Below are 45,934 nucleotides of genomic sequence, written 5' to 3' on the forward strand. Positions count from 1 at the left end.
TGGAACAGAGAACGCTGCAAACAATCGACAATCCGTTCGGCACGAGATTGTCACCTATGTCTTAGGTACAAACTGTTACCTATGTCTCCGGTCTGGACAAAGCTTGATGGCAGATGGGGTGGGATTCGAACCCACGGTACGCTCTCACGCACGCCGGTTTTCAAGACCGGTTCCTTAAACCACTCGGACACCCATCCATCGGTGGTGAGGCTTTATAGCGGTTTGAAAAAGGTCGTCAATCCCGACCGGTCGAGCGGCGTCGCTCTTCTTTCGTGGTTGGCAGATCATTGCCCCGGTGTCGTTGCCGGCGGCAACAGGGATCCGTCACCTGAAGGTATCGACGGCGCCTGCTGAGCCGTATCGAATAGCGTCAGGCTTAAAACGATTGCCACAAGCGCCAGCAAAAGCGCCACAAAGAGGATTCCCGATTTGTCCATGCGTTTGCTCATGTCACGTTATCTTAAAGCCGAATATGTGCAATTCTGGGCAACGCAAAGAACAAAGTGAAAGTCTGTCAAGTTGTCTTACAGATTCGGCCAACTTATCGTTCAAAAATCCGCAAATTGGGTGAAATTTATGCATAGGCGTACTGTTTGAGACGGAAATGGCCTATCGCGTCAGCACTATTGTCATTTATATCAGGCCATCGCTCCCGGGCATTGCCCAACTTTCCCCGAGCGATCAACCTGCCCCGCCTCTTTGCGGGGCTTTTTTTCTATTATGACCACAAAAAAAAGAAGCGTGACCGAAAGGCCAGCGGGCGATAACCGCCATCGTCTCAGACGCCGATGCTCGGCCCGCCATTGCCGTGCCGGCTGTCACCTCGAAAAATATCCTCGAACAGATTTAGCAACGCCGGCGGCAAGCTATCGGACAACTCGGTGATGATTTCGTTGGCGCGATTATAGGAATAAATGGCTGAGAGCGTCAGCACCAGCAGCACGATCCACGGCCAGATCGGCTTGCGCCTTTGCGGCGCTCCGTTCGGTTGTTGTGGTAAGGTCATGCTGGCACCTTTCCTTCAGGCCTTCACGCGCGGCTCGCCTCCGGGCGCATAGGCGGTTTTCTGCAAGAAACGGAATATATTGCCGCACTGGGCGCAGCGGATCATGAAATCCGTCGGATCGCCCGAGACGCGCTCCGCGCGAAATCCGCGCGGCATTTCATCGATGCGAAAATCGACGTCCCGGCGGCTCTTGTCATCCGATTCCGACGCTTCGGCAAAACCCTGATGACCACATTTGGAACATTCGAGCTTCCGGGAATATCTGTCGCGCGCTGCCATATGCCGTCCTTTGCTTGGTTGTTCTCAGGTAGCAGCGGCAAAACATCATTTCAATGCCGATCGCCTCGGGTTAAAGCTTTGCACCCCTATTTCCCGGCGGGAAACGCATCCAGCGGCCGGAATGAATGTGGAAGCCCATGAACGACCAGAAACCTCTGCTGTCATCATCACTCATGCTGCGGTCCGTCCTTATCACCGCAATTCTGCTCGTCTTTCTCGGCGTCCTAAATGTCGGCATCAAATGGTATGGCGAGCGGATTCTTCAGGCCGGCCAGACGACGGACACCGAAGAGGTCGAGATCGTCATCGGCAACGACCGGCTGAGGCTTGCCAAAAACACCCTGCGGGCGCCTTCCGAGCGCATCGGCGGAGAACGGGAGCGCGTCGACCTTTATCTAAGCTGGCCTGATCTCAAGGGGTATGAGGAAGCGAATCGCGCCGTTTTCGACGATCCCGCGCAGGCGGCAGGTCTGATTTTCATCCAGCTTTCGCAAAGCACCATGTCCGAGGACATGTCCGGTCGTTTCGGGCCGATCTATTCGCGGCTGACGGAGGGAGAGCCGATGCCGTTGAAGCACGGCCTGCTGCTGCACCGTCTGCGGACCGATTCCGGCTATGGCAAGGAAGTCATATTGACCGGCGATCGCGATGGCGAAAGCGTCTATGTGGTGCGCTGCCTGCTGCCGCAAACGCCGCAGGCGGCCACCGGCAGCGATTGTCAGAGGGATATTCACGCCGGACAGGACCTCAGCCTGTTCTACCGTTTCTCCTCCGCCCTGCTGCCCCAATGGCAAAAGCTGGATGCGGAGGTGAAAAACTATATCGAGCGCCGCCTCGTAAAAGACGGAAATCGGTGAAACAGCACGGCACAGATTGGGTGTGAAAAGTCGCATTTTATGGAAGGCGGATACCTTTCATAAACCACTTGGTAACGCCAACCCGATAAAGTTTTGTCTCGGAGCATCGGGCGGGGCGTGTCCGAGCGGAACAGAAATATGCGATTGAAGAGTTCAGCAGTGTTGAAAAGTCTATCCGGGGCACATTCGCGCAAAGCGGGTGCGACGTCTTTTGTGAGGTTTATTGCGTTAACCCTTGCTGCGGCGTTCATAACCGCAACATCCGTTCAAACCGCAAAGGCCGATCCGAAATATGCGGGCATCGTCATCGATGCCAAGACCGGCAAGGTTCTTTATGGCGAGGATCCGGACGGGCTGCGTTATCCGGCGTCGCTGACAAAGATGATGACGCTTTATCTGACATTCGAGGCGCTCAATACCGGACGTATCTCGCTCGATTCGAAGGTGCCGGTGTCAGCCAACGCCGCCAAGGAGCCGCCGTCCAAGCTCGGCGTACGCGCCGGCGGCAGCATCACCGTGGAACAGGCCATCCTTGCACTCGTCACCCGGTCCGCAAATGACATGGCAACCGCGCTCGGCGAATATCTCGGCGGCTCGGAAGACCGTTTTGCCAGAATGATGACCGCCAAGGCCCGAGCGCTCGGCATGACCCGCACGACGTATCGCAACGCCAACGGCCTGCCCAACACGGCGCAGATGACAACGGCACGCGACCAAGCCCGTCTCGGTATCGCGCTTCGCCAGCATTTCCCGCAATATTACGGCTACTTCTCCACCCGTACCTTCAACTTCGGCAAGCAGGTTATCGGCAACCATAACCGTCTTGTCGGAACCGTGAAGGGTGTGGATGGCATCAAGACCGGTTATACCCGTGCAGCCGGCAGCAACCTTGCCACATCGGCTCAGCTTGACGGACGTTCCATCGTCGCCGTCGTTCTCGGTGGTCGCTCCAGCGCTGCCCGTGACGCCACCATGCGCAAGCTTGTCGCAACATACCTGCCGCAGGCATCGCGTGGCGGCAACAGCAACCTGATCGCGCAGACCCGCTCCGCACCGGTCGAAGAGCCCGCCGCCGTCTCCGCTGCCGTTCCTTCCGTGGCAGTTGCTGCAACGGCAGCCGGCCTGCCCAATTCCGGTCCAGTCCCGCAGGCCCGTTACGAGGAAGCGCCGGTCACCGCTTTTGCAGGCTCCTCTTCCAATGCGGCCGTCAAGGCAATGGAAGCAGCAACCTGGCAGAAGGGCAAGGACCCGATTGCTCGTGCGCCTTCCGCGCCGGACCGTAAGCTGATCACCAACTCGACCAAGGTGGATAATATCGTCACCGCGTCCACTACGACACCTGTCGTCTCCGCGCCTTCAGTTTCGGCCAGGTCGGAAATTCCGCAGGGAAGCTGGGTGATCCAGATCGGAGCATCTCCCGACGAGAACTCCGCGCGCGGCCTGTTGCACAACGCGCAGGAAAAAGGCGGTGCGGCGCTGCGCTCCGCAAAGCCCTTCACGGTTGCCTTCAACAAGGACGGCTCCCAGATCTACCGCGCCCGTTTCGGCGGCTTCGATGGCCAGAACGCCGCGGTGAATGCATGCAATGCATTGAAAAAGAAAGGCGTCAGCTGCTGGGCGTCACTCCAGTAACAGACGTTTTCGCAGGCGGTGGTTCACGCTCGAAACATCGCCTGTCTCCTCGAAATTTGTAATGTGTAGCGAGGCTTTCCAAGATGGCAGTCAACGAGAATTATTCGGACATTGCGTCTGGCAACGGGCATGGCAACCTGTCGGTTCTGCATCCCATTCACGAGGCGGCGATGCGTATCGCCGATCTCGGTCTTAACCGTTCCAAGGCGAAGACGCGCGATCTCGTGGCGCTGCTTCTGTCGCATGGCGCCCGCGCCTGGCGCTCCAATCAGCCGGAAGCAAACATCCACCTTCATGTCGCAAGCCGCTCGGGCCGCGCACCGGTGCATATTCGGATCCGCTGAAAATCAAACGCAGTCGATAAGACGCAAGCAAAAAACCCCGCGGAGCCTGAGCGCCGCGGGGTTTTTCTTGATTGGTAGCCGAAGATAACGAGGCGGCTTACGCCTCGCTTTCCGGCGCCTCCAGCGTATCAGGCAGATCGGCGGCGGCGTCTTCGCCATTGCCGTTTTCTGCTTCGTCGTCGCCTTCCGGCTCGTTGATACGCTCCACGGAAACCACCTTCTCATCCTTGGCGGTCGAGAAAATAGTCACGCCCTTGGTGGCGCGGCTGGCGATGCGGATTCCGTTGACCGGAACGCGGATGAGCTGACCGCCATCGGAAACCAGCATGATCTGGTCGCCCTCCTCCACCGGGAAGGCAGCGACGAGTTCGCCGATCTCGTTGGTCTTTGCCGTATCGGTGGCGCGGATGCCCTTGCCGCCGCGACCCGAGGTGCGGAAGTCGTAAGAAGAGGAACGCTTGCCGAAGCCCTTCACGGAAACCGTCAGCACGAATTCTTCACGCGCCTTCAGTTCCTGATAACGCTCTTCGCTGAGTTCACCCTCTTCTGTAACTTCCTCGCCGACGAGCGCAATATCGTCCTCATCAACGCCTGCGGCACGCCGCTCGGTAGCCGAACGCTTCAGATAGGCCGCGCGCTCCCACGGTTCAGCTTCCACATGGCCCACAATGGTCATGGAGATGATGCGGTCGCCCTCGGCCATGTTGATGCCGCGCACACCGACGGAGTTGCGGCCGGCAAAGACGCGCACATCGTCCACGGGGAAGCGGATGCACTGGCCGAGCGCGGTCGTCAGCAACACGTCGTCGCGGTCCGTACAGGTTTCAACGGAGAGGATTTCATCGCCCTCCTCGTCCAGCTTCATGGCGATCTTGCCATTGCGGTTGACCTGCACGAAATCGCCGAGCTTGTTGCGGCGAACCGTGCCACGCGTCGTCGAGAACATTACATCCAGCGTTTCCCAGGTCGTTTCGTCCTCGGGCAACGGCATGATGGTGGTGATGCGCTCGCCGGGCTCCAGCGGCAGCATGTTGATGAGGGCCTTGCCCTTGGACTGCGGCGTGCCGATCGGCAGACGCCAGACCTTTTCCTTGTAGACGATGCCACGCGAGGAGAAGAACAGGACAGGCGTATGGGTATTGGCAACGAAGAGACGGTTGACGAAATCCTCGTCGCGCGTCGCCATGCCGGAACGGCCCTTGCCGCCGCGACGCTGCGCGCGGTACGTGGTCAGCGGCACGCGCTTGATGTAGCCGAGATGCGAAACGGTGACGACCATGTCCTCGCGGGCGATGAGGTCTTCATCGTCCATATCTGGGCCGCCCTCGACAATCTCGGAACGGCGCGGCGTGCCGAACTCGTCACGGACGGCGACAAGCTCGTCCTTGACGATCTGCTGGATGCGCAGGCGCGACGACAGAATTTCCAGATATTCGGATATTTCAGCGCCGATCTTGTTCAGTTCGTCGCCGATTTCATCGCGGCCGAGCGCTGTGAGGCGGGCAAGGCGAAGTTCGAGAATGGCGCGCGCCTGCTCTTCCGAGAGATTGTAGGTGCCGTCTTCATTGATGCGGTGGCGCGGATCGTCGATCAGACGGATCAGGCTTTCCACATCCTGCGCCGGCCAGCGCCGCGTCATCAGCTCTTCGCGGGCCGAAGCGGGATCGGGCGCATGGCGAATGACGCGGATGACCTCGTCGATATTGGCGACCGCAATCGCCAGACCGACCAACACATGCGCGCGCTCACGCGCCTTGCGCAGCAGATATTTGGTGCGGCGGCTGACGACATCCTCGCGGAACGAAACGAAAGCGCGCAGCATGTCGAGCAGTGTCATCTGCTCCGGTTTGCCGCCGTTCAGCGCCACCATGTTGCAGCCGAAGGAGGTCTGCAGCGGCGTGTAACGGTAAAGCTGGTTCAGGATGACATCGGCATTGGCATCGCGCTTCAGCTCGACGACCACGCGGTAGCCCTGGCGGTCGGACTCGTCGCGCAGGTCGGAAATGCCCTCGATGCGCTTTTCCTTGACCAGTTCGGCCATCTTTTCGATCATCGACGCCTTGTTCACCTGATAGGGAACCTCGGTGATGATGATCTGCTCGCGGTCGCCGCGCATCGGTTCGATGGTGGCGCGGCCGCGCATGATGACCGATCCGCGACCCGTCTCGTAAGCCGAGCGGATGCCGGACCGGCCCATGATCAGCGCGCCGGTCGGGAAATCCGGGCCAGGAATGATCTGCATCAGTTCCGGCAGCTCAATCGCCGGATTTTCGATGAGAGCGATACAGCCGTCGATAACCTCAGAAAGATTGTGCGGCGGAATATTGGTGGCCATGCCGACGGCGATGCCGCCTGCCCCGTTGACCAGAAGGTTCGGGAACTTGGCCGGAATGACGACTGGCTCTTGCAATGTGCCGTCATAGTTATCGCGGAAATCGACCGTTTCCTTGTCGAGATCGTCGAGCAGCGAATGCGCGGCCTTGTCCAGACGGCATTCGGTATAACGTTCTGCCGCCGGCGGATCGCCGTCGATGGAGCCGAAATTGCCCTGCCCGTCGATCAACGGCAGGCGGAGCGACCAGTCCTGCGCCATGCGCGCCAAAGCGTCGTAGATCGCCGAATTGCCGTGCGGATGGAATTTACCCATCACGTCCCCGGTAACGCGGGCGCATTTGACGTATTTTTTGTTCCAGTCGATGCCGAGTTCGGACATGCCGTAGAGGATACGACGATGGACCGGCTTCAGGCCGTCTCGCACATCGGGAAGCGCGCGGGACACGATAACGCTCATGGCGTAATCGAGATACGACCGCTGCATTTCCTCCATGATGGAAATCGGTTCAATGCCTGGCGGAAGTTTTCCGCCGCCGGGGGGGCTCTGGTCAGTCAAAACGGATCACATTCTCTGTTAAGAATCGGATGGATTTTTATAGCGGAAACAGCAACGTTAAGCCAATTTCCCGGCGAGTTTTGAACAGGCTTTTGCGTCATTTGCAAGACGAACGCCGCTTTTCACGATTTAGCCCGGCAAAAGTGGGTCCGTTCCCTTTCAAAGCAGCCACGACTTGCGTAGGGTCATATGCAAAAAGGCAATAAGCGGGGAAAGAATGGCCAGCAGCGAAACGCTCATCAATGCGCTCACCACACTTCTGGTCACACTCGATCCACCGGGTCTCGCACCCGTTTTCCTGGCGCTCACCGTCGGCATGACGCGCGACCAGCGCAGCCAGGTGGCGCTGCGCGGCTCCATCATCGCCTTCGGCATTCTCGCCGTCTTCGCGCTTTTCGGCCTCGCGATCCTCAATCTTCTCGGCATCTCGCTCGGCGCCTTCCGCATCGCCGGCGGCCTTCTGCTGTTCTGGATTTCCTTCGAGATGATTTTCGAAAAACGCCAGGAGCGCAAGGAAAAGACTTCCGAAATCGCCATCACCAGGGACCAGCTTCACAATCTGGCGGTCTTTCCGCTGGCGCTGCCCCTGATCGCCGGGCCGGGCGCCATTTCAGCCACCGTGCTGCTAGCCGGATCGATGAAGACCACGGTCGAGATGGTGGTGCTCATCCTGATCCTCGCTTTCGCCATGGCCCTCGTTTATGCAGCCCTGATCGTCTCGGAACGCATGGACCGCTTTCTCGGCAATACCGGCCGTGCGATCCTCACCCGGCTGCTCGGCGTGCTGCTGGCGGCACTATCGGTGCAATTCGTGGTCGACGGCATAAAATCGGCCTTTGATTTCTGATCTTCGGTGCGATCCCATGTCCGCGCAACAAAATCCCGTATGCGGTTATAACTCCGGAAAATCCGCGCTTTAAATCCGGCCGGCATTTCGGCTAAAAGACGCGCATCTTTTCCGGTCTCGAAAGTTGTTCTCATGCGCTCCACGCTGCGCCGCCTCATCCCGGATGCCGCCCCCGTCAGCAACAGGGAAAGGCTGCGCTCCGCAAGCGGCGCCTTTTTAGGCATTCTGCTGACTGGGCTTCTCGGCAGTTTGGCTCTGCGTTTCGATCCCACCCTGCCCGCCATGATCGCACCGATGGGCGCCTCGGCCGTGCTTTTATTCGCCGTGCCCTCCAGCCCGCTGGCGCAACCCTGGTCGATCCTGTGCGGCAATCTCGTATCGGCTTTCGTGGGTGTAACCGCAGCGCTACTGGTGCCGGATCCATTCCTCGCCAGCGCGCTCGCCGTCAGCCTTGCCATTGCCGCCATGATGGCGCTGCGCTGCCTGCATCCGCCAAGCGGTGCCGTCGCGTTGACGGCCGTTCTCGGCGGCCCCGCCGTACACAGCCTCGGTTATGACTTCCTGCTCTGGCCGGTCGCCGGAAACTCACTGATCCTTCTGGCACTCGCGCTCGTCTATAACAATGCCACCGGCCGCACTTATCCCCACGGCCTGAAGTCTGGAAAGGCCGCCCATGGCACCACCGATCCCACCCCTATCCAGAAAATCGGCTTTTCCTCCAGCGATCTCGATGAGGTGCTGAAGGAATATGACGAGTTTCTCGATATTGACCGGGACGAGCTCGAAGCCATCCTGCGCAAGACCGAACTGCGCTCTTACCGCCGCCGCGCGCTGCATCTCGATTGCGCCAGTGTCATGTCGCGGGATGTGATCGGTGTCGCCCCCGATGACAGCCTGCGCCACGCCCATGCGTTGATGCGCAGCCACCATTTCAAGGCACTGCCCGTCACCAATGATAAGGCCGAAATCCTCGGCATCGTTACCCAGACCGATTTCCTGGAGAAGGCAAGCTGGAGAAACGGTCGCCCCTCCATCGGCTTCCTGCAGCGGCTGCGCCGGATTCTATCAGGCGCAAGCGCCCCCAACGATACCGTCAAGGACATCATGACCTCCCCGGTAAAAACCGTGCAGCCTGAAACCTCGATCGAGGAGGCCATCATCCGTTTTGCGGAGGAAGGTCTACATTACCTGCCGGTTATCGACGCCAAGGGAAAGATGGTGGGCATCGTGTCGCAATCGGATGTCATGGTTGCGATGCTGGCGGACAAGGTGGCGGCCTGAGCCGATCTAAAATTAAAGGCGGGCAGCAGCCTTGCTACGCCCGCCTTCCACAATCTGCGAGCTTCCGCTCAGAACGGGATATCGTCATCCATATCGTTGGAGAATCCACCGGAAGGCTGGCTGCCGCCACGGGAAGAGCCGCCGCGGGGTGACGACTGCTGGTCGTAACCGCCGCTGCCGCTGTAACCGGAACCACCGCCGCTGCCATAATCATTGCCGCCGCCGAAATCGCCGCCGCCGCTGCGGCCACCGCCGCCGCCCTCGCCGCGACCATCAAGCATCGTCAGCGTGGAATTGAAGCCCTGAAGCACGATTTCGGTGGAGTAACGGTCGTTACCGGTCTGGTCCTGCCATTTGCGCGTCTGCAACTGGCCTTCAATATAGAGCTTGGCGCCCTTCTTGACATATTGCTCGACCACCTTGCAAAGGCCTTCGTTGAAGACGACGACGGTGTGCCATTCGGTCTTCTCGCGGCGCTCGCCGCTGTTACGGTCCCGCCAGGTCTCCGAAGTGGCAATGCGCAGATTGGCGATGGGGCGGCCATCCTGCGTCCGGCGGATTTCGGGATCGGCGCCCACGTTTCCGATCAGAATTACCTTGTTTACGCTACCAGCCATCTCGTCATCCTGTCCGCCGGCCATCATGACCGGCAATTGCATTTCAAAAAATTCGCCACACAATAGCTGCCGCGGCCCGCAAAGGGCACCGCAGCCGGGGAACTATCCACAAAGAATAATCTTAAGCTGCGGGAGCAGACATTCGCGCTTGCAATTCGTTCCTTTTTTGTTCTATTAAATCGCAGATTTCGAGTCAAGCATTCCGAAAAGCTGCGACCGATTGGGAATAGACCTCGACACATCCGGCTGCGTCACTACATAAGGACGCGCTGCCATCAAGCCTGTTATTTTTGTCCGAGCCTTGTCATGAGTGAACTGAAGACGATTTCCATCCGTGGCGCCCGCGAGCACAACCTCAAGGGCATCGATCTGGATCTGCCGCGCAACAAGCTGATCGTCATGACCGGCCTTTCCGGTTCGGGCAAGTCGTCGCTTGCCTTCGATACGATCTATGCCGAGGGCCAGCGCCGTTATGTCGAAAGCCTTTCGGCCTATGCGCGCCAGTTCCTGGAAATGATGCAGAAGCCGGATGTCGACCAGATCGACGGCCTGTCGCCGGCAATCTCCATCGAGCAAAAGACAACGTCGCGCAATCCGCGTTCCACGGTCGGCACGGTCACCGAAATCTATGACTATATGCGCCTGCTGTTCGCCCGCGTCGGTGTGCCCTATTCGCCGGCAACCGGCCTGCCGATCGAGAGCCAGACGGTCAGCCAGATGGTCGACCGCATCCTCGCTTTCGAGGAAGGCACGCGTCTTTATATTCTTGCGCCGATCGTGCGCGGCCGCAAAGGCGAGTACAAGAAAGAACTCGCCGAGCTGATGAAAAAGGGCTTCCAGCGCGTCAAGGTGGATGGCCAGTTCTACGAGATCGCCGACGTTCCTGCCCTCGACAAGAAATACAAGCACGATATCGACGTGGTGGTCGACCGCGCCGTCGTTCGCCCGGATATGGCCGCACGCCTTGCCGACAGTCTCGAGACCTGCCTCAAGCTCGCCGACGGGCTGGCAATCGCCGAATTCGCCGACAAACCTCTGCCGCCGGAAGAAACCGCCGCTGGTGGCTCCGCCAACAAGTCGCTTAACGAGACCCATGAACGGGTGCTGTTTTCGGAAAAATTCGCCTGCCCTGTTTCCGGTTTCACCATTCCGGAAATCGAGCCGCGGCTGTTCTCCTTCAACAATCCCTTCGGCGCTTGTCCCAGCTGCGACGGTCTCGGCTCGCAGCAGAAGGTCGATGAAAACCTCATCGTACCGGAGCCGGCCCGTACGCTGCGCGACGGCGCGATAGCGCCCTGGGCCAAATCCTCCTCACCCTATTACAACCAGACACTGGAAGCGCTCGGCAAGACTTTCGGCTTCAAGCTGTCGAGCAAATGGTCGGACCTGTCGAAAGAAGCGCAGCACGCCATCCTGCAGGGCACCGATGACAAGATCGAATTCAACTATCAGGACGGCGCCCGCTCCTACAAGACGGTGAAGAATTTCGAAGGCATCGTGCCCAATCTGGAACGTCGCTGGAAAGAGACGGACAGCGCCTGGGCGCGCGAGGAAATCGAACGTTACATGTCGGCGGCCCCCTGCCCGGCCTGCGCCGGTTATCGCCTGAAGCCGGAAGCGCTCGCCGTCAAGATCAACAAGCTGCACATCGGTGAAGTTACCGAAATGTCGATCCGTACGGCGCGCGACTGGTTTGAGGTGCTGCCGGAAAACCTCAACGCCAAGCAGAACGAAATCGCGGTGCGTATCCTCAAGGAAATCCGCGAACGGCTGCGCTTCCTCAACGATGTCGGGCTGGATTATCTCAGCCTGTCGCGCAATTCAGGCACGCTTTCCGGCGGTGAAAGCCAGCGTATCCGTCTGGCCTCGCAGATCGGCTCGGGCCTGACAGGCGTTCTCTATGTTCTCGACGAACCCTCGATCGGACTGCACCAGCGCGACAATGCCCGCCTGCTCGATACGCTGAAACATCTGCGCGATATCGGCAATACCGTCATCGTGGTCGAACACGACGAAGATGCCATTCTGACGGCGGATTATGTGGTCGACATTGGCCCGGCGGCCGGTATCCACGGCGGCCAGGTCATTGCCGAAGGTTCGCCGCAGGAGGTGATGGCCAATCCAAAATCGCTGACCGGCAAATATCTCTCCGGCGAACTCGGCGTTGCCGTGCCGGCTGAGCGCCGCAAGCCCAAGAAGGGCCGCGAGATCAAGGTGTTCGGTGCACGCGGCAACAATCTGAAGAATGTCACCGCAGCTGTGCCGCTTGGCGTCTTCACCGCCGTAACCGGCGTATCTGGCGGCGGCAAGTCCACCTTCCTGATCGAGACGCTTTATAAATCGGCGGCGCGCCGGGTGATGGGTGCGCGCGAAATCCCGGCCGAGCACGACCGCATCGACGGTTTCGAATTCATCGACAAGGTGATCGATATCGACCAGTCGCCGATCGGCCGCACGCCGCGTTCCAACCCCGCCACCTATACCGGCGCCTTCACGCCGATCCGTGACTGGTTCGCAGGCCTGCCGGAAGCCAAGGCGCGCGGTTATGCTCCGGGCCGTTTCTCCTTCAACGTCAAGGGCGGCCGCTGCGAGGCCTGCCAGGGTGACGGCGTCATCAAGATCGAGATGCACTTCCTGCCCGACGTCTACGTCACCTGCGATGTCTGCCACGGCAAGCGCTACAATCGCGAGACGCTGGATGTCACCTTCAAGGGCAAGTCCATCGCCGATGTCCTGGATATGACGGTCGAGGAAGGTGTGGAGTTCTTCGCGGCGGTTCCGGCGGTGCGCGACAAGCTGCAATCGCTGTTTGATGTCGGCCTCGGTTACATCAAGGTCGGCCAGCAGGCCAATACGCTCTCCGGCGGCGAGGCGCAGCGCGTCAAGCTCGCCAAGGAACTGTCAAAGCGCTCGACGGGCCGCACGCTCTATATTCTCGACGAGCCGACGACCGGCCTGCATTTCCACGATGTCAACAAGCTGCTGGAAATGCTGCATGCGTTGGTCGAACAGGGCAATTCCGTCGTGGTGATCGAGCACAATCTCGAAGTCATCAAGACGGCGGACTGGATCATCGATATCGGGCCTGAAGGCGGCACGGGCGGCGGCGAAGTGGTGGCGACCGGCACGCCGGAGGACATTGTGAAGGTCGAGCGTTCCTATACCGGTCATTTCCTGAAGGAGCTTCTGGAGCGCCGGCCAGCCGGAAAACGGGAGGCTGCGGAGTAATCCGCAGCTTTCGTCGCAAGGGTACGAAAGGCCGAAGGCCGGAGGAGAAATAACACATGTCGACATCAGGCACGATTCGCACCGGTATCGGCGGCTGGACCTTCGAGCCCTGGGAAGGCACGTTTTATCCCGAAAAATTGCCGAAGAAGCGCCAGCTGGAGCACGCCAGCCGGCAGCTTACGGCCATTGAGGTGAACGGCACCTATTACAGCAGCCAGAGGCCGGAGACCTTCGCCAAATGGGCTTCCGAAGTGCCGGAGGATTTCGTCTTCTCGCTGAAGGCAAGCCGCTTCGTCACCAATCGCAGGGTTCTGGCCGAGGCCGGTGAATCGATGACGAAGTTTTTGACTCAAGGGTTGACGGAACTCGGCGCCCATCTCGGCCCGATCCTCTGGCAGTTTGCGCCCACGAAGAAATTCGATGCGGATGATTTCGGTGCGTTTCTGGCGCTGTTGCCGGAAAAACAGGACGGTATCTCCCTGCGGCATGTGGTGGAGGTCCGCAACGAGACATTCCAGGTGCCGGAATTCATCGATCTCATCGCCAAACACAAGGTCGCCGTCGTCTGCGCCGATCATCATGATTATCCGATGCTGCCGGACGTGACCGCCGATTTCGTCTATTGCCGCCTGCAGAAGGGCGAGGACGATATCAAGACCTGTTATCCGCAGACCGGGATCAGCGACTGGGCCAAACGGGTCAAGACCTATGCGGCGGGCGGCGTGCCGGACGATCTGCCGCTGATTGCGCCTGAGCGGTCGGTCGAAAAGACCCCGCGTGACGTCTTCGCCTTCTTCATCACCGGCGGCAAGGTCAATGCACCCGTGGGTGCGCAGGAACTGCAAAAAGCGGTCTGAGCGCTTTCAGCCCGCCATTTCTTTCGTCGGGCTGAAATCGATTGTCGCAAAAGCGGCCTCGATCACCTCCGGCCCTGCCCCCGGACGAGTGGCGTCGCTTGAAAGGATTTGCCGAAAACGACGCGCGCCAGGCATGCCCTGAAACAGTCCGACCATGTGGCGGGTGACGTGGTTGAGACGTCCGCCTGCGGCGATATAGTCGGCGGCATAGGCCATCATCGCATCTCGCAGCGCCATCCAGTCCGGCTGGCGAGCCTCTTCGCCATAGATGCGATGGTCGACATCGGCAAGAATAGACGTGTTGTGATAAGCGGCGCGGCCGAGCATTGCGCCATCCATATGTTGGAGATGCCTGCTCGCCTGATCCAGATCAGCGATACCGCCATTGATACCGATGAAGACGTGAGGGTTCTCCCGCTTCATGCGATAGACGAGATCATAATCGAGAGGCGGCACCTCGCGGTTTTCTTTCGGCGAAAGCCCCTGAAGCCAGGCTTTTCGCGCATGAACCCAGACAGCGTCCGCGCCTGCGGCAACAACCCGCCTCAGAAAATCCGGCAGAACCGCTTCCGGCTGCTGATCGTCCACCCCGATCCGGCATTTCACCGTAACCGGCACGCGAGCGACAGCCTTCATTGCCGATACGCATTGCGCCACAACGTCGGGCTCGCGCATCAGGCATGCACCGAAAGTGCCCGATTGCACCCGATCCGATGGGCAGCCGACATTGAGATTGATCTCATCATAAGCATAGTCCCCGGCGATCCGCACCGCTTCGGCAAGCTTGGCGGGATCAGAACCGCCGAGCTGCAAGGCCACGGGATGTTCCTGCGGGTGGTAACCGAGCAACCTCTCACGCTGGCCATGGATGATGGCGTCGGCAACGATCATTTCGCTAAACAGCAAAGCGCGCTTCGACAATTGCCGGTGCAGAAATCTGCACCTCGTATCGGTCCAATCGATCATGGGGGCCACGGCGAAGATTTTTTCGCCGCTGGCAAGCGCTTGTCTGTACATGGATTAACCTCTTTGCGCCGGCTTCTACAACAAAGGACCGTAAAAAGCCAGTTTTGCAGGCAGGGTCATTTTGAACTGGAAATCGCCCCGGAATCGCGGGACAAGAATTGCACTCAAAAAAGACGACAGGAAATCCACATGGCCGCCACCGTCATCCCCGCTCCCAAACCCGTTCTCCTGCCCGTTGAAGGCACGGGCGACCTATTTCCCGTACGGCGGGTCTATTGCGTCGGCCGCAATTATGCCGATCACGCCATTGAGATGGGCCACGATCCCTCGCGCGAGCCGCCCTTTTATTTCCAGAAGAACCCGGACAATCTGCTGCAAGCCGGTGAGGACTTCCCCTACCCGCCGCTGTCATCGAACGTACATTACGAAGTCGAATGTGTCGTGGTTCTGAAAAGTGGCGGCGCCGATATCCCGGCGTCTTCGGCACTGGACCATGTCTGGGGTTACGCCGTCGGTATCGACATGACCCGCCGCGACCTGCAGGACGGCCTGAAGAAGATGGGCCGCTCCTGGGAAGGCGCGAAGGCCTTCGAATATTCCGCACCGGTCTCCCCCATCGTTCCCGCAGACAGGATCGGCCATCCCGCCACCGGCGCGATCTGGCTCGACGTCAATGGCGAACGCAAGCAGACGGGCGACCTTGCCCAGATGATCTGGAAGGTGCCGGAAGTGATTGCCGAGCTCTCCAAGCTGTTCACGCTTGCCGCCGGTGACGTCATCATGACCGGCACGCCGGCCGGCGTCGGCCCGATCGTGCGCGGCGACCGCATCGAATGCGGCGTCGAGGGTGTCGGCACGCTTGGCGTGACGGTTGCCTAAAGGCCGTAAAAAACAAAAGGGAAGGACACCGCCATGCCGCTTTATCGCCTCGCCGACCGGGTGCCACAAACCCCTGCCCCGGATCGTTACTGGCTCGCGCCAGATGCCAATGTCATTGGTTCGGTCACGCTCGGCGACGATGTCGGCATCTGGTTCGGCGCGACGCTGCGCGGTGATAACGAGCCGATCAGCATCGGGCGCGGCACCAATATTCAGGAAGGCGTGATGGTGCATAGCGATCCCGGTTTTCCCGCCGTCATTGGCGAAATGTGCACCATCGGCCACCATGCCATCGTTCATGGCTGCACCATTGGCGACAATTCGCTCATCGGCATGGGCGCGACGATCCTGAATGGTGCGAAGATCGGCCGCAACTGCCTCGTCGGCGCCAATGCGCTGGTGACGGAGGGCAAGGAATTTCCGGACAATTCCCTGATTGTCGGCTCGCCGGCGCGCGCCATCCGGACGCTGGATGATGACACCGTCGCGGGGCTTCGCCGCTCGGCGGAGAAATACATCGAAAACTGGAAACGTTTTTCGAAGGATCTGACGATCATCGAGTGATAGGAAACGGCGGGCGCCTACGCCCGCCCCGTCGTGAGATTAAGCCGAGCAGGCGGCGCAGAGGCCGCGAATTTCAATGGTGGTCTTTTCCGCCTTGAACTTGCTGTCCTTCACCCAGCGCTCGAGACGGTGGTCGATTTCGTGATCGTGGAATTCCGTCACCTGTCCGCAGGACTCGCAGATGGCGAAAGCCACCGTGCCATGGTGCTGCGAGCAGCACTCTGCCTGCGTATGGGTGCAGGCGACAAAGGCGTTGAGGCTCTCGAGCCGGTGCACGAGACCAAATTCCACCAGCTTTTCCAGCGCCCGGTAGACCTGCAGCGGCGCACGAAACCCCTCGTCGCGCAGCTTGTCGAGGATCATATAGGCGCTCAGCGGCTGATGCGCGTTTGAGAGGGCATTCATGACCAGCGACTGGTTCTTGGTGAGGTTCTGCTGGGTCTGAGCATTCATGATCTGCCTCCTTCATCCGCGTCGCGGGAAAAACCCGGCGCCGGCAACAGGCTTATAACGAAGAGGATCACCGCGGCAACCACGATGGATGGGCCGGACGGCGTATCATAGGTCAGCGAGCCGAACAGGCCGCCGACAACGGCGACCGCACCGATCAGTGAAGCCACCACCGCCATCACCTCCGGTGTGCTGGAAAAACGCCGCGCCGTCGCGGCCGGTATGATGAGCAGCGAGGTGATGAGCATGATGCCGACCACCTTCATGGCAATAGCGATCACCAGCGCCATCAACAGCGTAAAGATCAGCTTCGCCCGCTCCGGGTTCAGCCCCTCGGCTTCCGCCAGTTCGGTATTGACGGTGGAGGCAAGCAGCGACCGCCACAGGAACACCATGGAGATGACGACCACCAGCCCGCCGCCCCATATCAGGGCGATATCGCTGCGGGTGACGGCGAGAATATCGCCGAACAGGAACGAGACGAGATCGATGCGCACCCAGCTCATGAAGGCGACGATGACGAGACCGATCGCCAGCGCGGAATGGGACAGGATGCCAAGCAGCGCGTCGGAAGAAAGCGCCTGCCGCCGTTGCAAGAAGAGAAGCAGGATCGACACGGCCGACGCCACCATAAAGACGCTGACGATGAGGTTGAGTTGCAACAGCAGCGACAGCGCGACGCCGAGCAGCGCCGAATGGGCCATTGTATCGCCGAAATAGGCCATGCGACGCCAGACGACGAAACAGCCGAGAGGACCGGCAGTCAGCGCAACACCGATACCGGCGACCATGGCGCGAACGAAGAAATCGTCAAACATGGCGGTCTCCCTGCCGCTCACTGGAAGGCGTATGGCCCCCATGTTCATGCTCATGGCCGCAGCCGCATTCGTCATGGTTGTCGTGATGGTGGCCATGGTCATGCATATGATGGTGCCCATCCTCCGGGTGGCAATGATCGGTCACCGAACCATCCGCATGCTGCACCCGGCCATCGGGCAAATGGGTATGATCGTGATGGTGGCTGTAGACGGCAAGCGCCTTGGCCGCGGCGCCACCGAACAGCCGCATATATTCCGGGCTCTGGCTCACAGCCTGCGGCGTGCCCCGGCAGCAGACATGGCCGTTCAGGCATATCACGGTATCGGTTTCCGCCATCACCACATGCAGGTCATGGGAGATTAACAGAATTCCGCAATTATTTGAATTTCTGATATTTTTTATCAGATCATAGAGAGCTATCTCGCCGGAGAAATCAACACCCTGCACGGGCTCGTCAAGAACCAGCAGATCGGGCTTGCGGGCGATGGCGCGAGCCAGAAGCGCGCGCTGGAACTCGCCGCCGGAAAGGTGCTGGACCTCGGCATTGGCAAGATGCGCAATGCCAGTCGCATTCAGCGCCGCGTCGATTTCACGGGCTGGCAGCGGCCCGGTCAGCGTCATCAGCCGGCGCACCGAAAGCGGCATGGTCCAATCAACCGAAAGCTTCTGCGGCACATAACCGACCCTCAGACCGGCAATGCGCGAGACCTCGCCCTCAGTCGGCTTCACCACACCGATTGCCATTTTCGCGCTCGTTGACTTGCCGGAACCGTTCGGGCCGATCAGCGTGACGATCTCGCCTTTGCTGACGGAAAACTCCACGCCGCGCACCAGCCATCGGCCGTTGCGTTGCACGCCGGCATTGGCAAGGGAAACCAGTGTATCGTTACCCTTACGGGCGGAATGAAGCATGGCATTGTCCGTTCGGCGATGTTGCCTACCGCTATTGCATACGTTATAGAGTTACGCAATAAATGTAATAACATAACTATACTTGTTCAAGTGGAGTGCATTTCATGAAATCGTTCCTGGTCCCGCTCATGGCATCCGTGGCAATAGCGGCGGCCGCTTCAGGCGCCACCGCCGCGCCCGATGTCGTGGTCTCGATCAAGCCCGTCCATTCTCTCGTCGCCGCCATCATGCAGGGCGTCGGCGAACCGCAGCTCATCGTCGACGGCGCTGCCTCACCGCATACCTATAATCTCAGACCTTCCAACGCGCGCAAGCTGGAAAAGGCGGATGTGGTCTTCTGGGTCGGGCCGGGACTGGAAGCATTCCTGGAAAAGCCGCTGGAGGCGCTTGCCAGCAAGGCGACCGTGGTTGAACTGGAAGACGCCAAGGGGCTCGAGAAGCTGCCCTTCCGTGAAGGCGGCCCCTTTGAAGCACACGACCATGGCGACGAAGGCCATGATGCACATAACGGCCACGCCGAAGAGGAAGGCGCACACGATCATGGACACGACCATGCGGAGGGCCACGGGGACCATGACCACGGCGCTTATGACACCCATCTCTGGCTCGACCCCGCCAATGCCAAGGCCATGGCGCAGACGATAGAAACCGCTCTGATCGCCGCCGATGCCGGCAATGCCGCGACCTATCAGGCCAATACCAAAAAACTGATAGACGACCTAAATGCGCTCGATGCCGAACTCAGGGAAACGGTCAAGCCGGTGAAGGACAAGCCCTTCATCGTCTTCCACGATGCCTATCAATATTTCGAGCATCGTTACGGCGTGAAGACGGCGGGATCGATCACCGTAAGCCCCGAAACCCTGCCGGGGGCGGACCGCGTCAAACAGATGCAGGAAAAGGTTCGCCAACTCGGCGCAACCTGCGTCTTCGCTGAACCGCAATTCGAGCCGAAGCTGATTTCGGTCATCACCGAAGGCACCGCCGCGAAATCGGCGACGCTCGATCCGGAGGCTGCAACACTGGAACCCGGCCCGGACCTCTATTTCAAGCTGATGCGCGGCATTGCCGGCTCGCTGAAGGACTGCCTGTCCTGATGCGCATTTGCTGCCCCTAACGCTTCGGCGGCGTCATTCCGGCTTTGAACCGGAAACGGCCGAAGCGTGAATTACCGGAAGAACGCATATTTCAAAACAGTTACTTGCGATTGAAATATAAAGTAACGCATAAGAAAACGAGGCGCGACAATCGCTGGGTAGGCACGTCGCGCCATCAATCGCAAAGCAGCTCGCTACGGCTTCGGCGCCATCGAAGACCAGACAGGGCTGCTGATGCCCTGCAGGGTTTCCGGCGGCGCGCCGTTGATGCGCGCCAGAAGGGCCTTTGCAAGCTCCCTGCCCGCCAGCTTAATATCTTCATTGACGGTGTGGATCTGCGGTTTGATCCAGTTCAGGAACTCGGCGGACTGTTTCGAGACGATATCGATATCTTCGCCGATCCTAACACCCGCTGCTTCGAAACCCGCCACCAGCGCGATGGTGCTGCTGCCGCTGATCGAAACGATGCCGTCGGGACGGTCATCGGATTGCATTAACCGCTGGCCGAAATCGCGGATTTTTTCAAGCGGTGTTTCGATGGTGATGGCGTCCAGCGGAAATTCGCTAAGGCCGAAATCCCTGATCGCCCGGTTGAACCCCTTGCGGGCGTGATCGTGGAACGAAAACCGCGATGGCGGCACGATGACGGCGATCCTTTTGCGTCCGCATTGCGCCAGCCGCTCGACCGCCTCATAGGCATAGGCCTCATTATCGAAATCGTGAAAAGCATGGTCGATGCCCATATCGGACCGCCCATGGGTGACGAAGGGCATGTTGCGCTCGGTCATGAAACGAACGCGCGGATCGTTGGGCTCGATTTTCGAAATAATGACCCCATCCGCCGAACCGGTATCGAGAATATAGCGGATCGGCACCATCGAATCCTTGGCATGGATGTGGGGCGTCACAACCAGATGATATTGTGTCGTGGAAAGAACCTCGGTGATGCCGAATACCATCTGGCTGGTAAAACCCATCAGTTCTTCATCGACGCTCAGCACAAGGGCAATCACATTGGTCTTGCCGGTGCGAAGGCGCACCCCGGCGCGGTTTGGCTGGTAACCGATCTGCCGGGCGATCAGTCGCACGCGCTCCTTGGTTTCAGCGCCGATATCGGGCGCATCCTTCAGTGCGCGCGAAACGGTGGTGATGCCGAGACCCGTCATATAGGCGATGGTCTTCAAGGTCGGACGCTCGCCCGTCGTCGCGGATATGTCGTCCCTGCCGGATTTTCCAGTATCGTTCATGTCATTTCGCCACGCTTTACCGAACGATAATCATAGATAGCTTTTGCTCTGTTGCAAAGGCAAAGGTCTCGGCCACAGAGTGGGCCTTTTCTGCATATCCGCCGATCCGGCTATAACGATATAGATCGAGAAAATATCTCCCCGCCGTCAGCCACTCCTCAAGGTCTGGAAATTGTGGATATTGACGGACAAACATCCTAATTATTTAAATTAAATAAATAGAATAAATTACTGATATAAATTGATAAAACAACAAAATCATCACTCACCAGAACTTCTGCATCCCACTCAATAAACGCCCGGTATTTTTCTGGCGTGCACAGGACATTCAAAGGAATGACGGGAGGGTTGTTTTACGGTAACGTTGCCGGAGGGAGGAAATCGCAAGGCCGCATAAACGTATCACGGCCGCTTTGCGTCGATCCATTCTCCCCATATTCTGACACAAGCCTGCATCATAATGCCGGCCGTCTTCGTTGAATTCATATTATGCAGGGTCCGATTATGCTTTCTTCTTCCTCGCCCGAAACCGTCGTCGATCTGGCCGGGTCCTGGCGCCTGAGCTCGGTGGAAGGAGACCACGCCACCCAGCTTTCCGTACCGGGCGATATTCACACCGCGCTCAAAAATGCGGGCGTCATTCCTGATCCCTATCACGGCGCCAATGAAAAGGCGGTGCAATGGGTCGCGCAGCGAGACTGGATCCTTGAGCGCACTTTCATTCTCGATGAGGCGGACGCCAGCTGGTATCTCGATATCGATTACCTCGACACGGTCGCCATCGTCTTCGTCAACGACGTCCCGGTCCTGAGCGCCGACAATTGTTTTCGCCGTTACCGCCCGGATGTTTCGCGGGCTGTGCGGCCGGGTGAAAACACAATCCGGATTCATTTCCATTCCAATATCGCTGCCGGTGCGGACCGGCAGGCGCGGCAGCCTTTTTATATTCCCTATCACCCCGGCAATTCACCCATTGCCAATGGCAACATGCTGCGCAAGCCGCAATGCCATTTCGGCTGGGATTGGAATATCGCAATTGCGCCGCTTGGACTTTACGGCAAAATCCTGCTGAAGCGGCTCGATACGGCCCGCATCGAACATGTCGTTACCTCGCAGCACCATGTCGAAGGCGGTGTCGAACTGCATGTGGCCGTCACCCTTTTTGCCGAGGGACCGGCAAGCCTGCCGGTCTATCTGTCGCTGAATGACGATAGGCTCAGGCTCGATTGCGGCGTCGGCGCCGGCGAAACGGTGATACGCCACGTCTTCTTCGTGGAAAATCCGGAACTCTGGTGGCCGGTCGGCAGTGGCGAGCAGACGCTCTACAGACTGACCGTGGAATTGCCCGATGAGACCGTGACCCGGCAGATCGGCTTCAGGACCATCGAGCTTCTGACCGACAAGGATGAGGCCGGCAGCCGCTTCGCCTTCCGCATCAACGGACGGGAAATCTTCTGCCGCGGCGCCAACTGGATTCCCGCCGATGCGCTTTATTCGCTGACCAGCCGGGAAAAGACCGAAGATCTCCTCTGCTCCGCGGTCGAGGCCAATATGAACATGATACGTGTCTGGGGCGGCGGCTTTTATGAGGAAGACTGGTTCTATGATCTCTGCGACCGTCTCGGCCTTCTGGTCTGGCAGGACTTCATGTTCGCTTGCAATCTCTATCCTTGCACCGATGACTTCCTCGACAATGTCGAACACGAGGTCGATTATCAGGTCAAACGCCTCTCCTCGCATCCGTCCATCGCACTCTGGTGCGGTGATAACGAACTGGTGGGCGCGCTGACCTGGTTCGATGAATCCCGCAACAATCGCGACCGTTATCTCGTGGCTTACGACCGCCTGAACCGCACTATCGAAAAAGCCCTGAAAAAAGCCGCTCCCGAAGCGCTTTGGTGGCCGTCAAGCCCCGCCTCCGGTTATCTCGATTATGGCGATGCCTGGCACGCGGATGGTTCCGGCGACATGCATTACTGGTCCGTCTGGCATGAGAACAAGTCGTTCGACAATTATCATCAGGTGAAACCGCGCTTCTGCTCCGAATTCGGTTTCCAATCCTATACGTCCATGCCTGTCATCCGCACCTATGCGGAAGAGAAGGACATGAACATCGCCTCCCCGGTCATCGAACTGCACCAGAAGAATGTCGGCGGCAATGAGCGGATTGCGGGCACCATGTTCCGCTACTTCCGCTTCCCCAACGATTTCAAGAATTTCGTTTATCTCAGTCAGGTGCAGCAGGCGCTGGCCATACGCACGGCTGTCGATTACTGGCGCTCGCTCAAGCCCCATTGCATGGGCACGCTTTATTGGCAGCTCAACGACACCTGGCCGGTCGCCTCATGGTCGAGCCTCGATTATGGCGGCGGCTGGAAGGCGCTGCACTATGCCGCCCGCCGTTTCTTCCAGCCGGTCACGGTCTCGGCCATCCCTTCAGAAGATGGACGCCGGGTGAAATTCTCCATGGTCAACGACACGGCGGAGGATGTGGAAATTGACATGAACATCGTTGCCCTGACCATGGACGGCCACCGCGTGCCGTTGAAATCCGCCAACGGCACATGCGCGACGGATAAGGCCGCGACGCTGACCGATATCGACATGGACGCCCTGCCTGATGGCGCCCTCCTTGCCTGGAACTTCATTGCCTCCAATGGCATGACCGGCGAAGGCCATCATGTGCGCGACACCTACAAGGCGCTGGAGCTTCAGCCCGCCGGCCTGGAATTTTCCGTTGGCCCGCTGAAAAACGGTCAGTTCGAAATCGATGTCACCGCTGCCGGTCTCGCGCTCTTCGTCATGCTGGAGGCAGATCAGCCCGGACGGTATTCCGACAACCTTTTCGACCTTGCCTCGGGCGAAACGCGTCGCATCATATTCACCCCGAAAGCGGCCGGCCCCCAGCCGCATTTCCGCATCTTCGATCTTCATACCTGCCAATCCGCACCCTATCCCGGCATTGAATCCATGCACGGAAAGGCATAACCATCACTCAAGAGAAAGGCTGGCGCCACGCGCCCGCCCTCGTCCATTCAAAGGGTTGCCGGGTTCTCCGGCAGCCAGTCATCAGCAAGTGGAGGAAGACCCATGGTTTGGCAACCGGCCGAAAACCGATACGCATCCATGAAATATAATCACTGCGGCAAGACCGGCCTGAAACTGCCGGCGATTTCGCTGGGGCTCTGGCACAATTTCGGTAATGACACGCCGCACCAGACGAAACAGGCCATTTGCCGCCGCGCCTTCGATCTCGGCATTACCCATTTCGATCTCGCCAACAATTACGGCCCGCCGCCCGGCAGCGCCGAAACCGCCTTCGGCGAAATTCTGAAGACGGATTTCAGAGGTTATCGCGACGAGATGATCATCTCCTCCAAGGCCGGTTACAACATGTGGCCAGGTCCCTATGGCGAATGGGGCAGCCGCAAATATGTAATTGCCTCCTGCGACCAGAGCCTGAAGCGCATGGGGCTGGACTACGTCGATATTTTCTATTCCCACCGTTTCGACCCCAATACACCGCTTGAGGAGACCTGCGGCGCGCTGGACCAGATCGTGCGTTCGGGCAAGGCGCTTTATGTCGGCATCTCGTCCTACAATTCGAAGCGTACCCGCGAGGCCGCCGCGATCCTGAAGGACCTCGGCACACCCTGCATCATCCATCAGCCGAGCTATTCTATGATCAATCGCTGGATCGAAGAAGATGGTCTCGTCGACACGTTGGAAGAATTGGGCATCGGCTCCATCGTCTTCTCGCCGCTGGCGCAGGGCATGTTGACGACGAAATATCTCGGTGGCGTGCCGCAGGGTAGCCGCGCCTCGCAGAGCAAGTCGCTCAACCCGGCGTTCCTCAATGAGCGCAATGTCGAAAACATCCGCGCGCTGAACAGTATTGCCGAACGCCGCGGCCAGACGCTGGCGCAGATGGCGATTGCCTGGGTTCTGCGCGGCGGCCGCATCACCTCGGCGCTGATCGGCGCAAGCCGTGTCGAACAGGTCGAGGACTGCGTAAAGGCGCTGGACAATGCTGATTTCTCCGCCGAAGAACTGGCCGAAATCGACCGTTACGCCAAGGACGCTGATATCAACCTCTGGGCAAAATCCGCCGAACGGGCCTGATATATGAAGCAAGGCCGTCCGGCGGATACCGGGCGGTCTCACTCCAAGAGCCGGATTGCAATCTGCAACCGAAGAATTAATGTCCGCACCTAACCGTTAATAACCATTACATAAATGTAATTTTAAATTCAGTTTCCGTTCATTCGTTTATTCGTAAGTTCTCCTCATCGAAACACGAGAGGAAACGTCCATGAAAAAGTTCGTCACCATTCTTCTGGCAGCCACCGTTCTTGCAGCCCCGATGGCTCAGGCCCAGAGCCGCCACGACGACCGCCATCGCGGCGTTACCGTCGAGCGTCAGGTCACCACCAAGAAAGTCATCGTCAAGAAGCACCGCTGGGATCGCGGCCAGCGCCTCTCGGCCCGTGAGCGCCGCAACATGGTGGACCGCCGTGACTACCGCCGCTATCGCCTTGCCGAACCGCGCCGCGACCAGCGCTGGGTGCGCGTCGACAACCAGTTCCTGCTCATCAACGCCGTCAGCGGCCTGATCGTCGGTCTCGCCGCCGCCCGCTAATCGAGGCATAGATGAAATGAAAAAGGCCCGCTCGCGCGGGCCTTTTGTCGTTTGTCGTTTCACCCTATCAGAAGCTATCCGCGCCGCTGCCCCAAGGGCCGTGCGGTTTGTCCACACCGTCGGTGCGTTCGAAGCCGTGGGCGCCGAAGAAGTCGCGCTGCGCCTGGATGAGGTTGGCGCTGCCGCGACCGCGGCGATAGGCATCGAAATAGCCGAGTGCCGAAGCCAGCGCCGAAACAGGCAGGCCGGAGAGCACGGCATAGGAAACCACACGACGCAGCGGCGCGTCGGTATCCTTGACGATGGCGGAGAAGGCCGGCGTCACGATGAGGTTGGCCACATGCGGATCCTTCGTAAAGGCCGAAGTGATCTCATCAAGGAATTCCGAGCGGATGATGCAGCCGGCGCGCCAGATACGGGCGATCGTCGGCATCGGCAGGTTCCAGTTGAACTCCTTCGACGCGGCCGACATGATGGCGAAGCCCTGCGCATAGGCGCCGACCTTGGCGGCCAGAAGCGCGCTTTCCAGATCGGCGATAAACGCCTTTTTGTCTGCGGGTGCGGCTGCAAGCTTCGGCAGGCCGAAGATTTTCTCGGCAGCCTCACGCTCGTCCTTCTGCGACGACAGGATACGGGCAGCGACGGCCGCCTCGATGGCGGTGGCGGCGACGCCCATGTTCTGGGCCTCGATGACCGACCACTTGCCGGTGCCCTTCTGGCCGGCCTTGTCGAGGATCAGATCGACCATCGGCTTGCCGGTGATCGGATCGGCGGCGCGCAGGACCTTCTCGGTGATCTCGATCAGGTAGGAATTCAGGCGCCCCTTGTTCCACTCAGCGAACACGTCGGCGATCTCAACCGCGCTCATGCCAAGGCCGTCACGCAGGATGCCGTAGATTTCGGCGATCATCTGCATGTCGGCATATTCGATGCCGTTATGGATCGTCTTGACGAAATGACCCGCACCGTCATTGCCGAGCCAAGCCACGCACGGATCGTCATTATATTTGGCGGAAATGGAGGTCAAAACCTTCTCGACGCGCTTCCAGCTATCTTCGGTGCCGCCAACCATGATCGACGGTCCGTGACGCGCCCCTTCTTCACCGCCGGAAACGCCCATCCCGATAAAGGTCAGGCCGCTATCCTTCAGATTGTCGAAACGGCGGATCGTATCGCGGAAATTCGCATTGCCGGCGTCGATCATGATGTCGCCGTTCGAGAGATGCGGCTTCAGGATTTCCATCTGCTGGTCAACCGGATCGCCGGCCTTGATCATGATGATGATTGGGCGCGGAGGACGAATGGCGGCGACGAATTCCTCGATGGTTTCGCAGGGGATCAACTGTCCCTGCAACTCACCCGCCTCGGCGTAGAATTTTTTCGTCGCTTCAGGGGTTCGGTTGAATACGGCAATCTTGTTGCCCTTTTCCGCGATGTTCAACGCCAGGTTCGAGCCCATGACGCCGAGACCGATCAAACCGATTTCTGCCTGTTCCAAGGGGTGTGCCTCCATCTTGCTTTTTGGTGGTCGTGTTGTGGCACTGTAATCACAAAACGGCAAGGCTGGGGGCGACTGAAACGATTAAATTTTGATGACGCAAGTCAGCTTTGCATATTTGCGGCAGGTCGAGACAGCAGTTCCCATTGCGCTCAACATGGCGGCCGGGGCCGGTCATCGCCGTCTTCTATCGCCCGCCAGGCTGCCCCGTCCATGTCCTCATATTGACCTGAACGTACCGACCAGAGGAAGGCAAAAAGTCCGAGCGCGCCCAGGAACAGCGCGACGGGAATGAGGTAGATCAGCATGTTCATGCCAGTTGCGCCCCCTCGCCCGCAAATCCCACGTTCGTTTCATTTTGAAGGCGGACGGTGTCAGCCGCACCGCCAAGGCGCAACGCATTGGCGACGACGATCAACGAGGATGTCGACATCGCAATGGCCGCGATCATCGGCGTCGCATAACCGGCAATCGCGATCGGTACGGCAACGATATTGTATCCGATGGCAAGCGCAAAGTTCTGGCGAATGAGGCCGCCGGCCCGCTGCGACGTCTCGATGGCGAAAGGCACGGCATCCAAGTCCTCCTGCATGAACACGAAATCGGCGGCCTTCCGGCCGATATCGGCGGCAGTGGCGGGCGCCATCGATACGTGGGCTGCGGCAAGCGCCGGCGCGTCGTTGATGCCATCCCCAACCATCAGCACCCTGCGCCCCTCGCCGGCAAGCGCGGCGCAGCGCGCCGCCTTGTCCTTCGGCGACAGGTCCGCGCGCCAGTTGCCGATCCCCAGCCGCTGCGCCATGGCGCTGACCGCGGCCGCCCGGTCACCCGAGACGATTTCCTGCGCAAGGCCCCGCCCAGACAGGCTGCGCAATGCCGCAATCGCACCCGCGCGCGGCTTGTCCTCGAAGCCGAAGCTCGCCAGTTGATGCCCATCGAGCGACAGCACCACTTCCGACCGGGCATCGCCATTGTCGATCAGTGTCTCATCCGGGCAGGCGAAACGGCGATTACCGAGTCGGTAAGTGCCGGCTTCCGTCTCGGCCTCGACACCCGACCCCGGAATTTCCCGCACCGTCTCATAGGCCGGCAAGGCACCGCTATAGGCGGCATGCAGAGCCTTCGACAACGGATGGCGCGAATGGGCGGCAAGGCCGGCGGCAATCGTCATGATGGCCGGTTTCACATCGCCAGTCTCGACCAGTTTCGGCTTGCCAACAGTCAGGGTCCCGGTCTTGTCGAACAGCACGGTATCGATTTCAGCAAGCCGCTCCATGGCCGAACCTTCCTTGACCATGATACCGTGCCGGAACAGCCTTCCTGCGGCCACCACCTGCACCACGGGAACCGCAAGGCCAAGCGCGCAGGGGCAGGTGATGATGAGAACCGCAATGGCGATCAGCATCGCCTGTTTCCAGTCGCCGCCGAAAATGCCCCAGCCGAGAAACGTCACCAGCGCCAGAAGATGCACGACGGGCGAATAATAGCTCGCGGCACGATCAGCGATACGCCGGTAACGTGCCCGCCCGCCTTCGGCCGCTTCCATCAGCCCGATCACTTCCGAAAGGAAGGAATCCTTTGCGGACGCAGTCACCCGGGCGACAAGCGAACCGGTGAGATTGAGCGTGCCGGCCTGCAGGCTGTCGCCTGCCGCAACGCGGCGCGGCGCGCTTTCACCATTGACGATGGACATGTCGAGATCGCTGCTGCCGGAGACCACCACGGCATCCACCGCTACCCGGTCACCCGCCGCAATCGCAATCGACATTCCGGATTCGATATCCGCAAGCGACCGGAAGTCCCGCACCCCGTCCGCGTCGATGACGGTAGCGCCGCGCGGCGAAAGACGGGCCAATCCGGCAATCGCCGAGCGCGCCTTGTCGCGCATGACATGATCAAGCGTGCGACCGATCAGCAGGAAGAACAGCAGCGATACCGTCGCGTCGAACCACGCGTGTTCGCCGTGATGGATCGTCTCCCACAGCGAAACGGCATAGGAGAGCGTGATGGCGAGCGCGATCGGCACGTCCATATTGGTGCGGCCATGTTTCAGCGCATTCCAGGCCGATCGATAGAAGAAACGCCCGCCATAGATCAGCGCCGGCGCGGCGATCATCGCCGAAATCCAGTGGAACATGTCACGCGTCGCCGCATCCGCGCCCGACCAGACGGAGACCGACAGCAGCATGATGTTGGCGGACGCAAAGCCGCAGAGCGCCACCGCCCTGATAAGCTGCGAGCGCAACGCGTCCGAAGCATCCTGCCCGCTCGAGAAAAGATGTGTCCTGTATCCGGTTGAAAGGATCGCGCGGGCAAGATCGGCGGGATCGGTCTTGACGCCATCGACCTCTTCCTTCCAGACGACCGCCACCCGTTTCGACGACAGGTTCACCCGCGCCCGCTCCACTTGCGGCACGCGGCGAAGCGCAGTCTCGATGGTGGTGATGCAGGCGCCGCAATAAACACCCGGCACGCTGAGATCGGTCTGGCGAAGACCCTGCCCCAGATCGCGGCTCGCCAGCAGCAATTCCTCCGACGATGGCGGATTGACCGGTTCGCCGAGTTGCAGCGACCCTTCCGTTCCCGGTGCGCAGCAGCTCATTTGCGCCCCCTTATGACGGCGATCCGCGTGCCCTCATGCACGATGATCCGGCCATCCTTGACGGCTGTCACTTCGACGATCCATTGGCCGGGCAACATGTCATGCGCAGCAGTGAAAACACCCGTGGAAACCGGGGTCAGCTCCATGTCGAAATTCTGGCTCTCACCCACGGGCCGGCGGAAATGCGCCGTCACCGTATCCGTGTCGACAGGCCCGGCATCCGGATGGAAAACTTCGTAACGCACCGTCTTTTCATCCACCGCCAGCCTGCCCTTGATGCCGGTTGCAGCCCTTGCCTTGGCGGCCTCCGCCTTGGCGTTGAACTGCTGGCTGGCCACATAGGTATTGGGCACCACAAGCCCGCTCCAGCTATGGATCGCGTTCCAGGCCATGATCATGTTGACGGTAATGATGGTACCAAAGAACAGCACCATCACGCCGAGCATGTGCCAGCCTGTAAATGTGAAACCGGAGGCGCGTTGATTGTTCACCGTCATTTTTTCACTCCCGGAGCATTGAAGACCGCATCGTAACGGGCCGTTTCGTGGCCGGCCGTATCGCTGACGATGAATTCGAAATTTTCAGCTACCCGCGCAACATCCGCGCCCGGCAGGGTGACAAATACCTTCAGCGTCGTCGCCTCATCCGGCTCCACGGTCACCTCGAAAGCCCGGGCAGCCGTATCGGCCATGCCGTTTATCTTCATCACCGCATTCGGAAGGCCGTCCATCGTCAGCCTCATTATGCGCGGCTGCGGCACCATGTTGAGGATTCGGACCGTGTAGCCGTTACGGATCGAACCGTTCGATTCCAGCACATATTGCGGATTACGGTCATGCAGGACATTGAGCGCCAGCCGCTCGCGCGTCACCAGCGCAAACAGCATGCCAATGCCAACGGCAGCCCAGATGGCCGTATAAAGCAGCGTGCGCGGCCGGAAGATGATGCGCCAGTTGAAGTGGCGCACGCGCCTACTGAAACGGCCGTCCTCTTCGCGCACATTGGCGGGACGGATGGCGTATTCGCCGTTGCCGGTCGCCAGCGCCATATTGGACTGGTATTCGGACAGCGTCGCATAGGCGATCAGCCCGCGCGGTTTGCCGATCTTGTCCATCACCCCGTCACAGGCATCGATACAGAGCGCGCAGGTGATGCATTCCAGCTGCTGCCCGTCCCTGATGTCGATGCCCATGGGACAGACCGCAACGCAGGCATTGCAATCGACGCAATCGCCGATGCTCTCCCCTGCCGCCGCAGCCTTTTTAGCGTGCCGCGAGCGCGGTTCACCCCGCCAGTCATTATAAGTGACGACAAGCGAATTCTCGTCCAGCATCGCTGCCTGAATGCGCGGCCAGGGGCACATATAGGTGCAGACCTGTTCCCGCATCAGCCCGCCGAAGACATAGGTCGTGGCGGTGAGGATCGCGACGGTGGTGTAAGCGATCATGGGTGCTTCGCCGGTCAGGAACTCTCTCGCCAGCGTCGGCGCATCGGCAAAATAGAAGATCCAGGCTCCACCTGTCAGAACACCGATGACCAGCCAGACCGCATGTTTCAACACCCGCTTGTGTAACTTGCCAAACGTGAAGGGCGCCGCATCCAGTTTCATGCGAGCGTTCCTGTCGCCCTCTATCGCCCGCTCGACCACCAGAAACAGATCGACCCAGACGGTCTGCGGACAGGTATAACCGCACCATGCGCGCCCAACGGCGGAGGTGACGAGAAAGAGCCCCAGCCCCGCCATGACCAGCAATCCGGCGACGAAAAAGAACTCCTGCGGCCAGATTTCGATGAAGAAGAAATAAAAGCGCCGGTTGGCAATATCGATCAGCACTGCCTGATCGGGTGCATAAGGTCCCCTGTCCCATCGCAGGAACGGCGTCAGATAATAAATGCCGAGCGTGACGAGCATCACCAGCCATTTGAACCGCCGGAACCGACCTTCCGCGCGCTTGGGAAAAATCTTCTTGCGGGCTTCGTAGAGCGGTTTGCGCGTTTTTGCGGAATTGACGGCTTCCGCCTCCAGCCTTTCGACGGGCTGTTGCGGGCTGTCCTGTCCGGCGCGATAGATGTTCATGGTAAGATGTCCGTTTTTATCTCCTTGCTTTCTCCCATCTCCCCGGTGAAACATCCTTGACTTACATCAAGTGACGACAAAGTGGCGCAGTCCGGGGAACGCGCCGCCAAGGGAGGATGAAATGCCTGTCATGCAGTCGAGAATCATTCATCTTTCGATCGAAAAACCGTGGGCAGAGGTCTACGATTTCGCCTCCGACCCTCAGAACATGCCTCGCTGGGCCGCGGGCCTTGCGGGCGGTCTTAAAGCCGATGGCCAAGACTGGATCGCCGAGGGCGGGCCGCTTGGCGAGGTGCGCGTCAATTTTGCGCCCGCCAATGAATTCGGCGTCATCGACCACGTCGTGACATTGCCGGATGGTATCAAAGTTTATAACGCGCTACGGGTGACGCCGAATGGCGACGGTACGGAGGTGAGTTTCACCCTGCTTCGCCTTCAGGGCATGACGGACGAGGATTTCGATCAGGATGCAAGAGCGGTCACGGCCGATCTCGAAACGCTGAAGGCGCTGCTCGAAAAGGATTGATGGAGGAAAGATGATCACGAATACAAACGACCGACGCATCGACTATGTCGAATTCAACGTCGCCGATATCGAGCGCAGCAAGGAATTTTACGGCGGCGCGTTCGGTTGGACTTTCAAGGATTACGGTCCGCAATATTGCGAATTCTCCGACGGCCGCCTGACGGGCGGCTTCACCACCACCGCGCCGGTTTCTTCCACGGGCGGACCGCTCGTCATTCTCTACGCCGCCGATATCGAGGATGTGCAACGGCGTATCGAGGCCGCCGGCGGCCAGATTAGCGTCGCGATCTTCGCCTTTCCCGGCGGCCGGCGTTTCCATTTCACCGATCCGGATGGATACGAACTGGCCGTCTGGTCGAAAAACTGATCGGCAGGAACCCGCAATGACTTTGACAACGCCGCCTTTTTCGTTGGTCGGTATCGATCATATCGTCTTCATCGTCGACGATATGGCGCGGGCGCTCGATTTCTACCGGAACGTGCTCGGGTGCACTGATGGTTACTCTTATCCTGCTCTCGGCATGGAACAGGTCTGGTGCGGAAATGCCTTGATCGTGCTGTGGGATGTCACACATCCCGGTGGCACAAAGGCTGCTCCGCCCGTCGCCGGAGGACGGAATGTCGATCACATCTGCATAGCGACCGGTCCCCTGAACCATGATGCGCTTCGCGCCCATCTGGTGAAATTTAACGTTACGATAGAACAGGAAGCCTTTCACGGCGGCGCGAGAGGAATGGGACATTCGTTCTATTTCCGTGATCCCTTCGGCAACAAGATCGAGTTGAAGGGACCAGCCGAATATCCGGATGGACGGGCGGACAACGCCTGATCTGCCCATGATAAAAAGGGCGCCTCCCCGGCGCCCCCTCTCCACATTCTGCTCACCTCATTCACCCCCACCAAGCGAATGCACGAAGATGGCAAGCTGCTTGACGGTCGTATCGCCGAGACGCTCTCCCCAGGCAGGCATCACCCCATGTTTCGGTGACCGTATCTGTGCAGCGATACCTTCTTCGCCGTGGGCCTTCAGCCAGATAGCATCGGCAAGATTGGGTGCTCCGAACTCGCGGTTGCCCTTGGCATCCTCACCGTGGCAAGAAGCGCAATTATCCGCAAAAACCTGTTTGCCAGGTTCCACCAGCGCCGGATTGGAAGGCGTTCCCGTCAGACTGACGACATAGGCGGCAACCTCGCGGATTTCGTCAGACTTCAGAATGTCGACAAAGGCCGGCATTTCCGAAGCACGCGTATCAGCATCGTCGGCAAAACGAATGCCGTGCTTCACCGTTGTATAGATGTCCTCGACGCTGCCGCCCCACATCCAGTCGTCATCGTTGAGGTTGGGATAACCCTGCCCGCCTTCCGCGCCCGAACCGTGACACTGAATGCAATTGACCTTGAAAGCGGCCGCGCCGCCGGAAAGGGCAAATTGACTCAGGGCCGGGTCGGTCTGAATTTCGGCAAGCGACGCATTGGCGATTTTGTCGACAAAGACGCTCTGCAACTGTTTTGCATCGGCAATATCGGCGGCAATATCGCCGCGGCTGTTCCAGCCGAGCAACCCTTGCGTCGCCCCGTTGATCAGCGGCCATGCCGGATAGGCGATGGTATAGCCGATGGCCCACAGTATCGTGAGATAGAAGGTCCAGACCCACCAGCGCGGCATTGGGTTGTTCAGCTCGCGGATACCGTCCCATTCATGACCAGTGGTTTCGACGCCGCTGATTTTATCGATGTGTTTTTCGGACATATCCTAGTCCTCCTTGAGCGGAATGCTGGCGGCATCGTCCGCGGCTTTTCTCGAGCCTGGGCGAAGGGTGAAAACAACGACGCTGGCAAAGAACAGGGTCATGGCAAGCAGACCCCAGCTATCGGCGAAGTGGCGCATGGCCGTGTAGGTTTCCATGGCTCACACCTCCTCACCGGTATCCGGCGGCATCGTCATAGGTCGAGAAATCGACCAGCGTGCCGAGCATTTGCAGATAGGCCACAAGCGCATCCATTTCGGTGAGCTTGGCCGGATCGCCGTCGAAATCGCCGACCTTGGCCTTCGGGTAACGCGCTAGCAGCTCGCTGGTATCGGCATTCGGATCAGCCTGCGCCTTCATGTCAGCGCTCGCCTTTTCGATCATCTCGTCGCTATAGGGTACGCCGACGGCGCGGTTGGCCTTCAGCTCCATGGAAACCTCGGTGACCTTCAGCGTCGTGGTCTTCAGGAAAGCATAGGAGGGCATGATCGATTCCGGCACGACCGAACGCGGATCGGCCAGATGCTGCACGTGCCACTCGTTCGAATAACGATCGCCGACACGCGCAAGATCCGGCCCCGTGCGCTTGGAACCCCACTGGAACGGATGGTCATACATGGATTCCGCTGCCAGGCTGTAATGCCCGTAACGCTCCACCTCGTCGCGGAACGGCCGGATCATCTGGCTGTGGCAGACATAACATCCCTCGCGGATGTAGATGTTGCGCCCGGCCAGTTCCAGCGGCGTGTAGGGCCGCATGCCCTCCACCTTCTCGATGGTGTTTTCGAGATAAAAGAGCGGTGCGATTTCCACGATACCGCCGATGGAGACGACCAGCAAAGAACCGACCAGAAGCAGCGTGGCGTTGCGTTCGACGACGGCGTGTTTGTCAAGAATGGACATCGGAGCCCTCCTTATTCAGCAGGCTGCAGCGAGGGCACTGCGCCTTCGCTGGCGCCCTCCTCGCGTTGATGACCGAGGATGGTCATTGTGACGTTGTAGGCCATGATCAGCGCGCCACTGAGGAACATCAGGCCGCCCAATGCACGCATCACATAATAGGGGAACAGCGCCGCGACCGACTCCGCGAAGGAATAGACGAGGAAGCCCTGGGTATCGTATTCGCGCCACATCAGCGCCTGCTGGATGCCGGCCACCCACATGACGGCCGCGTAGATGACGATGCCGATCGTGGCGAGCCAGAAGTGCCAGTTGACGAGTTGCAGGCTATAGAGACGCTCCCTGCCCCAGAGTTTCGGCGTCAGGTAATAGATCGCGCCGAAGGTGATCATGCCGTTCCAGCCGAGAGCACCCGAATGCACATGGCCGATGGTCCAGTCGGTATAGTGGCTGAGCGAGTTGACGGCCTTGATCGACATCATCGGACCTTCGAAGGTCGCCATGCCGTAAAAGGCCACCGCCATCACCATCATGCGCACGATGGGGTCTGTACGGATCTTGTCCCAGGCGCCCGAAAGCGTCATCAGACCGTTGATCATGCCGCCCCAGGACGGCATCCACAGCATGATCGAGAACACCATGCCGAGCGTCTGCGCCCAGTCCGGCAGCGCCGTATAGTGCAGATGGTGCGGGCCGGCCCAGATATACATGAAGATCAGCGCCCAGAAGTGGATGATCGACAGGCGGTAGGAATAGACCGGGCGGTTCACCTGCTTGGGAATGAAATAATACATCATGCCGAGGAAGCCGGCCGTCAGGAAAAAGCCGACAGCGTTATGGCCGTACCACCATTGCGTCAGCGCGTCCTGCACGCCCGAAAAAGCCGAATAGCTCTTGACGCCAAGGAACGAGACGGGAATGGCGAGATTGTTGACGATATGCAGCATGGCGATGGTGACGATGAAACTGAGGTAGAACCAGTTGGCCACATAGATATGCGGCTCCTTGCGCGTGAGGATCGTACCGAGGAACACCAGCAGATAGGCGACCCAGACAATGGTCAGCCAGATATCCACATACCATTCCGGTTCCGCATATTCGCGGCCCTGCGTAATCCCGAGCAGATAGCCGGTGGCGGCCATGACGATGAAGAGGTTGTAGCCCCAGAACACGAACCAGCCGAGATTGCCGCCGAACAGCCGCGCGCGACAGGTTCTCTGCACCACGTAAAAGGAGGTGGCGATCAGCGCATTTCCCCCGAAAGCGAAGATAACCGCCGATGTGTGCAGCGGCCGCATCCGGCCGAAATTGAAATAGGGCGCGATGTTGAGATCGGGAAAGGCAAGCTGAAGCGCCACGACAACGCCAACCAGAAAGCCGACGACACCCCAGAACACAGTGGCGATGACGCCGTATTTCACCACCTCGTCGAAATATTCCGACTTCAAGTGAGCACGCGTGGCAGAACCGACAGGCGCGAAGGAGACACGGCGCAGCAAAAGCACCGTGCTGACCAGAAGCGTAAAGAACAGTACCCACATATGGGCTGCGAAAAGACTGTCATGGGCAAAGGCTGCCCCAAGCAACGCGAGAAAGGCGCCGAGCGCCACGATCGCGGTTTCTAACGTGTAATTCATTGTTGGTTTCCCCCAACGTGCAAGCCGACCGACGAAAGGCACGGCACGCGCCCAAGAGAGCGGAAACGTGCCTATGCGTCGGTTGGAGCATTGCCACCGGCGGGAGAGCGCCACCTTGATCCAGGTCAAGAAAGCAAAGCTGTCGCAGCCCCGGCAAAACGGGACGCGGCTTTACGAGAGAAATTTGTACAAGAGCAAAAATGCGCAGCGATGCCGGCCCCGCTTGCGCGCGTACCCTTCAGCCCTTCATCTTCAGGGGCAGGCCGGCGGCGACGAAATAGACTTCTGCGGCAATGGCGGCGATTCGCTGATGCAGGCGGCCGGCGTGATCGCGAAATTCCCGCGCCATGCGGTTTTCCGGCACGATGCCGAGACCGACTTCGTTGGAGACGAGAATCAGCTTAGCTCGAGCCGATGCAATCGCCGTCTCGAGCGCCGCGAAAGCAGCCTCGATATCGGCGTTCTCCATCATCAGATTGGTGAGCCACAGGGTGAGGCAATCGATGAGAACGACATTTTCCGGCGCGCCGAGCTGGTCCAGCACGGCGGCAATATCGACGGGCGCTTCATGCGTTGTCCATTCGCCGCCGCGCCGCGCCTGATGATGGACGATGCGGTCGCGCATCTCGTCATCCCATGCCCGGCCAGTGGCCAGATAATGCAGGCTTCCACCCGACTTGCCCGCAAGCTCCTCCGCAAAACGGGACTTGCCTGAGCGCGCGCCGCCAAGAATGAAAACGGAGCGGTTTTTATCTGTCATCTGAAACCTGAAGGAAGAGAATGAAACGGACCGGCATCTTCGCCGTGTCGCAAGCCAGGGGCAGACAGACAGGAAGGGAACGATTCGTAGAAAAAGGCGTTCCCCGGTTGCTCATGCCGGACTGCCGCTGATACCGGGCCGGAGAAAACAAGACCTGCCTGCAGGATGCGGGGCATATCAGCCTTGGCTGCTCCGGATACCGGAAACACCGGTCCAGATAAAAGGCTAGGTGCGAACGGCCATTCTGTCAATCGGCCCTCGCCGCTGGCGAAAAAACGGGCGGAACCGGGACGCAAAACCTTAACCCGGAACCGGCAGACGCATCGTCCGCGACTGGATTGATAAAGCGACTTGGTTACCGGAACGTTAGCGAAAAACCGAATGATGAAACCGCAACGCCCAAGGAGAATATGGAGTGACGGCAGCCGCCGCCATTGCCTTGCCATGGCCTTCAAATCAATATGCTTTCGAAGATTCGCAAACAGCAAGGTGGCCTGCCCGTGATGACCGTGATGGACTATATCTCGATCGTGGTTTTCATCCTGCTATGGGCCGTCTATACCCATGTCACGACGGGCACGAGGTTGTTTTCGAGAGCCAGTCTCAACCAGGCCATGGCCGAGCGCCGCCGCGAGTGGATCATGAATTCGCTGAAGCGCGACCTGAAGATGATCGACACGCAGATCATGGCCGGCCTTCAGAATGGCACCGCCTTCTTCGCCTCCACCTCCATTTTCGCCATCGGCGGATGTTTCGCCCTGCTGGGCGCCACAGAACAGGTCGAATCGGTGTTTCGCGACATGCCGTTCGTGCAGTATGCCGGGCGCACGGCCTTCGAGCTGAAGGTCATCGGGCTGACCTGTCTTTTCGGTTATTCCTTCTTCAAGTTCGGCTGGTCCTACCGCCTGTTCAACTATTGCACCATCCTGTTCGGCGCCATTCCCATGGTCCACGATGTCGGCGCCGATCGCAGGGCGGCCGAGCGGGCAGCCGAAAACGTCATAAAGATGAACATCATCGCTGCTAAGAACTTCAATGACGGCCTGCGGACCATCTTTCTGTCAATCGGTTATCTCGGCTGGTTCATCAGCCCCTATGTCTTCATCGCCAGCACGGTCATCATCATCGTGGCGTTGTTACGCCGCCAGTTCTTTTCCGAAGCACGGCGCGCCATTATGGAAGAAAACAGGCCTTGAAATAGCCGCACTTCAGGGGCCAAGCCGAGCGTGATACCGCCCCCCGAAAGCCGAAAACGGAAACCATGAACACGAACGCAGCCGCAAACGAAAACCGCCGCAAAGGCCGCATAGGCGGTCTCGACACCCTGCGCGGGCTGGCCCTCATCGCCATGGCGTCCTACCACTTCACATGGAATCTGGAATATTTCGGCTATCTGGAACCCGGCACGGCAACCACCGGCCTGTGGAAACTCTATGCGCGCGGCATCGCCAGCTCGTTCCTGTTTCTGGCCGGTTTCAGCCTGTTTCTCGCCCATGGTAAGGGCGTCAACTGGCCGTCTTTCGGCAAACGTTTTGCGATGGTGGCCGGCTCGGCACTGCTCATTACCATCGCCACCTATTTCGCCTTTCCGGACAGCTTCATCTTCTTTGGCATATTGCACAATATCGCCGCAGCAAGCCTTGTCGGGTTGCTGTTCGTGCGAGCCCCCGCGGCCGTGACGTTGCTTTTTGCCGTGATCGCCTTCACCCTGCCTCACTATCTGCAGTCCGAACTGTTCAACGCAAAATGGTTGGCCTGGATTGGTTTTTCCACCACGCCGCCCCGTTCGAACGACTATGTGCCGCTTCTGCCCTGGCTTGCGCCCTTCCTTGCCGGGCTTGCGGTGTCGCAATTCGTCACGCCGCGCGACTGGCTCGACCGCTTTCGAAGCCCGAGTTCGCCTCGCAACCTGATCGCAGGCGCCGGCCGCCACAGCCTGGCATTCTACCTCATCCACCAGCCGGTGCTTATCGGCCTTGTCTATACCCTGTCGCTCATAGCCCCACCCTCGCCTGTCGATCAGGTCGAGCTTTACAAATCGAGTTGTGAAAAGAGCTGCGTCGAGCAGGCCAACGGCCTGGAACTTTGCCAGCGTTTCTGCGGCTGCACACTGGAGAAGCTGCAGGCGGAAAACCTGTTCGACACGATGATGGAAGGCAAGCTCAACGCCGATCAGCAGACGAAGGTCAGTGAGGTGGCGCAACAGTGCACGGTTGAGGCACAGTAGGGAGACGTCAGGGCTTGCCGCTTGTTTCTTCTCCCCGAGGGGGAGAAGGTGGCCCGAAGGGTCGGATGAGGGGGCAACGTTGCCGAATATCTCTACCCTAGCCCCCTCATCCCGCTGCCGCGACCTTCTCCCTGGCGGGGAGAAGGCGACAAGCGGCACATACTCGCTCCAACGCGGCCCATCACCACTCTGGCGATCGTCCCCCAAAGGAATGCGGTAAAGATAGAAGGCTTAAGGCCTGTTTTCGGCATTAAATCACTGACGCATCAAGCAGCACGAGCTGCTTTCACGTCCCAACGCCGATTTCGGCAAGCCGCGTTAGACAGGCTTCTTCGACATTGTCGAGTTCCGCCAGCGTCTCTTCGATGTCCTTGCGTTTTTGCCGAAGCTCGGCGCGCTTTTCATCGACCTTCTTCATCAGAAGCACCAATTGGCCCGATTCGCCCGGCGGTTCCTTGTAGACGTGAATGATCTCGCGAATTTCGGAGATCGTGAAACCGATACGGCGGCCGCGCAGGATTTCCTGAATGAGGCGGCGGTCTGCAGCCCTGAAAAGCCGTGTGCGCCCGCGACGTTCAGGGTGAATCAGTCCCTCGTCCTCGTAAAACCTCAAGGTGCGGGTGGAAACACCGAATTCGCGTGTCAGTTCGGTTATGCTATAATACTTGTCCAAGGGCCTATCCGATTCATCACCGGAAGATATTATTTGACCTTCACGTAAAAGTCAATTTTCGGCCGTCTGGCCCTATCCGGAAATACCGTACCACCAGGTCGCGATCCCCAGAAAGGCGAAGAAGCCGACAATATCGGTAACCGCCGTCACGAAAACTGCCGACGAGACCGCCGGGTCCGCGCCGAACTTGTCGAGCACCAGCGGAATGAGAATTCCCGCCAGCGCCGCCGCCAGCATGTTGAGGCACATGGCCGTGGCGATGATGCCGCCGATATGAATATCCTGAAACCAGATACCGGCAACGATGCCGATGGCGCAGCCGAACAGCATGCCATTCAGAATACCCACGCCCGCCTCGCGCCGGATGATGCGCGCAGCGTTGTGAATATCGAGGCTTTTGGTGGCGAGCGCCCGCACCGACACCGTCATGGTCTGCGATCCGGCATTGCCGCCCATACCGGCCACCGCCGGCATAAGGATCGCCAGCGCGACGATCTGCTGGATCGTTGCATCGAACAGGCTGATGACAGAGGCGGAGAGAAAGGCGGTGATAAGGTTAACCGCAAGCCAGGGCACGCGCGAACGGGACGTGCTGGCAATCGAGTCCGACAGCTCTTCGTCACCGACACCGCCAAGGCGCAGCAAATCCTCCTCGGCCTCTTCCTGAATGACGTCCACCACGTCATCGATGGTCAGCACGCCCACCAGTCGGCCGTTATCATCGACCACAGCGGCGGAGAGAAGGTCATATTGCTCGAAAAGCTGCGCGGCCTCTTCCTGGTCCATCTCCGCCGGGATGGAGTGGTTGGTCTCGTGCATGATCGTTTCGATCTTCACCTGACGTTTGGCGCGCAGAACCCTGTCGAGATCGAGCGCGCCGACCAGCTTGAAGGTGGGATCGATGACAAAAATCTGCGAGAAGGATTCCGGCAGCTCCTCCTCCTCGCGCAGGTAGTCGATGGTCTGCCCCACGGTCCAGAACGGCGGCACGGCGACGAATTCCGTCTGCATGCGGCGACCGGCCGAACTTTCTGGATAATCCAGCGCCCGCATCAGCCGCACGCGTTCGGTGAACGGCAGTTGCGAGAGAATATCCTCGCGGTCTTCGTCGTCGAGGTCCTCGAGAATATAGACGGCGTCGTCCGAATCCAGCTCGCCGATACCGGCGGCAATCTGTTCATTCGACATCTGGTCAACGATATCGAGACGGATGCCCTCATCCACCTCGGTCAGCGCCGTCATGTCGAAATCGGAACCGAGAAGCCGCACCAGCGCATGGCGCTGTTCCGGCAGGATGGATTCCAGCAGGTCACCGAGTTCCGATTCGTGCAGCCGCGCCACATTCTTGCGCAGGAAAAGCAGATCGCGGTCAGCGATCGCCGCACCCACCATCGTCAGAAAATCGGAGCGTACCGAACCGTCTTCGGCGTAGATATCGGAGGGCGCTTCCGTCGGCTTCATGTCCTCGGGCGCGACAGGATCGTCGTCACGGTCTGTCATCTGGCGTCCCCTTGTATTCAAATATGGCAGTGCACGGATGCGCAGGCAGAATGGCGTTAAAAGGTATATTGTCAACAACCGGGTAGCAGCAAATACGCAAGCTCTCCGGCCGCGGCAAAAAATCCATTCGACATTCCTCTTCCTATTGGCCGGCAGGGTCTCAGCCAGCGGCCATAAGCATGTTTAGCCAATCTGCGCGGCTTGTTTTACGACAACGTCCGCCCCCTTTACGCCGTTCCCGTTTTAAATGTCGAATGGGCGAACAAAGGTTTTGCCGCAATGCACAATTAAGACATTGACAGGCGGTGCGGATCAGCGCTTTTGAAGATGCTTTTGACAAACGGTAAGCGCCGTCGGGCGCGCGCAAGAAGACACATCCCGGGAATCACAATCATGAGCAAGACGGATTTCATAGGCAAGGCATCCTCCGCCGCAGGTGGCTGGGGCGCACTCAAAAGCGTCGGCAAACGCCTCCTGGAATCCGGCGCCCCGATTTCCGGCGCCCGCACGCTTTTGAAGACCAACCAGCCGGATGGATTCGACTGCCCGGGCTGCGCCTGGGGAGACCCGGAACATGGCTCCTCTTTCGAGTTCTGCGAAAACGGCGTCAAGGCGGTGTCATGGGAAGCAACGGAAGCCCGGGTGCCGCCGGATTTCTTCGCCAGCCGCACCGTATCCGAACTGCGCAGCTGGTCTGATTACGATCTGGAAAAACAGGGCCGCCTCACCCATCCCATGCGTTATGACCGGGCGAGCGACAGATATCTGCCTGTCTCCTGGGACGATGCCTTTGCCGAAATCGGCCGTATCCTCAACAGCCTCGACAGTCCCGACCGGGCTGAGTTCTATACCTCCGGCCGTGCCTCCAACGAGGCGGCCTTCCTCTATCAGTTGATGGTCAGGCTTTACGGTACCAATAATTTCCCCGACTGCTCCAACATGTGTCACGAGGCGAGCGGCGTCGGCCTGAAAGAATCGATCGGCGTCGGCAAGGGCACGGTGCTGCTGGAGGATTTCGAGCAGACGGACGCCATTTTCGTCATCGGGCAAAATCCCGGCACCAACCATCCACGCATGCTTGGCGACTTGCGCCGCGCCGCCCTTCGCGGCGCCCGCATCGCTGTCTTTAATCCCATTCGGGAAAAGGGTCTCGAGCGTTTCGCCGACCCCCAGGACAAGATCGAAATGATCACCGGCAGCAGCACGAAAATCGCCACCAACTATTACCAGCCGCGTCAGGGTGGCGATATGGCGGCAGTGCGCGGCATGAGCAAGGCAGTCTTCGCCGCCGACGATGCAGCAAGGGCGGCGGGCGAGCCCGCCATCATCGACTACGACTTCATCGCCGAACATGCGGCCGAATTCGATGCCTATCGCGCCGCCGTCGATGCGACGAGCTGGGAGAGCATCCTCGACCAGTCCGGCCTCACCCGCGCGGAGATCGAGGAAGCCGCCCGCATCTACATGAACGCCGGTTCCGTCATCGCCACCTGGGCCATGGGTGTCACGCAGCACAGGCATTCGGTCATTATCGTTCGCGAGATCACCAATTTCATGCTGCTGCGTGGCAATATCGGCCGTCCGGGCGCCGGCCTTTGCCCCGTGCGCGGCCATTCCAACGTGCAGGGCGACCGCACCGTCGGCATCGATGAAAAAGCCCCGCCCGCGCTTCTCGATGCGCTGGAAAAGGAACTTGGCGTCCCCATGCCGCGCAAGCCCGGCCACAATACCGTCGAAGCCGTCGCCGCGATGCTGGACGGCAAGGCTCAGACTTTCATCGCGCTCGGCGGCAATTTCATGCGGGCGACGCCCGACAGCCCGCTGATCGTCAAGGCTTTCGAAAAGCAGAAGCTGACCGTCAACATCGCAACCAAGCTCAACCATTCGCACTTGGTGCCGGGCGAAACCTCCTTTGTGCTGCCCTGCCTCGGCCGAACGGAAATCGACCGCAATTCGGCCGGGCGCTCGCAGATCGTCACGGTGGAGGATTCCATGAGCATGGTGCACGGTTCCGGCGGCATCAATCCACCGGCCTCGGATGAGCTGCGCTCGGAAGTGGCCATCGTCGCTGGCATCGCCGAGGCGACGCTTGGCAATGCCCATGTCGACTGGAAGGCGCTTGCCGATGATTACGACCTCATCCGCGACATGATCGAGCGGGTCATTCCCGGTTTCGATAATTTCAACGAGCGCGTACGCGTGCCGCGCGGTTTTCATCTGCGCAACGCAGCAGCCGAACGGGAATGGAACACGCCGGCGAAAAAGGCCACCTTCTATAGCGGTCCGCTACCTGAACAGACCGAACACCAGCAGGCGCTCACGCGCGATGACCTGTTTGTCTTGCAGACCTTCCGCAGCCACGATCAATACAACACCACGATCTACGGCATGGACGACCGTTATCGCGGCGTCTATGGCGAGCGCCACGTCATCTTCATGAACCCGAAGGACATGGAAACGCTCGGCGCCCATTCCCGCCAGCGTGTCGATGTCATCGGCGAATATGGCGACGGCGTGGAACGCATTGCGCGGAATTTCCGGCTGGTGCCCTATAATATCCCGCAGGGCAGCGTCGGCGGTTATTATCCGGAACTGAACGTGCTGGTGCCGCTATCGAGCTATGGCGAAGACAGTTTCACGCCGACATCGAAATCGGTGCTCGTCTCCGTTCGCCTGCGCCCGGACGCCTCCTGATGGACGAGGCGCAGTCCGCCGCCGCGTTCATGGCCGCGGTGGAGCGGGTTCAGGAAAGCTCCTCACGGGCGCTGACAGCCACGGGCGCGGCGATCCTTCTTTCGCTTCGTCTCAACATCGCCGCTGACAGCCGCAGCATCGCCAATCGGCTGGGGCTTGCGCACGCCCTCATTCTGCGCGAAATCACTGCCCTGTCGCCACGTTTCGTGCGGGTGACAAAACGCGATGCCCGCACCCAGCGCAGCTTTCTGGAGGCAACCGAAGAAGGACAGTCCCTCGCGGCGGCGTCCCTGCGGATTTGAAACGAACGGAGCATTCCTTGGCAATCAGGCCGATCCTGCCCTACCCTCATACCGGTTTGTCCGAAATCTGCGCGCCGGTCACGGCTTTCGACGGGCAATTGCAACAGCTGGTAACGGACCTGATCGACACGATGCGCGCTGCACCCGGCGTCGGCATCACCGCCGCCCACATCGGCATAAAACAGCGGGTTTTCGTGTTGGAACTGACACCGGGAACCGTCCTGACCTACATCAATCCCGAAATAATCAGCCAATCCACGCAGACCATGCGCCATATGGAGGGCAGCGTCTCCATGCCGGGCTTTACCGACGAGGTGGAGCGGCCTTGCAGTGTCGAGGTGAGGTTTCAGGACATATCCGGCGGCGAACACCGGCAGACCGCCGAGGGATTTCACGCCGTCTGCATCCAGCACGAGATCGACCAGCTGGATGGCATTTTCTGGCTGAAGCGCCTCTCGAAGCTCAAGCGCGACCGGCTGGTGAAAAAATGGGAAAAATCCCGGAAGCCTTGATCGTCAACCGGTAACAGACATCGCGAATTCCGCATCGCCCTTCAGCGTGTTGCTGACAGTGCATATATCCTCGGCAAGATGGGCAATGGCGTTGCGGCTATTCTCATCGAAATCGCCGCTCACCGCGATGCCAATGTCGAAACGGACAATGCTGTACGGCTCCTCGGCGGATTTTTCGCCCGTGACTTCGACAACCACACCATTGAAGCGCTCCAGCAAACCTAGCCGACTGGCGGCGATCCGGGCGCTGAGCGCAAGACAGGCGGCGAGTGACGAATACAGTAGATCAATCGGATTGAATCCCGGCTCTGCAACGCCGGTCACGAGATCCAGTTTACCGCCTGTCACCGTCGAAATGGCGGGGCGACCGAGCCGCCCCACCTCGGCCCTCGCCCCCACGGGACGCAACTTCACCTTCCCACCATCTGCCATTCAGCAAGTCCTAATTTTAATCGCGCGCAATCAATTGCATGGAACAAAAATCTATCTGGCGCTTTTTACTCCCACAACGGTGAACGACCGTTGAAGCCTTTATTTTACAGGGAGCTGGGACATATGGTTACATCTACGCTCGTCAGCATTCTGATCACCTTCCTGGTGATTGTGCTCGTCTTGTGGCTTATCGCGCGCCTGCCGGTCGGCGGCGGTGCGAAACAGATTGCGCAGGTGATCGTCATCATCATCGGCATTATTTCGCTGCTGAAATATCTTGCCGTCTTCTGATGTCCAAGCACGGTGCAGACGAAAAAAGGCGGCGAAGGCCGCCTCAGACTGCTGACAAACCCCTGGCGTGAGCTGGGGGTTTATGATTCATTGGGACATGTTGAAGAAACCTGCTCCTGAACAGACCGCTCTCGAGATGGTGA

45 protein-coding genes and 1 tRNA gene are annotated in these 45,934 nt (G+C 59.4%); 22 read left to right on the plus strand and 24 right to left on the minus strand.

Translation table 11 applies throughout. From position 1 onward, the window contains the following. Nucleotides 1-107 precede the first annotated feature (107 nt). The 4 genes from PL597_RS23110 to PL597_RS23125 form a co-directional block, all read right to left on the minus strand. Nucleotides 108-197: transfer RNA gene (locus PL597_RS23110), tRNA-Ser, on the minus strand. Nucleotides 198-284: 87 nt separating this feature from the next. Continuing rightward, nucleotides 285-449, minus strand: a complete 165-nt coding sequence (locus PL597_RS23115) for a hypothetical protein (RefSeq protein ID WP_077982291.1) — start codon at nucleotides 447-449, stop codon at nucleotides 285-287. Between the two features lie 329 nt (nucleotides 450-778). After that, nucleotides 779-1,006: a hypothetical protein gene (locus PL597_RS23120; protein ID WP_269823931.1), complete on the minus strand. Its 228-nt coding sequence runs from the start codon at nucleotides 1,004-1,006 to the stop codon at nucleotides 779-781. Nucleotides 1,007-1,021: 15 nt separating this feature from the next. Then, complete coding sequence (locus tag PL597_RS23125) at nucleotides 1,022-1,285, minus strand: hypothetical protein (protein ID WP_003502742.1); 264 nt, start codon at nucleotides 1,283-1,285, stop codon at nucleotides 1,022-1,024. A 137-nt stretch (nucleotides 1,286-1,422) separates the two neighbouring features. Between PL597_RS23125 and PL597_RS23130 the strand changes: the two genes are divergently transcribed. The 3 genes from PL597_RS23130 (at nucleotide 1,423) to PL597_RS23140 (ending at nucleotide 4,118) form a co-directional block, all read left to right on the plus strand. After that, complete coding sequence (locus PL597_RS23130) at nucleotides 1,423-2,142, plus strand: hypothetical protein (protein ID WP_271366316.1); 720 nt, start codon at nucleotides 1,423-1,425, stop codon at nucleotides 2,140-2,142. Nucleotides 2,143-2,280: 138 nt separating this feature from the next. After that, nucleotides 2,281-3,774: a D-alanyl-D-alanine carboxypeptidase gene (locus tag PL597_RS23135; protein ID WP_142912223.1), complete on the plus strand. Its 1,494-nt coding sequence runs from the start codon at nucleotides 2,281-2,283 to the stop codon at nucleotides 3,772-3,774. Nucleotides 3,775-3,857: 83 nt separating this feature from the next. Then, the gene (locus tag PL597_RS23140; protein WP_077982287.1) at nucleotides 3,858-4,118 is read left to right on the plus strand and encodes a hypothetical protein; all 261 of its coding nucleotides are present in this window, start codon (nucleotides 3,858-3,860) and stop codon (nucleotides 4,116-4,118) included. A 97-nt stretch (nucleotides 4,119-4,215) separates the two neighbouring features. Here the strand turns inward: PL597_RS23140 and gyrA are convergent, their stop codons facing one another. Further along, a complete protein-coding gene (gene gyrA / locus PL597_RS23145) occupies nucleotides 4,216-7,008 on the minus strand; it encodes a DNA gyrase subunit A (RefSeq protein WP_077982286.1) in 2,793 nt (930 codons plus the stop codon). A gap of 217 nt (nucleotides 7,009-7,225) precedes the next feature. On the opposite strand from gyrA, the gene PL597_RS23150 reads away from it, so the two are divergent. Then, entirely contained in the window at nucleotides 7,226-7,855 is a 630-nt protein-coding gene (locus PL597_RS23150) for a MarC family protein (RefSeq protein WP_080790741.1), read from the plus strand. 132 nt (nucleotides 7,856-7,987) lie between these two features. Continuing rightward, complete coding sequence (locus PL597_RS23155) at nucleotides 7,988-9,136, plus strand: CBS domain-containing protein (protein WP_077982284.1); 1,149 nt, start codon at nucleotides 7,988-7,990, stop codon at nucleotides 9,134-9,136. A gap of 68 nt (nucleotides 9,137-9,204) precedes the next feature. Here PL597_RS23155 and PL597_RS23160 read toward each other — a convergent pair whose 3' ends face one another. Then, a complete protein-coding gene (locus PL597_RS23160; protein ID WP_271366318.1) occupies nucleotides 9,205-9,795 on the minus strand; it encodes a single-stranded DNA-binding protein in 591 nt (196 codons plus the stop codon). A 264-nt stretch (nucleotides 9,796-10,059) separates the two neighbouring features. On the opposite strand from PL597_RS23160, the gene uvrA reads away from it, so the two are divergent. Both uvrA and PL597_RS23170 read left to right on the plus strand, forming a co-directional pair. Then, a complete protein-coding gene (gene uvrA, locus PL597_RS23165) occupies nucleotides 10,060-12,981 on the plus strand; it encodes an excinuclease ABC subunit UvrA (RefSeq protein ID WP_077982283.1) in 2,922 nt (973 codons plus the stop codon). Between the two features lie 56 nt (nucleotides 12,982-13,037). Further along, a complete protein-coding gene (locus PL597_RS23170; protein WP_271366320.1) occupies nucleotides 13,038-13,838 on the plus strand; it encodes a DUF72 domain-containing protein in 801 nt (266 codons plus the stop codon). A 6-nt stretch (nucleotides 13,839-13,844) separates the two neighbouring features. Here PL597_RS23170 and dusA read toward each other — a convergent pair whose 3' ends face one another. After that, nucleotides 13,845-14,855, minus strand: coding sequence for a tRNA dihydrouridine(20/20a) synthase DusA (gene dusA, locus PL597_RS23175; protein ID WP_271366321.1), 1,011 nt, complete (start codon nucleotides 14,853-14,855; stop codon nucleotides 13,845-13,847). Nucleotides 14,856-14,993: 138 nt separating this feature from the next. Between dusA and PL597_RS23180 the strand changes: the two genes are divergently transcribed. Further along, nucleotides 14,994-15,683 carry a fumarylacetoacetate hydrolase family protein gene (locus PL597_RS23180; protein WP_271366323.1) on the plus strand — a complete coding sequence of 230 codons (690 nt, stop codon included), beginning with the start codon at nucleotides 14,994-14,996 and terminating at the stop codon, nucleotides 15,681-15,683. Between the two features lie 33 nt (nucleotides 15,684-15,716). Then, on the plus strand, nucleotides 15,717-16,247 hold the full coding sequence (locus PL597_RS23185) for a gamma carbonic anhydrase family protein (RefSeq protein WP_142912230.1): 531 nt from the start codon (nucleotides 15,717-15,719) through the stop codon (nucleotides 16,245-16,247). Nucleotides 16,248-16,286: 39 nt separating this feature from the next. Here the strand turns inward: PL597_RS23185 and zur are convergent, their stop codons facing one another. From zur to znuC, 3 genes are read right to left on the minus strand one after another with little or no spacing between them, the layout of a single operon-like run. Further along, entirely contained in the window at nucleotides 16,287-16,700 is a 414-nt protein-coding gene (gene zur / locus PL597_RS23190) for a zinc uptake transcriptional repressor Zur (RefSeq protein ID WP_077982278.1), read from the minus strand. After that, on the minus strand, nucleotides 16,697-17,515 hold the full coding sequence (gene znuB, locus PL597_RS23195; RefSeq protein WP_142912231.1) for a zinc ABC transporter permease subunit ZnuB: 819 nt from the start codon (nucleotides 17,513-17,515) through the stop codon (nucleotides 16,697-16,699). Before znuB ends, zur begins: the two co-directional genes overlap by 4 nt. After that, nucleotides 17,508-18,428: a zinc ABC transporter ATP-binding protein ZnuC gene (gene znuC, locus PL597_RS23200; protein WP_077982276.1), complete on the minus strand. Its 921-nt coding sequence runs from the start codon at nucleotides 18,426-18,428 to the stop codon at nucleotides 17,508-17,510. The genes znuB and znuC overlap by 8 nt, the downstream gene beginning before the upstream one ends. A 104-nt stretch (nucleotides 18,429-18,532) precedes the next feature. On the opposite strand from znuC, the gene znuA reads away from it, so the two are divergent. Beyond that, nucleotides 18,533-19,525: a zinc ABC transporter substrate-binding protein ZnuA gene (gene znuA / locus PL597_RS23205; RefSeq protein ID WP_271366324.1), complete on the plus strand. Its 993-nt coding sequence runs from the start codon at nucleotides 18,533-18,535 to the stop codon at nucleotides 19,523-19,525. Between the two features lie 194 nt (nucleotides 19,526-19,719). Here the strand turns inward: znuA and PL597_RS23210 are convergent, their stop codons facing one another. Beyond that, the gene (locus tag PL597_RS23210; protein WP_137410393.1) at nucleotides 19,720-20,772 is read right to left on the minus strand and encodes a LacI family transcriptional regulator; all 1,053 of its coding nucleotides are present in this window, start codon (nucleotides 20,770-20,772) and stop codon (nucleotides 19,720-19,722) included. 489 nt (nucleotides 20,773-21,261) lie between these two features. On the opposite strand from PL597_RS23210, the gene PL597_RS23215 reads away from it, so the two are divergent. The 3 genes from PL597_RS23215 to PL597_RS23225 all read left to right on the plus strand — a co-directional run bounded on the left by PL597_RS23215 (nucleotide 21,262) and on the right by PL597_RS23225 (nucleotide 25,411). Beyond that, nucleotides 21,262-23,760, plus strand: coding sequence for a beta-mannosidase (locus tag PL597_RS23215; protein ID WP_271366325.1), 2,499 nt, complete (start codon nucleotides 21,262-21,264; stop codon nucleotides 23,758-23,760). A gap of 102 nt (nucleotides 23,761-23,862) precedes the next feature. Further along, nucleotides 23,863-24,894 carry an L-glyceraldehyde 3-phosphate reductase gene (gene mgrA / locus PL597_RS23220; RefSeq protein ID WP_137410395.1) on the plus strand — a complete coding sequence of 344 codons (1,032 nt, stop codon included), beginning with the start codon at nucleotides 23,863-23,865 and terminating at the stop codon, nucleotides 24,892-24,894. Nucleotides 24,895-25,084: 190 nt separating this feature from the next. Beyond that, a complete protein-coding gene (locus PL597_RS23225) occupies nucleotides 25,085-25,411 on the plus strand; it encodes an RcnB family protein (RefSeq protein ID WP_077982272.1) in 327 nt (108 codons plus the stop codon). A 67-nt stretch (nucleotides 25,412-25,478) separates the two neighbouring features. Here PL597_RS23225 and gndA read toward each other — a convergent pair whose 3' ends face one another. The 5 genes from gndA to ccoG all read right to left on the minus strand — a co-directional run bounded on the left by gndA (nucleotide 25,479) and on the right by ccoG (nucleotide 31,588). After that, nucleotides 25,479-26,909 (minus strand): NADP-dependent phosphogluconate dehydrogenase, encoded by a 1,431-nt coding sequence (gene gndA / locus PL597_RS23230; RefSeq protein ID WP_271366326.1) that lies wholly within the window; start codon nucleotides 26,907-26,909, stop codon nucleotides 25,479-25,481. Between the two features lie 152 nt (nucleotides 26,910-27,061). Next, complete coding sequence (ccoS, locus tag PL597_RS23235; protein WP_149146439.1) at nucleotides 27,062-27,223, minus strand: cbb3-type cytochrome oxidase assembly protein CcoS; 162 nt, start codon at nucleotides 27,221-27,223, stop codon at nucleotides 27,062-27,064. Continuing rightward, on the minus strand, nucleotides 27,220-29,511 hold the full coding sequence (locus tag PL597_RS23240; RefSeq protein WP_271366327.1) for a cation-translocating P-type ATPase: 2,292 nt from the start codon (nucleotides 29,509-29,511) through the stop codon (nucleotides 27,220-27,222). Before PL597_RS23240 ends, ccoS begins: the two co-directional genes overlap by 4 nt. Then, the gene (locus PL597_RS23245) at nucleotides 29,508-30,008 is read right to left on the minus strand and encodes a FixH family protein (RefSeq protein ID WP_077982268.1); all 501 of its coding nucleotides are present in this window, start codon (nucleotides 30,006-30,008) and stop codon (nucleotides 29,508-29,510) included. The genes PL597_RS23240 and PL597_RS23245 overlap by 4 nt, the downstream gene beginning before the upstream one ends. Next, nucleotides 30,005-31,588, minus strand: a complete 1,584-nt coding sequence (gene ccoG / locus PL597_RS23250; RefSeq protein ID WP_191218268.1) for a cytochrome c oxidase accessory protein CcoG — start codon at nucleotides 31,586-31,588, stop codon at nucleotides 30,005-30,007. Before ccoG ends, PL597_RS23245 begins: the two co-directional genes overlap by 4 nt. A 121-nt stretch (nucleotides 31,589-31,709) precedes the next feature. Here ccoG and PL597_RS23255 point away from each other — a divergent pair, with 121 nt between their 5' ends. From PL597_RS23255 to PL597_RS23265, 3 genes are read left to right on the plus strand one after another with little or no spacing between them, the layout of a single operon-like run. Next, a complete protein-coding gene (locus PL597_RS23255; protein WP_269825654.1) occupies nucleotides 31,710-32,114 on the plus strand; it encodes an SRPBCC family protein in 405 nt (134 codons plus the stop codon). Nucleotides 32,115-32,124: 10 nt separating this feature from the next. Next, nucleotides 32,125-32,481, plus strand: coding sequence for a VOC family protein (locus tag PL597_RS23260; protein ID WP_077982266.1), 357 nt, complete (start codon nucleotides 32,125-32,127; stop codon nucleotides 32,479-32,481). A gap of 16 nt (nucleotides 32,482-32,497) precedes the next feature. Then, a complete protein-coding gene (locus tag PL597_RS23265) occupies nucleotides 32,498-32,944 on the plus strand; it encodes a VOC family protein (protein ID WP_191218266.1) in 447 nt (148 codons plus the stop codon). Nucleotides 32,945-33,001: 57 nt separating this feature from the next. Here the strand turns inward: PL597_RS23265 and ccoP are convergent, their stop codons facing one another. The 5 genes from ccoP to cobU all read right to left on the minus strand — a co-directional run bounded on the left by ccoP (nucleotide 33,002) and on the right by cobU (nucleotide 37,160). Next, on the minus strand, nucleotides 33,002-33,865 hold the full coding sequence (gene ccoP, locus PL597_RS23270) for a cytochrome-c oxidase, cbb3-type subunit III (RefSeq protein WP_077982264.1): 864 nt from the start codon (nucleotides 33,863-33,865) through the stop codon (nucleotides 33,002-33,004). A gap of 3 nt (nucleotides 33,866-33,868) precedes the next feature. Further along, nucleotides 33,869-34,021: a cbb3-type cytochrome c oxidase subunit 3 gene (locus tag PL597_RS23275; protein ID WP_142912244.1), complete on the minus strand. Its 153-nt coding sequence runs from the start codon at nucleotides 34,019-34,021 to the stop codon at nucleotides 33,869-33,871. Between the two features lie 13 nt (nucleotides 34,022-34,034). Next, nucleotides 34,035-34,766, minus strand: a complete 732-nt coding sequence (gene ccoO, locus PL597_RS23280) for a cytochrome-c oxidase, cbb3-type subunit II (protein WP_137410403.1) — start codon at nucleotides 34,764-34,766, stop codon at nucleotides 34,035-34,037. Nucleotides 34,767-34,777: 11 nt separating this feature from the next. Next, nucleotides 34,778-36,400: a cytochrome-c oxidase, cbb3-type subunit I gene (ccoN, locus tag PL597_RS23285; protein ID WP_142912245.1), complete on the minus strand. Its 1,623-nt coding sequence runs from the start codon at nucleotides 36,398-36,400 to the stop codon at nucleotides 34,778-34,780. A gap of 238 nt (nucleotides 36,401-36,638) precedes the next feature. Further along, the gene (gene cobU / locus PL597_RS23290; RefSeq protein ID WP_137410405.1) at nucleotides 36,639-37,160 is read right to left on the minus strand and encodes a bifunctional adenosylcobinamide kinase/adenosylcobinamide-phosphate guanylyltransferase; all 522 of its coding nucleotides are present in this window, start codon (nucleotides 37,158-37,160) and stop codon (nucleotides 36,639-36,641) included. A gap of 503 nt (nucleotides 37,161-37,663) precedes the next feature. Between cobU and PL597_RS23295 the strand changes: the two genes are divergently transcribed. Together PL597_RS23295 and PL597_RS23300 are read left to right on the plus strand one after the other, a co-directional pair. Continuing rightward, nucleotides 37,664-38,356 (plus strand): DUF599 domain-containing protein, encoded by a 693-nt coding sequence (locus PL597_RS23295; protein ID WP_137411010.1) that lies wholly within the window; start codon nucleotides 37,664-37,666, stop codon nucleotides 38,354-38,356. A 65-nt stretch (nucleotides 38,357-38,421) separates the two neighbouring features. Further along, nucleotides 38,422-39,387 carry a heparan-alpha-glucosaminide N-acetyltransferase gene (locus tag PL597_RS23300; RefSeq protein WP_077982259.1) on the plus strand — a complete coding sequence of 322 codons (966 nt, stop codon included), beginning with the start codon at nucleotides 38,422-38,424 and terminating at the stop codon, nucleotides 39,385-39,387. A 286-nt stretch (nucleotides 39,388-39,673) separates the two neighbouring features. Here PL597_RS23300 and PL597_RS23305 read toward each other — a convergent pair whose 3' ends face one another. Together PL597_RS23305 and mgtE are read right to left on the minus strand one after the other, a co-directional pair. Further along, nucleotides 39,674-40,060 carry a MerR family transcriptional regulator gene (locus tag PL597_RS23305; protein ID WP_003524989.1) on the minus strand — a complete coding sequence of 129 codons (387 nt, stop codon included), beginning with the start codon at nucleotides 40,058-40,060 and terminating at the stop codon, nucleotides 39,674-39,676. Between the two features lie 72 nt (nucleotides 40,061-40,132). Next, nucleotides 40,133-41,560 carry a magnesium transporter gene (gene mgtE / locus PL597_RS23310; protein WP_077982258.1) on the minus strand — a complete coding sequence of 476 codons (1,428 nt, stop codon included), beginning with the start codon at nucleotides 41,558-41,560 and terminating at the stop codon, nucleotides 40,133-40,135. 393 nt (nucleotides 41,561-41,953) lie between these two features. On the opposite strand from mgtE, the gene PL597_RS23315 reads away from it, so the two are divergent. Genes PL597_RS23315 through PL597_RS23325 form a run of 3 tightly spaced genes read left to right on the plus strand, consistent with a single transcriptional unit; the run spans nucleotide 41,954 to nucleotide 45,068 of the window. After that, on the plus strand, nucleotides 41,954-44,254 hold the full coding sequence (locus tag PL597_RS23315) for an FdhF/YdeP family oxidoreductase (RefSeq protein WP_191218262.1): 2,301 nt from the start codon (nucleotides 41,954-41,956) through the stop codon (nucleotides 44,252-44,254). Further along, nucleotides 44,254-44,556, plus strand: coding sequence for a hypothetical protein (locus PL597_RS23320; protein WP_271366329.1), 303 nt, complete (start codon nucleotides 44,254-44,256; stop codon nucleotides 44,554-44,556). Before PL597_RS23315 ends, PL597_RS23320 begins: the two co-directional genes overlap by 1 nt. A 17-nt stretch (nucleotides 44,557-44,573) precedes the next feature. After that, nucleotides 44,574-45,068, plus strand: a complete 495-nt coding sequence (locus PL597_RS23325; RefSeq protein WP_271366330.1) for a peptide deformylase — start codon at nucleotides 44,574-44,576, stop codon at nucleotides 45,066-45,068. 3 nt (nucleotides 45,069-45,071) lie between these two features. Here PL597_RS23325 and PL597_RS23330 read toward each other — a convergent pair whose 3' ends face one another. After that, complete coding sequence (locus PL597_RS23330; protein ID WP_077982254.1) at nucleotides 45,072-45,500, minus strand: OsmC family protein; 429 nt, start codon at nucleotides 45,498-45,500, stop codon at nucleotides 45,072-45,074. 123 nt (nucleotides 45,501-45,623) lie between these two features. On the opposite strand from PL597_RS23330, the gene PL597_RS23335 reads away from it, so the two are divergent. Further along, nucleotides 45,624-45,791: a Thivi_2564 family membrane protein gene (locus PL597_RS23335; protein ID WP_003502827.1), complete on the plus strand. Its 168-nt coding sequence runs from the start codon at nucleotides 45,624-45,626 to the stop codon at nucleotides 45,789-45,791. The last annotated feature ends 143 nt before the right edge of the window (nucleotides 45,792-45,934 follow it).

It is taken from the genome of Agrobacterium sp. ST15.13.013, assembly GCF_027956525.1.
Lineage (GTDB): Bacteria > Pseudomonadota > Alphaproteobacteria > Rhizobiales > Rhizobiaceae > Agrobacterium > Agrobacterium salinitolerans.

Bases quoted from the DNA above. Each gene is read 5' to 3' on its own strand.
- PL597_RS23115 (WP_077982291.1), bottom strand. From the start codon at position 449: ATGAGCAAACGCATGGACAAATCGGGAATCCTCTTTGTGGCGCTTTTG.
- PL597_RS23120 (WP_269823931.1), bottom strand. From the start codon at position 1,006: ATGACCTTACCACAACAACCGAACGGAGCGCCGCAAAGGCGCAAGCCG.
- PL597_RS23125 (WP_003502742.1), bottom strand. From the start codon at position 1,285: ATGGCAGCGCGCGACAGATATTCCCGGAAGCTCGAATGTTCCAAATGT.
- PL597_RS23130 (WP_271366316.1), top strand. From the start codon at position 1,423: ATGAACGACCAGAAACCTCTGCTGTCATCATCACTCATGCTGCGGTCC.
- PL597_RS23135 (WP_142912223.1), top strand. From the start codon at position 2,281: ATGCGATTGAAGAGTTCAGCAGTGTTGAAAAGTCTATCCGGGGCACAT.
- PL597_RS23140 (WP_077982287.1), top strand. From the start codon at position 3,858: ATGGCAGTCAACGAGAATTATTCGGACATTGCGTCTGGCAACGGGCAT.
- PL597_RS23150 (WP_080790741.1), top strand. From the start codon at position 7,226: ATGGCCAGCAGCGAAACGCTCATCAATGCGCTCACCACACTTCTGGTC.
- PL597_RS23155 (WP_077982284.1), top strand. From the start codon at position 7,988: ATGCGCTCCACGCTGCGCCGCCTCATCCCGGATGCCGCCCCCGTCAGC.
- PL597_RS23160 (WP_271366318.1), bottom strand. From the start codon at position 9,795: ATGCAATTGCCGGTCATGATGGCCGGCGGACAGGATGACGAGATGGCT.
- uvrA (WP_077982283.1), top strand. From the start codon at position 10,060: ATGAGTGAACTGAAGACGATTTCCATCCGTGGCGCCCGCGAGCACAAC.
- PL597_RS23170 (WP_271366320.1), top strand. From the start codon at position 13,038: ATGTCGACATCAGGCACGATTCGCACCGGTATCGGCGGCTGGACCTTC.
- dusA (WP_271366321.1), bottom strand. From the start codon at position 14,855: ATGTACAGACAAGCGCTTGCCAGCGGCGAAAAAATCTTCGCCGTGGCC.
- PL597_RS23180 (WP_271366323.1), top strand. From the start codon at position 14,994: ATGGCCGCCACCGTCATCCCCGCTCCCAAACCCGTTCTCCTGCCCGTT.
- PL597_RS23185 (WP_142912230.1), top strand. From the start codon at position 15,717: ATGCCGCTTTATCGCCTCGCCGACCGGGTGCCACAAACCCCTGCCCCG.
- zur (WP_077982278.1), bottom strand. From the start codon at position 16,700: ATGAATGCTCAGACCCAGCAGAACCTCACCAAGAACCAGTCGCTGGTC.
- znuB (WP_142912231.1), bottom strand. From the start codon at position 17,515: ATGTTTGACGATTTCTTCGTTCGCGCCATGGTCGCCGGTATCGGTGTT.
- znuC (WP_077982276.1), bottom strand. From the start codon at position 18,428: ATGCTTCATTCCGCCCGTAAGGGTAACGATACACTGGTTTCCCTTGCC.
- znuA (WP_271366324.1), top strand. From the start codon at position 18,533: ATGAAATCGTTCCTGGTCCCGCTCATGGCATCCGTGGCAATAGCGGCG.
- PL597_RS23210 (WP_137410393.1), bottom strand. From the start codon at position 20,772: ATGAACGATACTGGAAAATCCGGCAGGGACGACATATCCGCGACGACG.
- PL597_RS23215 (WP_271366325.1), top strand. From the start codon at position 21,262: ATGCAGGGTCCGATTATGCTTTCTTCTTCCTCGCCCGAAACCGTCGTC.
- mgrA (WP_137410395.1), top strand. From the start codon at position 23,863: ATGGTTTGGCAACCGGCCGAAAACCGATACGCATCCATGAAATATAAT.
- PL597_RS23225 (WP_077982272.1), top strand. From the start codon at position 25,085: ATGAAAAAGTTCGTCACCATTCTTCTGGCAGCCACCGTTCTTGCAGCC.
- ccoS (WP_149146439.1), bottom strand. From the start codon at position 27,223: ATGAACATGCTGATCTACCTCATTCCCGTCGCGCTGTTCCTGGGCGCG.
- PL597_RS23240 (WP_271366327.1), bottom strand. From the start codon at position 29,511: ATGAGCTGCTGCGCACCGGGAACGGAAGGGTCGCTGCAACTCGGCGAA.
- PL597_RS23245 (WP_077982268.1), bottom strand. From the start codon at position 30,008: ATGACGGTGAACAATCAACGCGCCTCCGGTTTCACATTTACAGGCTGG.
- ccoG (WP_191218268.1), bottom strand. From the start codon at position 31,588: ATGAACATCTATCGCGCCGGACAGGACAGCCCGCAACAGCCCGTCGAA.
- PL597_RS23255 (WP_269825654.1), top strand. From the start codon at position 31,710: ATGCCTGTCATGCAGTCGAGAATCATTCATCTTTCGATCGAAAAACCG.
- PL597_RS23260 (WP_077982266.1), top strand. From the start codon at position 32,125: ATGATCACGAATACAAACGACCGACGCATCGACTATGTCGAATTCAAC.
- PL597_RS23265 (WP_191218266.1), top strand. From the start codon at position 32,498: ATGACTTTGACAACGCCGCCTTTTTCGTTGGTCGGTATCGATCATATC.
- ccoP (WP_077982264.1), bottom strand. From the start codon at position 33,865: ATGTCCGAAAAACACATCGATAAAATCAGCGGCGTCGAAACCACTGGT.
- PL597_RS23275 (WP_142912244.1), bottom strand. From the start codon at position 34,021: ATGGAAACCTACACGGCCATGCGCCACTTCGCCGATAGCTGGGGTCTG.
- ccoO (WP_137410403.1), bottom strand. From the start codon at position 34,766: ATGTCCATTCTTGACAAACACGCCGTCGTCGAACGCAACGCCACGCTG.
- ccoN (WP_142912245.1), bottom strand. From the start codon at position 36,400: ATGAATTACACGTTAGAAACCGCGATCGTGGCGCTCGGCGCCTTTCTC.
- cobU (WP_137410405.1), bottom strand. From the start codon at position 37,160: ATGACAGATAAAAACCGCTCCGTTTTCATTCTTGGCGGCGCGCGCTCA.
- PL597_RS23295 (WP_137411010.1), top strand. From the start codon at position 37,664: ATGACCGTGATGGACTATATCTCGATCGTGGTTTTCATCCTGCTATGG.
- PL597_RS23300 (WP_077982259.1), top strand. From the start codon at position 38,422: ATGAACACGAACGCAGCCGCAAACGAAAACCGCCGCAAAGGCCGCATA.
- mgtE (WP_077982258.1), bottom strand. From the start codon at position 41,560: ATGACAGACCGTGACGACGATCCTGTCGCGCCCGAGGACATGAAGCCG.
- PL597_RS23315 (WP_191218262.1), top strand. From the start codon at position 41,954: ATGAGCAAGACGGATTTCATAGGCAAGGCATCCTCCGCCGCAGGTGGC.
- PL597_RS23320 (WP_271366329.1), top strand. From the start codon at position 44,254: ATGGACGAGGCGCAGTCCGCCGCCGCGTTCATGGCCGCGGTGGAGCGG.
- PL597_RS23330 (WP_077982254.1), bottom strand. From the start codon at position 45,500: ATGGCAGATGGTGGGAAGGTGAAGTTGCGTCCCGTGGGGGCGAGGGCC.
- PL597_RS23335 (WP_003502827.1), top strand. From the start codon at position 45,624: ATGGTTACATCTACGCTCGTCAGCATTCTGATCACCTTCCTGGTGATT.